Genomic DNA, 57,457 nt, shown 5'->3' with positions numbered 1-57,457 from the left:
CCAGGGCCACGCCGGCCGGGGTGCCGGTGTTGATGACGTCTCCGGGCCGCAGCACCATGTACTGGCTGAGGTACCAGACCAGGTACGGGACGTCGAAGATCATGTTCTCGGTGCTGCCGCTCTGCCGCTGCTCGCCGTTGACGGCCAGACGAAGGCCGAGGGCCTGCACGTCGCCGGCCTCGTCCGGGGTGACCAGCCAGGGGCCGAGCGGGTTGAAGGTCTCACAGGACTTGCCGAGGTCCCACTGCCCGGAGTACTCGAGCTGGAACTCCCGCTCGGACACGTCGTTGCTGATCGCGTAGCCCGCGACATGGGCGAGGGCCTGTCGGGGCGAGTCCAGGTAGCGGGCCTCGCGGCCGATCACGACCGCGAGTTCGACCTCCCAGTCGGTCTTGGCCGAGCCGCGCGGGATCAGCACCTGGTCACAGGGACCGACCACGGCGGACGGGTCCTTCATGAAGACCACCGGCCGGGCGGGGACGGCAGCGCCGGTCTCCTCGGCGTGGTCGCGGTAGTTGAGGCCGATGCAGACGACCTTGCCCGGCCGGGCGACGGGGGCGCCGATCCGCAGGCCGACCGGGTCGATCGCAGGGAGCCCTCCGGCGGCCAGGGCGGCGCGAACGCGGTCGATCCCGTCCGAGGCGAGGAACGCCCCGTCGATGTCACCGGTCAGGCCCGAGAGCGCGAAGACCCGGCCGTCGTCGCCGAGGGCTGCCGGAGCCTCTTCTCCCGCCGGTCCGATCCGCATGAGCTTCATGCCATGGCTCCTGTCATAGGTCTGCGGGCCGGGGTTCTTCACCGGGCCGACACATCGGATGAATTCTCGACGCCCTGACCATACGAGCGTCGGCCACGCACCGCAAGAAGTCCTCCGATGTCTGTCGGCGCCCGCCGGGGTCAGGAGCCGAACATCTCCTAACTGTTCATCAAATCTCCAGCTCAGACAGGAGATGACAGCTCGTTATCATCCGACATGGGGGCCCGGACGTTACGGTTGAGATTCGCCCGAGGTTTCCCTATTGTCAGTCACGTGCCAAGCTCGTATGGTCCTCGTGATCGCAAGCCATCCGATGACTGCGGGAAGCACGATCCAGCGCGCCTGCCACGACCCGCCGCATCCATGGCCTCCCTCCTGGATGACGGCCGGGAGGGGAGGTCCGGCTCAACCACCCCCGCTTCACCTCCCGGGGGGGGACAGGCCTCTCCGCCTCCCGCCACACCGGCTCCCCACCCTCGCAGGGGAGCCCGGACATCCCAGCCAAGGAGATCAGCACCATGAAGCCTCGCTCCTCCAGAATCGCGGCCACGGCCGCCGCCGTAGTCGTCCTGGCGGGGGCCGCCACGGCCTGCAACCGCGGCAGCACGACGGACTCCGCCGCCGGCGGCAAGCCGGCGCTCGGGATCGACCTGCCGCGTGCGGACTCCGACTTCTGGAACTCCTACGCGCAGTACATCAAGCAGGACGCCTCCGCCCAGGGCCTCAACACCCTGCCGGTGAGCAACTCGCAGAACGACGTCACCAAGCTGGTCGCCAACGTCCAGGTCTTCCAGAACACCGGCGCCAAGGCCGTCGTCATGGCCCCGCAGGACACCGGCGCGATCGCCTCCACCCTCGACCAGCTGACCGCCAAGAAGATCCCCGTGGTCAGCATCGACACCCGCCCCGACAAGGGGAACGTCTACATGGTGGTGCGCGCCGACAACAAGGCGTACGGCACCAAGGCCTGTGAGTTCCTCGGCCAGCAGCTCGGCGGCAAGGGCAAGGTCGCCGAACTCCAGGGCGCGCTGAGCTCCGTCAACGGCCGCGACCGCTCCGAGGCCTTCGCCGCCTGCATGAAGGAGAAGTTCCCCGACATCCAGGTGATCGAGCTGGCCACCGACTGGAAGGGCGACGTCGCCTCCGCCAAGCTCCAGTCCACCCTCACCGCCAACCCGGACCTGGGCGGCGTCTACCTCCAGGCCGGCGGTGTCTTCCTGCAGCCCACCATCGCCCTGCTCCAGCAGAAGGGCCTGCTCAAGCCCGCCGGCCAGCCCGGCCACATCGCCATCGTCTCCAACGACGGCATCCCGCAGGAGTTCGACGCGATCCGCAAGGGCGACATCGACGCGACCGTCTCCCAGCCCGCCGACCTCTACGCCAAGTACGCGCTGTACTACGCGCAGGCCGCGGCCGAGGGCAAGACCTTCCAACCCGGTGCCACCGACCACCAGTCGACCATCATCTCCCTGCCCAACGGCCTGGAGGACCAGCTCCCCGCTCCCCTGGTCACCAAGGAGAACGTCGACGACAAGTCCCTCTGGGGCAACGGCGTAGGCAAGTAGCCCACCGACCCCTCGTGCGTGGCGGCCCGGGCCCCCCTTCCCGGGCCGCCACGCACGGATCCTGCGGAAAGGACGTCCCCGCCATGGCGGACCCCAGCCCCGTCCGGGGCCCCGTCGTCGAGGCCGACGGGATCAGCAAGCGCTTCGGCGCCACCGTCGCCCTCAGCGACGCCCGCATCTCGGTCGCGCCCGGCGAGTCGCACGCCCTGGTAGGCCGCAACGGCGCGGGCAAGTCCACGCTCGTGTCGATCCTCACCGGCCTGCAGAACCCCGACACCGGCACCCTGCGCTTCGACGGTGAGCAGGCCCCGGCCCCCGGTGACACCGACGCCTGGCGGTCCAGGGTCGCCTGCGTCTACCAGCGCTCCACCATCATCCCCGCGCTGACCGTCGCCGAGAACCTCTTCCTGGACAGGCAGAGCAAAGGCGCCCTGCGCCCGATCAGCTGGAAGCAACTGCGCGGCCGCGCAACCGAGCTGCTCGCCGAGTACGGAGTGGACGTCGCCCCGACCGCGCGCGCCGAGGACCTGAGTGTCGAGCAGCGCCAGTTCGTCGAGATCGCCCGGGCGCTGTCCTTCGGGGCCCGCTTCATCATCCTGGACGAGCCCACCGCCAAGCTCGACGCCCGCGGCATCGAGCGGCTCTTCGACAAGCTGCGCTCACTGCAGGAACAGGGCGTCGCCTTCCTGTTCATCTCCCATCACCTGCAGGAGGTCTACGACCTCTGCACCACCGTCACGGTCTACCGCGACGCCCGGCACATCATCACCGCGCCAGTCGCCGAACTCGACCAGCAGGCCCTGGTGGAGGCGATGACCGGCGAGAGCTCCCGGGACAGCGGGCCCGCCTGGTCGGTGACCGGCCGGACGCGCCCCGACGGTGCCCCGCTGCTGAACGTCTCGGGCCTGAGCCTGGCCGGCGCCTACCAGGACTTCTCCCTGACCGCGCACGCCGGCGAGGTCGTGGGCCTGGCCGGCGCGGCCGCCAGCGGCAACGTCCGGCTCGGCGAGACCATCGCCGGTCTGCACCGCCCGCAGGCCGGCACGATCACCGTCGCGGGCCGCCCGGTGCGCACCGGGCGCGTTCCCGCCGCTCTCGCGGCCGGCATCGGGTTCGTGCCCGAGGACCGGCACGTCCAGGGCCTCATCCCGCAGCGCAGTGTCGCCGAGAACGCCACCCTGACCGTCACCGACCAGCTCGGGCCCTTCGGCACGGTGCTGCCCTCCCGTACCCGGGCCTTCGCCGAACGGATGATCGGCGACCTCGACATCAAGACACCCGGCCCCTCGGCCCCGGTGTCCGCGCTGTCCGGCGGCAACCAGCAGAAGGTGGTCATCGCGCGGGCCCTGGCCACCGAGCCGCACGTCCTGGTGGCCATCCGGCCCACCAACGGCGTCGACGTCAAGTCCAAGGAGTCCCTGCTCGGCACCGTCCGCGAGGTCGCCGACGCCGGGAGGAGCGCTCTGATCGTGTCCGACGAACTCGACGACCTGCGGGTCTGCGACCGCGTCCTGGCCATGTTCCACGGCCGCGTCGTCGCCGAGTTCGAGCACGGCTGGAGCGACGAACAGCTGGTCGCAGCCATGGAGGGCATGTCCGGCCCGACCGACACGAAGGAACGCAATGTCTCCCACCACTGAGGTCAGCCCGCGCGCGGCCACCGCCGGCACCGCACCGGCCGGCCGGCGCCTCGACCTCGCCCGCTACCGCGACCTGTCGCTCGTACCGGTCCTGCTCGTCCTCGGCGTCATCGGCTTCGTCGTCTCACCCGCCTTCCTCACCGCCGACAACCTCCTGGGCGTCGGCCAGCAGGCCACCGAACTGAGCCTGCTGGTACTGGCCGAGGCGCTGATCCTGATCGTCGGCCGGATGGACCTGTCCCTGGAATCCACGATCGGCGTGGCCCCCGTCATCGCCGTCTGGCTGGTCCTCCCCGACCACGGCGCGCGCTTCAACGGCCTCGGGCTCCTGCCCTCCTGGACGGCCATCCCGCTGTGCCTGGCCGTCGGCGCGCTGATCGGGGCGATCAACGGGTTCCTGATCCTCAAGCTGCGCCTCAACGGCTTCATCGTCACCCTCGGCGCGCTCACCCTGCTCCGCGGCCTCCAGGTCGCGATCTCCCAGGGCCAGTCGATCGTCAACCTGCCCGGCTCCTTCACCTACCTCGGCAGCACCAGCTGGCTCGGCGTCCCCGCGGCGATCTGGATCTGCGCCCTGCTCTTCCTGGCCGGCGGCTGTGCCCTCGCCTGGCTCCGCCACGGCCGCGCCCTGTACGCGATCGGCGGCAACTCCGAGGCCGCCCGCGCCGCCGGCATCCGGGTCGACCGGATCACCTGGATCGTGCTGATCCTCGGCGGCCTGCTGGCCGCCTTCGCCGGCGTCCTCTACACCGGCCACTACGGCTCCATCTCCGCCGACCAGGGCAACGGGTGGATCTTCCAGGTCTTCGCCGCCACCGTCATCGGCGGAGTCAGCCTCAACGGCGGCCGCGGCACCCTCTTCGGCGCCCTGACCGGTGTGCTGACCCTCCAGCTCGTGGTCAACGTCATGACCCTCGCGGGCGTGCCGCCGCTGTGGAACCAGTTCCTCAACGGCGCGATCATCATCGTCGCGCTGATCATCTCCCGCTTCGCCTCGGGCGAGAAGCAGGAGTGACGGGGTCCCCCGGCCCGAGAGCCACCGAAGCGGCGCGACCAGCTCCGCGGGAACCGGTCGCGCCGCTTCGGCCTCCCCTGCCCCGCCCCCTCGACCGATCAGCACTCCCATGCCCGCACGCAGGAGGCGAACACCGTGGCGGTGACCGACCAGGCCATCGAGAAGATCAAGGAAATGATCGTCTCCGGCGCCCTGCTGCCCGGCGCGCGACTCCCCAACGAGGCCGACCTCGCCGACCAGCTCGGGCTGTCCCGCAACTCGCTGCGCGAGGCCGTCCGGGCGCTCACCGCGATGCGGATCCTCGTCCCCCGGCAGGGCGACGGCACCTACGTCTCCGGCCTGGAGCCACACCTCCTGCTGGAAGCCATGGCCTTCGCCTCCGACGTCTCCCACGGGCACACGGCCCGGCAACTCCTCCAGGTGCGGCGCCTGCTGGAACCGCAGGTCACCGCCCTCGCCGCCGGCCTGCTCACCGACGACCACCTGCGAACGCTGCGGGCCGTCCTCGACCAGAGCGCCGCGGCTGCCGGCATCGAGGAGTTCATCGAGCTCGACATCGAGTTCCACCGCACCATCGCCGATGCCGTCGGCAACCCCGTGCTGTCCACCCTGCTCGGCATCCTCTCCACCCACACCCAGCGGCTGCGCATCGTGCGCGGTACGCACAACGCCCCTGCCCGCGAGCAGGCCCACCGCGAACACGAGGCCATATGGCGGGCCCTGGTCGACCACGACGCCGTCCTGGCCGCCAGTGCCAGCACCGTGCACGTCGCCGCCGTCGAGGACTGGCTGGCCGCCGGCACCGACCACCCGGACCTCGACCCCCCGGACCTCGACGCCATCGCCTGACGGCGACGTGCCGAATCCCGCACATCCGTTCCCCTCCCCCTCAGCGCGCAAGACCCCCACGACCCAGGACGGTCTGACACATGAAGAGCCGAACCATCCGGACCACCTGCACGGGCTGCATCGCCGTGTTGCTCGCCGGCTGCCTCACCGCCTGCGGTGGCACTGATGACCCCGGCAACTCCCGCCCCCAGATCGGCATCGACATCCCCCGCGCCGACTCCGACTTCTGGAAGGCGTACGCGAAGTACCTCCAGCAGGAGATCAACGACCAGCAGCTGAGTGTCCTGCCCCCGACCCGTTCGAACGGCGACGACGCGACGTTCACCGCCAACGTCCAGTCGCTGGCCGCCCGACACCCCAAGTCCATCGTCATGGCGCCGCAGAACACCATGACCACCGATTCGACACTCTCCGAGTTGTTCCGTGCCAACATCCACACGATCAGCGTGGACACCGAACCGGAGCACGGCAGCGTCTACATGGTGGTCCGCACCGACAACAAGACGTACGGCACCAAGGCCTGCGAGTTCCTCGGCAAGCAGCTCGGCGGCAAGGGCAAGGTGGCCGAGCTCCAGGGCGCGCTGACCTCCATCAACGGATACGAACGCTCCGAGGGATTCGCCGCCTGCATGAAACGCAACTACCCCGGTATCCAGGTGATCGCGCTGCCCACCGACTGGAAGGGCGACGTCGCCTCCGCCAAGCTCCAGTCCACCCTCGCCGCCAACCGGGACCTGAACGGCATCTACCTGCAGGCCGGCGGCGTCTTCCTCCAGCCCACCCTCGACCTCCTACGCCAGAAGGGCCTGCTCAAGCCCGCCGGCCAGCCCGGCCACATCACCATCGTCTCCAACGACGGCATCCCGCAGGAGTTCGACGCGATCCGCAAGGGCGACATCGACGCGACCGTCTCCCAGCCCGCCGACCTCTACGCCAAGTACGCCCTGTACTACGCCAAGGCCGCTGCCGAAGGCAGGAAATTCCAACCCGGGCCCACCGACCACCACTCGACCATCATCACCCTGCCCAACGGCCTGGAGGACCAGCTCCCCGCTCCCCTGGTCACCAAGGAGAACGTCGACGACCCGTCGCTCTGGGCCAACCACGCCGCGGGCTGACCGAGACGGGCCCCGGAACCAGGCCGGCGCATCCACCACAACAACGGGACGACGGGACTCCGGTCTGTGCACCACCACTGACCGCTCCCCCACCCACCCCCGCTGAAGGGCCGCACCGTGCGAAGTGCACCGGTGGTCAGGGCGCCCAGCTGCGGCGCCGCGTCCGCCCGGGGCAGGGCCCGCGCGTCGACGGTCAGAAACCGACGCTGCGTCTCGGGCACGTCCGCGTGGCATTCGACTTCTTCGGTTCGTCCGTGTTTTGGCTCCGGGCAGCAGGGCACGCGCCGTTCAGGGAGGTCTGGAGCTACAAGCGGAGGACCCAAATGTCAACAGGGACCCTCATCGCAGTCATCGCCATCGTCGTCGTCCTTCTGGTCGTGTGCGCGCTGGTGGCGACGTTCGTCATCCGCCGCCGCCATCTGCAGGAACGGTTCGGCCCGGAGTACGACCGGACCGCGGAGGCGAAGGACGGCCGTTTCGCCGCCGACCGGGAGCTGCGCAAGCGCGAGTCGCGCCACGACTCGCTGAACATCAAACCGCTGTCACCGGGTGCCCGTGACCGGTACGCCAAGGACTGGGCACGGGTGCAGGAACAGTTCGTCGACCGGCCCGACGACACGGTGCACGAGGCGGACCGGCTCGTCACCACGCTCATGAGCGAGCGCGGATACCCGACCGAGGGGTACGAGCAGCAGCTCAAGGACCTCTCCGTCGAACACGGGAGCGTGCTGACGCACTTCCGGTCCGCTCACGAGGTCAACGACCGCAGCAGCCGCCACCAGGCGACCACGGAAGAACTGCGCGGCGCCATGGTGCACTACCGCACCCTGTTCGAGGAACTGCTCCACAACGGTGACCGTCCGCAGGGCAGCCGCGCGTGAGCCCCGCACCGGCGAGTTGAGCTGACGGGACGCACCCGGCGACGGCCGCCGACCGGAACTGCCGAGAGGGAAGTGAAGAGATGCACAGCCGAGCAACATCCGAACCGCGCGAGGGCGGCCTGTCCACGGAGGATCTGGCCGGCGCCCGACAGGACACCAACGAACAGAGCGATACCTCCGGGGCGGATTCGCCACCGGCGTTCCCCGGGGAAGCCACCACCGAACAGCGGAGCGGTGAGCAGGAGTTCACGCTCGAAGGCCGCGACCGCGAGCAGGACTTCGGGCAGGAACGCGGACAGGAAGAGGAGCAGGAAGGGGGCTACACCCAGGTATCCGAGCCATCCGAGCGCACCGAGGACCCGGAAGCCGCCGAGAACGAACCCCTGCTGGGCGGGCAGCAGGAGGAGTTCCGCTCCCGGTGGCAGAAGATCCAGGGCGAATTCGTCGACGACCCGCGCCATGCCGTGTCCGCGGCCGATAATCTGGTCGCCGAGGCGATGCAGGCACTCGCCACCACCTTCTCCGCGCACAAGCAGGACCTCGAAGGCCAGTGGCACCGCGGCGACGAGGTGCCGACCGAAGAACTGCGCGTCGCGCTCCAGCGCTACCGCTCGTTCTTCAACCGCCTGCTCAACACCTGAAGCAACGGGGCCGAAGCCACGCCCCCGACCTGCGGTGATCGAGTTCCATTCGGTCCTCGCCCAAGAAAACCGAACAGGTTCTTCGGGCCTCCTGCGAACTTCAGGAGGCCTGCTGGTGGACCGGACCGGGCGCCCCCCGGGCCCGTTCCCGTCCGAGGACGGCTTCGAGCCCTTGCTCGCGCTCTCCGCGGCACGCCGCGGCACCCTGTTCTCCGCCCGTGCCGACGGTGGCCCGCACCAGGGCGAGGGTGTCCGGGTCGCGGTGCGACTCAAGGACGCCACCGGACTCGCGGTCGCCGACGAACTCAACGGCCGCCGACGCAAAACGCTCGGCTGGGAAACCCCAGCCGAGCGCCTGCATAAACTCATCGCGGCCTGATCAAACCGACCACGTGTTGCAACGACCCCTAGAAGGCTGATGAAGATCTTGAAAACGCGCCCGGCTTGCACCAGTTCGACCTGGTTGACATTTCCCGGCAAACCGGGGTGAATCGGGTGTCCGAAGCAAGATCTTCATCAGCCTTCTAGAAACCGCCGACCGGTCAGGGGGCATCGGCGCTCGTGCGCAGGTGGGTGGGCGGGCCGGCGGTGTGTCAGGTGGCGATGGTGGCGACGGGTTCGAGGCCGTAGGTTCGCGCGTAGCCGTTCTCGGTGCCGACGAGGAGGTCGACGACCTCGAAGTAGCGGTCCCAGAAGGGGGTTTCGCGCAGTGCGTCGACGAGCAGCTGGTAGGCGTGGTGGTCGTCGGCCTCCCACACCCAGACGTCGGTGACACGAGCGGAGTAGAACTCCGTGTCGTAGAAGCGTGACCGGACGCCGGTGGTCTTGGCCTTGATGGCCGGCAGGACCTGGGTGGTGAAGGCGTCCACGCGCTCCTTGACGGTCAGTGCGAGCCACTCGGGCGTGGTCTTGACCAGCATGAACGCCGTGACCGGTGGTTCGGACCTCTCAGCGGACATCGGGGTGCCTCCAAAGCGGCAGATGGGTAGTGGTCCTGGTTCGCCGGGCTCCGTGCTGCCCCGGCGCCGGGTGCTGGACTTCAGGAGAGGACCGCGGGCTTGAGGGTCCGGGCGCACCACTGCTCGAAGCCGGTGGGGGAGGCGGTGTCCGGGGTGCGGACGACGCCGGCGTCGAGGCCCTCGTCCTTGGCCCGCTTCATGTCGACCACGCCCTGGGCGAACGCCTCGTTGAGGCCGTAGCCGACGAGGGTGGCGTACAGCTCGTCGAACGACTGGCGTTCGTAGCGGACGGGGCGGCCGAACTGCTCGGTCATGATGCGGGCCAGGTCGTTCGGGGACAGGTCCCGCGGCCCCAGGACCGGGACGCTGCCGGTGCCGGTCCACGAGCGGTCCAGCAACAGGCCGGCTGCGGCCGCCGCGATGTCGGCGACGGCCACGAACGGGGCCTTGCGGTCGGCGTCGACGGAGTCGGTGAAGACGCCCTTCTCGCGGATCGAGTCGGCTTCCTCCAGGAGGTTCTCGAAGAAGGATGGGTTGGCCAGGGCCCGGTAGGCGACGCCGGTGCCGGCGATGAGGTCGTCCATGGCGAGGGAGGCGGTGACGAGGCCGGCCCGGTCGGCGAGCGGGGTGCCGCGGCCGAGCGCAGAGACGCCGACGACGTGGCCGACGCCGTGGGCGACGAGCGCCTCGGTGGCGGGGCGGGTGAAACCGCTGTAGGCGTCGTACGGGGTCAGGGAGGCGTCCGGGGGGACGAGCCAGAAGACCGCGTCCGCGCCCTCGAAGGCCCGGTCGAGGACCTCGGCGTCCGCGTGCGAGCCGGTGACGACCTCGACGCGTCCGCGCGCCGCGTCCGGAAGCCGGGCGGGATCGCGCACGATCACGCGCAGTTCCTCGCCCGCGGCGGGGGCGGACTCCAGGAGCCGGGAGAGCAGGTGGCGGCCGATGTTCCCGGTGGAACCAGTGATGACGATCATGAAAACCTCGAAGCTGGTGCTGGTTTCGGTACGCCCTCATCCTGCTGAGGTCCGCCGTGCTGCCACAATGGGAACTTCAGCACGGAATCATTGACTGAAATGGAATGATGCTGGTGAGCAGCCCGGATCCGGTCATCGACGCCAATCTCGCCATCGCTCTGGATGCCTTGCTGGCCGAGCACAGCGTGACCCGCGCCGCCGCACGGCTGCACACCTCGCCCGCCGCCATGAGCCGCACCCTGGCCCGGCTGCGCCGCATCCTCCAGGACCCCCTCCTGGTCCGGGCCGGACAGACCATGGTTCCCACCCCGCGCGCCCAGGCCCTGCGCGAGGAAGCCGCCACAGTGGTGCGCAGCCTCGCCGCGCTGCTCAGTCCCGGCACGAGCGTCGACCCCGCCGGCCTCCGCAACACCTTCACCCTCCAGGCCGCCGACCTGGTCGGCGCTGCGCTGGCGCCCGGGCTGCTGCGACTGGCCCAGCGGGAGGCGCCGGGGGTCTCGTTCCGGATCCGGGCCGAAGACCTGGAGGCCGGGCCCGCCCTGCGCGACGGCCGGATCGACCTGGAGGTCGGATCCATCGACCACGTGGACCCCGAAACCCAGGTCGAAGAACTGGTCAGCCTCCGCATGGTCGCGGCCGTCCGGCCCGGCCATCCGCTCACCGAAGGACCGCTGACCCCGGCCCGGCTCGCTGCCGCCCACCACGCCGCGGTCAGCCGCCGCGGCCGGTTCACCGGCCCCCTCGACGCCGCCCTGGCCGAGCAGCACCTCCACCGGCGGGTCAGCGTCGTCCTCCCCAGCCACCTGGCCGCGATGACCCTCGCCACCCGCAGCGACCTCGTCTGCCTCGTACCCGCCGCACTCCCCGGCGCCGCCCCCTCGCCCCTCACCCACGACGCCGGCGCCCTCGGACTGCACCTCCTCGACATCCCCCTGGCCCTGCCGCCCCTGACCATCGGCATGGCCTGGCACCCCCGGCACACGGCCGACGGGGCCCACCGCTGGCTCCGCGACACCGTCCGCCGGGTCCTCCGCACGCCGGCGGCAGCTTCTGAGCCCACCGCGGCGGACGCGATCGGCCCCGCGTAGGACGACGCCGCCCCGGCCCGCGACGTTCCAAGGGGCGGATCCGAGCTGAGAGGCCATCAGCACGTCCCCACCACATAGCACGCTTTCGGCGGTTCGTCCCAGCTCAGGGGCTTGATCGACCATCCGGGGTCAGCAAAACGTCAGCAGGACGCCCGGGGAGCGAGATCGATCATGGCAACCACCAGCCTCATCCGCGGCATGGGTTCCTTCTTCAAGGAGTGCGGGCACCGAGTCCCGGTGGCCCCGGTGCCCGCACGAGTGCAAGATCCGGTACCGCAACGCGGCCGGAAGGCAGGCGGAGGAGTCCGGGTTCACCACGCAGGACAAGGCCAAGGCCCGGCTCACCGAGGTCTACCAGGCCCGGAAGAACGCTCCGCAAAGCCGGCGCACGGCGGAACGGATCCGGAAGTACAGCCCGATGCAGGTCGGGGACTACGTCGAGGAGTGGAAGGCCCACCAGCGCGACCTCAGCCCCGCGTCGCTCCGGCACCTCGAATCTCTGCTTGAGCACCATCTCCACCCCGCCTTCCACAGCCGTCGGATGGACACGTTCGACCACAAGGCCGTCGAGGCCTTCACACTCCTCGCCAGTCTCACGGGCCTCCTGCGCCCACAAGACTGACGCACCATCACGATCCCAGGCGGCCGAACACCAAGATCACCGACAGAGCCAAGCTCAGAATGCCGCAGCTGATTATCCAAAGAGTCTCACCCGGACCTTCCTGCCGGGATACGCTGAGGAAAGGTCGGGAGATCCCGAACTTCCTGCACGACAGCGCGAGGGGGAAGAGCATGGCGTCACCTGCCGCAATTTCCGAGATGGTGGTCATCAAGAGCGATGGGACTCAGACCAGTCCCATGCGCCAGCCGCAAGCCCAGTCCTACCTGGAAAACGTCCTCAATGAGGCAGGCATGGGGAACAGGCTCGCAAACCTGAAGCAGTCCCTGAACCAGGCATTTGACGGCCAGGGAAAGCCCACCGGATCGCACAAGTTCAACAATCAGCCGGTCCTGCACGCCAGTTCGGGTAACGGACAGCAGAGTGTCACCCTTTTCTTCTATGCGGACGGCAGCAAGCTGATGCTGTTCGCCATGGGGGAGCACGTGTCGAGCACGCAGTACAGGATCAGCATTTACGGGCAGCAAGGCACGGATTTCGCGAAGGGCAAAGTCATCTCCATCTGATCCCGCGGCCTGTGGCCGAGCCCCGCGGTCGGCTCGGCCACAGGCCGCCAGGTCGGTACACCTTCCCCACGTGGCGGCCCGCTCGTCGCAGCGGGCGGACCTCAACGGTCGCACGCAGGGAAGGTTGCCAACGGAGGGCCAGCCGCTGACCTCGTGGGGCTGCGCCTACGGCTCGGCTCCCAGGTAGAACCTCCAGACAATCAAGTCCGCTGCTCCGTTCGGAGAGGCCTTCTGAGAAACCCATCCCTTCTTGAGGGGCACGGCCGCTACTCCCCAGGCGTCAAGGCCGATGTTGAACAGCTCATTTCCGCCGAACCAGGCGTTGATGAACTGCTTCTTGTTGGATTCGTTCCTGACCGCGGTGATCATGTCGGCGTCAACGGAGACCGAGTATGACGTTTGTGACCACCTGACTGGTGACGTCGTTCACCTTGAGCTTCCCGCCGTCCAGCACGGTGACGTTGCCAATAACGACGAGGTCTCCAACGATTTCTACCTTGCCCGTGTGGAAGGTGGCGCCGTCGGGGGTGATGGCGGCCGCGGGGTTTGGTGGTGATCCGGAAGGAGCGGATGGCGATTCGGGTGCTGCGTGAGATCAGCATTCTCAGGCGCATGTAGCGGGCGGTTCGGGCTGTGGTGCCGTGATACTCCGATTGATATGCCACGACGGGTGCGTAATGGGTCCAATTGGTGCCGTCTGTTGACGATTCCAGGTTGCAGTCGGGCAGGGTGAAGCTGCCGTCGGGTTTGCCGAGATAGATGTCGATCTTGGTGATGTCGCGTTGGCTGCCGAGGTCGATCTGGATCCAGTCGTTGAACTCGGGGGTGCGTGCGCTCCAGTAGTACGTGTCCAGGTTCCCGTCGGTCATATCGGACGGGAGGCGTCGGGTGCCGTCCGGGTCGGTGGTGAAGCCCAGGTTGGTGGTCGCGGCGCAGTTCGTCGTCCGACAGCCAGCAGTCCTCGTCGACGAACATGACCGAGAAGTAGGTACTCTCCGCCGGTAACAGCGGGTGGTTGAAAGGACCGCCGCCGTTGTGGGTTGCGGCCCTTGCCGTGCCTGGTCAGCGACCACGACCCCTGCCGGAGATCGCCGTGACCACCGTGGCGTTCCTCGTGCACCGCGGCGGGGCGGCCGTGGGACCCGACCGCGTACAGCTCACCCGTGCACTGGTGCCCACCGGCGGAGAGGAGCAGGCTTGAGAAGCGGCTCGCGCAGGCCCCGCCACCGGGCACGTGGAGAGGGCCCCACGCGTCTCCGAGCCCGCCGACTCCTTGGAGGTCCCCCGTGACCGATCCTCCTGCCCCCATCCGGCCGGCCCGATCGTGGTCGGCACAGACGGCTCGGCCCCAGCCCGGCAGGCTGTGACCTTCGCCCTGCGCGAGGCCCAGCTGCGCGGTACAGGCCTGCGGGCCGTCTGCGCGTACGAGTACACCCCGACCCAGCACTCCGGCTTCGAACGGACGGTCGACTCCGGCCCGATCCCCCAGCAGCGCGATCTCGTCACGCAGGCCGTGGCGGACTCGGTCGAGGAACTGCAGCAACAGCTCGGTGGGCCATCCGTGGAGGTGGAGATCGTCTGCGAACGCGGTCGCCCTGCACAGGTCCTCCTTGAGGCGAGCAAGGACGCCAGCCTGCTCGTGGTCGGCTCCCGAGGGTCGGGTGCCTGGGGCCGACTCACCCTCGGGTCGACGAGCACCGAGGTCGTCCACCACGCCGGCCTTCCCGTGGTCGTCGTGCCGGCGGAGCACGGCACCGCACGTTCGTGACCGTCGACTTCAGCCGCCCTCTGAGCCGGGTCAGGTGAGGACGGCAGGCTGGCGGTAGTCGCCGAGCAGGCGCACCGTCGCTCCGCGGTCGGCGGCGATCTGGACGAGGTTGTCCAGGTTGAGGGGTCCTGATCAACGGCATCCTCCACACCCCGACCCGCTGGCTCCAGACCCGCTGGTCCGGGCCCGCTGGCTTCAGAGGTGGACGGGCAGGTGGCGGGGTCCGCGGAGCATGGCGTTCTGCCGGTAGGGGGGCGGGTCCTGGACCAGGCGTGCCGGGCCGAGGCGGGGGATCAGCGCACCGAGCGCGGCCTCGGCTTCGATGCGGGCGAGTGGTGCGCCGTAGCACAGGTGAATACCGCTGCCGAAGCCGAGGTGTTGGTTGTCCGGGCGGGTGGGGTCGAACCGGTCCGGCGCGTGGAACCGCTTGGGGTCGCGGTTGCCCGAGGCCAGCGCGAGCACGACGGTGGCGCCTTGGGGGACGGTGGTGCCGCCGACGTCGATGTCGGCGAGGGGGATGCGCTCGCGCATGTGGACCGGGGGTTCGTAGCGCAGCAGTTCCTCCACCGCTCGCGGCAGCAGGTCCGGTTCGCGACGCAGCCGGTCCAGCTGCTCGGGCTGACGCAGCAGGGTGAGCACCCCGTTGGCGATCAGGTTCACCGTGGTCTCGTGTCCGGCGATGAGCAGCAGCACGGCGGTTTCCGCGAGTTCTTCCTGGGTGAGCCGCAGGGCCGGGTCCGGTTCGTTGACGAAGGCGGAGAGCATGTCGTCGCTCGGATTGCCACGGCGCTTCTCGGCGAGGCCCGCCAGGTACCGGCCCATCTCGCCCCGCGCCTGTTCGCCCGCCTGGTCGCCCGCCTCGTCCCGCTCGGAGGAGTCCTCTTCGGGCCGGACGTCGGCGGACGCGACGATCGCGTCGGACCACGCCCTGAAGAGCGGCTCGTCCTCACGCGGCACGCCGAGCAGGCGGCAGATCACCGTGACGGGCAGCGGGTAGGCGAGGTCGTCGACGATGTCGATCCGGCCGCCCGCCTGGAACGGCTCCATCAGTTCCCCGGTGAGCCGGACGATCTCGCCGCGCATGGCATCGACCCGGCACGGGCTGTGCGGGGGGCCGAACGGCCGCATGGCCAAGGTGCGCAGTCTGTGGTGCTCCGGGTCGTCGAGCCGCAGGAACGGCGGCTTGTGCGTCGTCTCGCCACAGGTGCGGGGATCGACGCTCATCCGTGGATCGTGGAGCAGGGCGGCGACCTCGTGGTAGGTGCCGATCAGGTAGCTGCCGTCTGCCTGCCGCACGACGGGACCGGCCTCGCGGAGTTCCGCGTACAGCGGGTAGGGGTTGGGGCGGTTCGCGTAGTCGGTGATCCGTGCCAGCAAGGTGTCGGAGTCCATGGTGGCTCCTCGTCGTTGGGCGGGACGTGGGTCAGCCGCGGGGCTGCACCACGGTCAGTCGACGGTCGGGCAGGTATCCGGTGAGCGCCACGGTGGGGCCGTGGGACAGCCCCTTCGGATCCGGCACGTCGGACGGAATCGGGATGTCCGCCGCGAGCGCGCGGTCCGCCGCGCCGGGCGGGGGCGGGAACGGCGCAGCCGTCTCGATCAGGTGCCGGTAGTAGTCGAGCGACTTGGCCATGTCGACGGTGACCGCCGCGGTGACCCGCCCCTGGTAGCCGTAGACCATCGCCAGACGGCGCGCCTCCAGAGAACCCTGGGCGATGACCACGTGGTCGGAGAAGGTGGGCACGCCCACCGACTTGATGTTGAGCCCGAACTGGGTCGACCAGAACGTCGGGAGGGCGAGGTGCGGGCGCCGCAGGGGCCCTGGACTGACCATGTTGTGGGCCGCCACCCCGGCCTGTTCGACCGCGTTCCCCCAGTGTTCGAGGGAGAGCATCTGGTAACCGAACAGCGGGTGGGGGAAGCGGGAGACGTCGCCGGCGACGAAGACGTCGTCAGTGACGATTCCGTACATGTTGAAGGCGCGGCACCCGGCGTCGCAGGCGATTCCGCGCGGGCCCGCCGCCAGTCCGGAATCCGCCAACCACTCGACGTTGCGGACCGCCCCCAGCGCGACGACGCACACGTCCGCCTCGACGCGGCTGCCGTCGGACAGCTCCGCGCCGGTGAAGCCGCCGCCGTCGTCCCCGCGCAGGGCGGTGACCGTCACGCCGGTGCGCAGGTCCACACCGTGGTTGCGCTGCATGGCGGCCGCGAGTTTCGCCAGGGTGCCGCCGAGCGCGCCCACCAGAGGTGCGGGACCGCGTTCGGCGACGGTGACGTCCAGTCCGCGTTCCCGGCAGGCCGAGGCGATCTCCGAACCGGTGAAGCCGCCGCCGATCACCAGCACCCGCCGTGGCCCGGCAGCCAACCGCTCGGCCAAACCGCCGGCGTCCTCGCGGGTACGCAGGGTGAACACCCCGTCCAGGGCGGCCTCCTGCGAATCGGGCCAGGGACGCGCCCGGGTCCCGGTGGCGATCAGCAACCGGTCGTACGGCAGCGACTCGCCATCGGCCAGCATCACCCGCTTCCCCAGGGGGTCCAGGCCGGTGGCGCGTACGCCCAGCCGCCACTCGGCGTCCGGATCCCGGCGCATCGGCAGCCCGGTGGAGTCCGCCGCAGCATGGCCCAGCAGCACCTGCTTGGACAGCGGCGGCCGGTCGTAGGGCGGATGAGGCTCGTCGCCGACCACGGTCAGTGAGCCGGTGAAGCCCTCCTCCCGTAGCGCCTCCGCGGCCCGCAACCCGGCCAGCGACGCGCCGACGACAACGATCCGGCCCTCGCTCTGGTCACCGGCCATCAGCGCTCACCTCCTCACCGAGGAGGATGGCCTGGACCGGGCACGCCGCCGCGGCCTGGCGCACGCGCTCGACCTGGTCGTCGGGGACAGCCGGGGCGTACAGCAGTCCCTCCTCGCCGTGCAGCTGGAACACCTTCGGCGCGAGGAACACGCACTGTGCGTAGCCCTGGCAACGCGTGAGGTCCACAACGGTCTGCATCCCCACCACTTCCTCTGCCGCCGTACCCCCTCTCTTCCAGCATGGGACGAGAACCGGACGCGCGCAGCACGGGCCGAGAACCGGGCGCGGGCGCGGCAACCGCTCGGGGACCCGCAGGTGCGCAGTCCGCGTCGAGCTGTCCACCGGCAGCGCTCCGACCAGCCGGCGTGCGGCACCGCGATCGAGCGGCGGGCGGCGGGCGGCCTGGGCGCGGCGCGCCGCCTGGGGAGTGCGGTGATCCGGGGTTTCGGGAGAGCGGGGCGTGGTCGAGCCCGGCGTACCTGTCGCGGGGAGCGCAGGACCGGCTTCAGTCCCTGTCGGGGGCGTGCAGCGCGAGGGTGAAGCTGAAGCGGTCGCCGCGGTAGAGGGTGCGGACCTGTTCGAGGGGGTGGCCCTCGGCGTCGCGGCTGCGGCGGTGGAGCAGCAGCATGGGCAGGGCGGGCGGGGTGCCGATGAGCAGGGCTTCGCGGGGGGTGGCGAGGACGGTCTCGATGCGTTCGTCGGCACCGCCGAGCCGCACGCCGCACTCGCGCAGGTACCCGTAGAACGAGCCTTCGGGGTCGAACTCCCGCTCCAGGCGCGGAACTCGGGCGACGGGGACGTAGGTGGACTCCAGGCCGACGCGTTCCTCGTCGGCGCGCAGGACGCGTTCCAGGTGCCAGAGCGGTTCGCCTTCGGGGACGGCGAGGCGCTGGGCCATGGGCGGGTCGGCGGGGAGGCGGTCGAGGGTGATGAGGGTGCGGCCGGGGCGCAGGCCCTGGCGGGTGACGCCTTCGGTGTAGCTGGCGAGGGAGAGCGGCTGTTCGATCTTGGGGCCGGCGACGACGGTGCCGCGACCCTGGCGGCGCAGGCGGCCTTCGAGGAGGAGGTCGCGCAGGGCCTGCCGGACGGTGGCGCGGGCGACGTGGTGGCGTTCGGCGAGGTCGGCTTCGGTGGGCAGGCGCCCGCCGGGACCCAATTCGGCGATGAGGTCTTCGAGTTGGGCCTTGACCAGGTAGTACTTGGGCACCCGGCCGTGGTCGGGGACGCCGGAGCGGGCGGGGGCGACGGGGGACCGGGGGGTGCCGTGGTTCACCGCGCCACCTTATCGAGCGGCGGTCCGGCGCCATCGTGTGGCGGTTCGGCACCCCTGAGATCACGGAATGGTAACCGGTCTGGACTGAATTTCGGCGGTTGTTCATACAACCGTGGATCCGGGGAGGGCTCCTCCTCGTACGGGCGCCCCATCCTCGGTGCCGGTGCAACCGCACCGCGTCGCCCCCTAGTTGGGAGCCCCCGTGCGCATCCCCCGCTCCATCCGGACCGTCACCGCGGCCACCGCCGTAGCCGCCGTGCTGCTGCCGTCGGCGCCCGCCGACGCCGCCCCCGCCGCCCCCGCCTACAAGGGCCTGCCGGACGGCACCAAGCAGACCAAGACCCTGGTCATCGGCGTCGACGGCACCCGCTACGACAAGCTGGCGGCCACCGACGCGCCCAACCTCAAAGCGCTGATGGCCGGCGGCATGACCGCCACCAGCAACCTGTACGCCAACCCGCTGGCGCCGACCCTGTCCGGGCCGGGCTGGTCGACCATCGCCACCGGCGTGTGGCCCGACAAGCACCAGGTCAAGGACAACGCGTTCACCGGCGCCCGGTTCGACCAGTACCCGGACTTCGCCAGCCGCCTGGAGGCCGCCGACCCGGCCGCCTCCACGCTGGTGATCGGCTCGTGGAACCCGATCACCGGCAACGTCTTCAACGGCAAGGCGGACCTGCGGATCGCCGAGAACGAGAACGACGCCAAGACCGCCTCCGACGCCGCCGACTACCTCGCCCACGGCAACCCGGACGCCGCCTTCCTGCACTTCGACGGGATCGACGAGGCCGGGCACGCCTCCGGCGGCGCCAGCGCCCAGTACGCGGCCGCCATCCACACCGTCGACGCGCTCGTCGGCCAGGTCGTGCAAGCCGTCAAGTCCCGCCCCACGTACGGCTCGGAGGACTGGCTGATCGTCGTCACCACCGACCACGGACACACCGACGCCGGCGGGCACGGCGGCAACAGCGCCAACGAGCGGCAGACCTTCGTGATCGCCGACGGCGCCGGCTACCCGGCCGGCTCCCGGCGCTACGACGTCAAGCCCGTGGACATCGCGCCCACCGTCCTCAAGCACGAGGGCGCGGCGATCGACCCCTCCTGGCGCCTGGACGGGCAGCCGATCGACGAGATCGCCCCGGACGCCTTCGACGCGCTGCGCCCCGCCCTACAGGGCCGGGCGGACGAGACGGGCATCCCGGCCGCGGTCCGGGGCTGGACGCACACGCCGCCCAGCGGCTGGAGCATCGACAACTCCCGGATGCCCGGCGGCGGGGTGACGGAGTGGCGCGGCTGGGCCTTCGCCACCGACGAGTTCTGGAGCGCCACCCAGCTCGGGCAGGGCCGGGAGACCAACGTACGGGCCCGCAACGTCTTCGCGGTCGCCGACTCCGACGAGTGGGACGACAAGGCGCACGGCGCCGGCCAGTTCGACTCCACCCTGGTCAGCCCGGCCTACCCGGTCGCCGGCCTCGGCCGGGCCGTGCTGTCCTTCGCGACGAACTACAAGGTCGACGGCCCGCAGACCGGCGACGTGTACGTGGTCTTCGACGACGGCGCCCCGCAGCTGGTGAAGTCCTACCGCGCCGACCTGAACACCGTCGAGCACCTGCCCGTCACCGTGCCGGCCGGCGCCACCACCGCGCGCCTGCAGTTCCGCTACACGGGCACCAACAGCGCCTTCTGGACGGTCGACCAGGTCTCCTTCGGCTCCTGACACCACCACCGGCCTCCCGCCGCCCCGGCCCTCGGGGCGGCGGGAGGCGACGCCCACCATGCGGTACGGCGGCCTCCCGGAGCGGAGTTCGACTGTCAGACCAGGCAGAACTCGTTTCCTTCCGGGTCGGCCATCACCACGTGATCGGGCCTGCCGTCCAACTCCTCCTCGCTGACCACGGTCGCGCCCGCAGCGGTCAACCGCTCCACCGCCTCGACCACGCGCGGCCATCGCACCTCCCACGGTGTCTCACGGCCGCCACCGACCTGGACGTCCACGTGCACCCGGTTCTTCACCGCCTTCGGCTCCGGCACCTTCAGGAAGGACATGGTGGGGCCCACCCCCTCTGGATCACAGAGGTACGCGCCGTCATCCCACTCGTCCTCCGGGATCCCGTAGTGGGAGAGCCATTCCTCCCAACTCCCGAATCCCACAGGTGCGGGCTTCTCCGCATAGCCCAGCGCCAGTGCCCAGAACTCAGCCAGCTTCGCCGGGTGCGCGCAGTCGATCGTCAAGCTCCACCTGGTCGCCATGCGGTCCTCCTCCGGTCGGATGCCGCGACGGTACCGCGCACCTCCGACACTCGCGGCCGGTGAGCCGTCCGGTGGCGGCCGGCGCCGTCATGGCCCTCGGCGCGTGCCGGCCGGGCGGCCCCCCGACTGCCGGTACGGTACCGGCGTGACGGGAACTCAGGACACCGTGCTGGTGGTGGTCCGCGGTCCGAGCGGGGCGGGCAAGTCGAGCGTCGCCGCGCGGCTGCGCGCCGCGTACGGACGGGGCGTGGCCGTCGTCGCCCAGGACGTGCTCCGGCGCACCGTCCTGCGCGAACGCGACCTCCCGGGCGGGGCGAACATCGGCCTCATCGACCTGGTCGCCCGGCACGCCCTCGACCACGGCTTCCACACCGTCGTCGAGGGCATCCTCGCCGCCGAGCGCTACGGCCCGATGCTCGCCCGGCTCGCCGCCGACCACCGCGGCCGCAGCCACCTGTACTACCTCGACGCCGACTTCGACGAGACCGTGCGCCGCCACGCCACCCGCCCCCAGGCCGCCGAGTTCTCCCCCGAGGACATGGCCGGCTGGTACCAGCCCCACGACCTCCTGCCCGGCGGCCTCGAACGCGTCGTTCCGCAGCACAGCACCCTCGACGAGACCGTCGAGCGGATCCTCGCCGACACCCGTCTCACCCCGCCATTTCGCCACCGGTGAGCGGCGCCACGACAGCTGAACCCGTCCCCCGCAGGAGGCCGGGGTACGGAACGGCCCCGCCCTACCGGCGGTGGCGGCCGGTAAGTGGTCGGCGCGGTCGGCGCGGTCGGCGCCGCTGACGTAACGCGCGGGGCGCGGGCGCGGTTGCCTACGCCATGATCACGATCACGTGAATCTTGTCGAAACAAGATCATTATTTGATGATCCTTTGGCGTCATTTGACCCCATCTTTGATCTTGCCGCCCACTCCTATGCTCCGAGAGCGCCGTCGAGCGACGGTGTCTCAAGGAGTCGATATGAACAGACGGATGACCACACGACGCAGACCCGGCAGGCCTGTTGGCATGCGGGCGGTGAGCGGGTCGCTGGCCCTCGCCGTGGCGGTGTCGCTGCTGGCCGGGTCCGAGACGGCCCTCGCCGCGTCACCGAGCGCGGCGGCGAAGGCGGGCAGGGGAGCCGGGCAGTGGGCCACGTCCGCCGCCGACGTGCCGTCGGCGAGGGTCGCCGCCCGGCTGTCCGGGCAGCGGGTGGAGGCGCTCTCCGAGCGTACGGAGACGTCGACGACGTGGGTGAACAAGGACGGTTCGCTCACCACCGAGCTGTTCGCGGGCCCGGTCCGCTTCCAGCGTGACGGCCAGTGGGTGGACGTCGACCTCGGCCTCCAGGCCGGCGCGGACGGGTCGGTGGCGCCGAAGGCCCACCCGAACGCGCTGCGGCTCGCCGGTGCCGGCGGCACCCGGGCGAAGTCGCTGCTCCACGCGCAGGCGGCGACCGCGGACGACGCCCGCACCCTGGTGACCCTCGGACAGGGCGACCAGCAGGTCGAACTCCAGTGGCGCGGCGGCCTGCCCAAGCCCGCCCTGGACGGCACGAAGGCCACCTACCGGGACGCGATCGCGGACGGCGCGGCCGACCTGGTCGTGGAGGCCACCCGGACCGGCTTCGAGCAGTACACGGTGCTCAAGCAGCGCCCGAGCGCCGCCGGGTTCTCGTACACGATGCCGCTGAAGGCCGACGGCCTGAAGGCCGAGGTCCAGCCGGACGGCGGCGTGCTGTTCACCGACAAGCGCACCGGCGAGCGGCGGGCCGTGCTCCCGGCGCCGGTGATGTGGGACGCGACGGCCGCCGCCGAGGGCTCCGGCGAGCACGCCCGGCAGGCGAAGGTCGGTCTGAAGGTCGTCCAGCGCGGCGACGGCATCGACCTGGTGTTCACGCCGGACGCCGCGTTCCTCGCGGACCCGAGGACGCAGTACCCGGTGACGGTCGACCCTTCCACCACGGCCCTCGGCAACGTCTTCGACACCCGGGTGCAGCAGGGCGAGACGGTCGACTGGTCGGCCGACACCGAGATCTACTGGGGCAACTCCGGCACCAAGAACGCGGACGGATCCTCCCGCCAGGCCCGGTCGTTCATCAACTGGAACACCGCGCCGATCGCGGACGCGCTGATCACCAACGCCAGCCTGTCGCTGTACAACTTCCACTCCGGCAACAGCGACTGCCAGCCCTACGCGTGGGACATCTGGGACACCGGCCTCGCCTCGACCGCCTCGCGCTGGACGGCGCAGCCCTCCTGGAACGCCAAGAAGGCCACCGGCACCGAGACCAAGGGCCGGGACGCCTGCGGCGGCGACGGCTGGATCACCGCGGACGTCACCAACCTGGTGCAGACCTGGACGTCGGCGAAGAACACCACCTCGGGCATGGGGCTGCGCGCGCCGGACGAGACCAACACCAAGTACTGGAAGGAGGTGAACTCCGCCAACGCCGCGACCAACGTCCCGAAGCTGACGGTGACGTACAACTACCGCCCCCGGACCGGGACGGACCAGCAGGCCGGCTCCCCGTTCTACAAGGACGCCGCCGGCACCTGGTGGGTCAACTCCACCACCCCGACGCTGCGCGACACCTTCGTCGACCCGAACAACGACAAGGTCGACGGCACCTTCCAGATCTTCGACGCCGCCACCGACACCCAGGTGGGCAACGTCCTGGTCTCCCCGTACGTGCCGAGCGGGGCCCCGGCCTCCGTCAAGGTCCCGGCCGGTGTGCTGGCCAACGGCAGGACGTACAAGTTCCGCACCTCCCCGTACGACGGGCTGCACTACAACAACAACTGGTCGGCGTGGGCCACGTTCACGGTCGACACCTCCGCCCCCTCGGCGCCCGCCGCGCTCTCCTCCTCCGACTACCCCTCGGGCCAGTGGGTCAAGGGCCCCGGCCAGGCCGGTTCCTTCACCGCGACCCCGCCGGCCGGTGACCAGAACGCCCTGGAGTGGACGCTCGACGGCGCGACCTGGACCAAGGTCGCGACGAACGGCTCCGCCGCGCCGGTGACCTTCACCGTGACCCCGGCCAAGGCCGGCACCAACACCCTCCAGGTGCGGGCGGTGGACCGGGCGGAGAACAAGTCCGAGGCCCGTACCCACACCTTCCAGGTCGGCGCGGGCGGTGTCACCTCCCCGAACGACGGCACCCGCACCGCGGCGCGCCTGCCGCTCACCGCCGAGGCCGACGCCGCCCGGTACGACCAGGTGGCCTTCTCCTGGCGGCGCTCCGACGCCGACGCCTGGACGCGGATCCCCGCCGGCGACATCACCAACGGCGGTGCCGCACTGGCGGCCTGGCCCGTGCCCCTCGCCGCGGGCAAGAGCCCGGCGCTCACCTGGAACGCCACCTCCACGGTGACCCCGGACGGCACCGTCCAGCTCCGCGCGGACTTCACCGGGCCCGGCGCCGCGGCCGTCTCCTCCGAGCCGGTGCGGGTCGTCGTCGACCGCAAGGCCGACGGCGCGGCGACGGAGAACGTCGGCCCGGGTGCGCTGAACCTGCTCACCGGCGACCTCAGGGTCCCGGCCACCGACGTGTCGCTGTTCGGCATGACGGTCGGCCGCACGCACTCCTCGCGTGACCCGCGGGCCGCCGCCGGCCAGGACGGCCAGGCGGCGGTCTTCGGCCCCAACTGGGTGTCCAGCGTGTCGTCGAGCCTGTCCGCCTCGGAGTACACGGAGATCCGCAGGACCTCCGGCACCTCGCTCAGCGTGATGGCCGCCGACGGCTCCGCAGTCTCCTTCACCTCGAACGCGGCCGGCAACGGCTGGGCGCCCGAGCCGGGCAGCGAGGACCTCACCCTGAGCGGCTCCTTCGGCGCCGACTTCACGCTCTCCGGCACCGAGGGCACCGTCACCACCTTCGCCAAGGCCGATCCGGCCGCCGCCACCTGGACGGTGACCTCCACGCTCCAGGGCGGGCTGGCCAACACCACCACCAGCGTGGTGTCGGAGACGACCGTGGTCGGCGGCAAGACGCTGGCCCGGCCGAAGCTCGTCATCGCGCCGACCTCCGCGGCCACCCCGGCGGTGTGCGCGGCGAACGTCGCCGCCAAGGGCTGCCGCGTCCTGCAGTTCGTCTACGCCACCGCGACCACCGCCACCGGCGTCACCACCGGCACCGAGTTCGGTGACGTCGCCGGGCAGGTCAGCGCGATCAGGCTCTGGAGCACCGCGCCCGGGGCCGCCGCGGCCACCGCCACCGACGTCGCCGTCTACCGCTACGACTCGGCCGGGCGGCTGCGCCAGACCTGGGACCCGCGGCTCGGCCAGAGCAGCCAGAACCAGTACGCCTACTACACCCAGGGCGCCGACGACGGCCTGCTCTCCTCCGTCCAGCTCGGCGGCACCCTCGCCACCTCGCTGGCGTACGGCACCGTCACCGCCAACCCGGCCGCGGGCCCGGGCATGCTGACGAAGACCTGGCACGACACCCTCGCCCCCGGCACCACGGGCACCGTGAACGGCACCGCCACCACCACCGTCGTCTACGGCGTCCCGCTCTCCGGCGCGAAGGCACCGGAGGACCTCTCCGCGCCCGCCGCCTCCGCGTGGGGCCAGAGCGACCTGCCGACCGACGCCACCGCGGTGTTCCCGCCGGACCAGGCCCCCGCCTCCAACAACGGCACCGACCTCGGCGCCGGCGACTACACCAGGGCGAGCGTCACCTACCTGAACGCCTCCGGCCGCCAGGTCAACCAGGCCACCCCGGGCCACCACGTCACCACCACCGAGTACGACAACCAGGGCCACCAGGTCCGCAGCCTGACCGCGGGCAACCGCGAGCTCGCCCTCGGGGCCACCCCCGCGGCCAAGTCCGAACTGGCCGACCTCGGCATCGACACCCTGCCCTCCGCCGAACGCGCCCGGCTCCTGTCGAGCAGCAGCGCCTACAGCGCGGACGGCCAGCAGGAGACCGACGTCTACGACCCGCTCCACCGCATCACCCTCGCCGCCGACGCCACCTCCGGCGCGACGGTCCTGGCGAAGGCCGGCACCCAACTGCCCGCCCGCCAGCACACCGTGAAGACCTACGACGAGGGCCGGCCGACCGACGGCACCGCCAAGATCAAGAACCAGATCACCCTCACCACCACCGGCGCCCGGCTCCGCGCCTGGCCCGACCTGCTGGTCGACGCCCGCCAGGACCGGACCACGTACAACTGGGCGCTCGGCGTGCCCACCGCGCAGATCAAGGACAGCGGCGGCCTCGCCCTGACCACCACCACCGGCTACGACGGCCAGGGCCGGGTCGTCTCGACCCAGCAGCCGGCCTCCACCGGCTCCGACGCGGCGGCCGGCTGGACCACCTACTACACCGCCGGCGGCACCGGCACCTGTGGCAACCGCCCCGAGTGGGCCGACCTCGTCTGCCAGACCGGGCCCGCCGCGGCCATCACCGGCGGCGGCGCCAACCCCGCACAACTGCCCACCAGGACAACTCAGTACGGGCAGTTCGGCCAGGTCACCCGCACCACCGAGACGGCCAACGGCGTCACCCGCACCACCGTGACCGACACCGACACGGCGGGGCGTCCCACCACCGTCACCGTCACCGACGGCCTCGGTACCCCGGCCCCCGCCGCCACCACCACGTACCACCCGGGCACCGGCGCCGTCACCCGCCAGACCTCCGCCACCGGCGGCACCATCGCCAAGGGCTACGACGAACTCGGCCGCCTGATCTCCTACACCGACGCCGACGGCGCCGTCACCACCACGGAGTACGACGCCCTCAACCGCCCCACCAAGGTCACCGACACCTCCCCCTCCACCACCACCTACACCTACGACACCGCCGTCGACCCGCGCGGCCTGGCGACCTCGGTGACGGACTCCGTCGCCGGCACCCTCACCGCCCGCTACGACGCCGACGGCACGCCGCTCACCCAGGGCCTGCCCGGCGGCTACACCCGGACCGACGACAAGGACCCGGCCGGCACCACCACCGGCCGCACCTACACCCGCGACAGCGACGGCCTCGTGCTGGTCTCCGACGGCATCACCGAGACCATCCACGGCCAGCGGGCCACCCACACCGGCACCCCCGGCGTCACCGCGGCCCAGACCTACGCCTACGACCGGGCCGGCCGGCTCCTCCAGGTCCAGGACACCTCGACCGACGCCGTCTGCACCACCCGCACCTACACCTTCGACCGCAACACCAACCGCACCGCGCTGGCCACCGCCGACGCCGCCCGCGGCCAGACCTGCACCACCACCGGGGGCACCGGCCAGACCAGCACGTACGACACCGCCGACCGCCTGGTGAACCCCGGCTACACCTACGACGCGTTCGGCCGCACCACCGCACTGCCCGGCAGCACCGTCGCGTACTACAACACCGACCTGGTGCAGCAGCAGACCAGCGGCACCAACCGGCAGAGCTGGACCCTCGACTCGGCCCAGCGCTTCCGCGCCTGGACCACCGAGACCAACACCGCCGGCGCCTGGGCCCAGACCGGTCTGCGGACCAACCACTACGGCTCCGACACCGACAGCCCCCGCTGGATCACCGAGGACACCGCGGGCACCCTGACCCGCAACGTCACCGGCCCCGCCGGCACCCTCGCCGCCACCACCGCGAAGACCGGCGGCACCGTCCTGCAACTCGCCAACCTGCACGGCGACATCACCCTGCGGCTGCCGCTGGACACCGCCGTCGCGCCCACCGTCCTCGACTACGACGAGTACGGCCAGCCGCGCACCGGCCAGCCCGGCACCCGCTACGCCTGGCTCGGCGACAAGCAACGCTCCGACGAGACCCCGAGCGCCCTCACCCTCATGGGAGCGCGCCTCTACAACCCGGCCACCGGCCGCTTCCTCTCCCCCGACCCGGTCCAGGGAGCGAGCGCCAACGCCTACGACTACTGCAACGCCGACCCGGTCAACTGCACCGACCTCAACGGCCGGATGCCCGGCTGGCTGAAGGCCGCGCTCAAGGCCGCCGTCGCCCGCGCCGTCCAACTGTCCGTCACCGCGGCCGTGGCCGCCTGGATCCCCTTCCTGGCACCCTGGGCGCTCCACATCGGCAACTGCGCCGGCGGCGCCTGCGCCGGTGTACTGTTCGGGAGCGGCGGCTGGAAGCAGCGCATCGTCTGGGCCGTCGCCGGCTGCCTCGCGGGTTTCGTCTTCGACCGCGGCGTCTCCCAGCGGATCGTCGACAAGGTGATCGGCGTGGTCAGGAGGTTCGTGTGACATCCACGGAGTCGGCGGAGTCTGCGGAGTCGGCGGAGGAACCGGCAGCGCGCCGGGCGAGCCCGCTGCGCCTCGCCGCGACCAACGGGGCCTGGCTCGCCCCGTCCTTCCTCGCCGCCTACCTGCTCGCCGACCGCCTCACCGCCGACGCCACCGCCCGCACCTGGTGCACTCTGCTCCTCGCACCGGTGATCGGCCTGGCCCTGCGTGCCGCGGCCACCCTCGTGGCCCGCCGCCGGCGGGCGCGGACCAGCCGCCGCTAGGCGAACGCACACCCTGCAACAGGCCGACCCGCCGGTGCCACCGGCGGGTCGGCCTGTTCCGTGCCTGGTCCACAGCCGCATCCGACCGGATTCACTCCGCCCTGCCGCCGACCGGGAAATGCTCACCGGACGGTCAGCCGACCACAGGCCGCGTACGGCGCGCGGCGCGGGCAGGCACCTCCACCACGGTGAACCAGACCAGGACCGCGCACAGGAAGGCCGCCGCGGCGAAGAACAGCGGTCCCGGGACGGAGTCGTCCCGCGCGCCGGCGGCGAGCGCGGCCGCCGCCGACAGGACGAGGGCGACGGCCGCCAGCGCACGAGGGCTGCGCGCGACCCCCGGTGCGGCGGAGGACGGCAGCAGCCAGAGCGCGAGACCGTAACAGGCGCAGCCCAGCAGCGCGGCCCCCAGCACGTCGCTGGGCCGGTGGTGGTAGAGCGCCTGCACGGCAGCGGCGGTGACGGTGAGCCACAGCATGCCGACCGCGGTGACGTAGGGGCGCAGGCGCGGGGAGGCGACGAGGGCGGCGCCGAGGACCAGCCCGATGGGGACGGCCGCGTGCCCGCTGGGGAAGCTCACCTCGGTGAGCATGTCGGGCGCGTTCACCAGGTCGGGGCGGGGCAGGAGCATCTTGCTGCACACCTCGGTGCCCCCGAACGTGCCCAGGACGACCCCGATCGCCGCGCAGCCCTGCCACCAGCACCGCCGCACCAGCGCGACGACCACGATCACGGCCATCCCCACGACCAGGGTGGGAAGGGCCGTGAACTCCAGCGGCGGCATGGCCGCCGAGTCGTAGACCGACCCCGACCAGTCGTAGATCCACGCCGGTTCGCCGCCGTTCCCGTTCATCAGGGAGTTCTCCCCCCGCTGCCCGAACGGGGTCCAGACGGCGAGCAGGTAGACCGCCACGAACCCCAGAGCGCACAGCAGAGCCGGCAGCCACGGCCGTATCGACCGCGAAGGGCCCCCTCCGGCCGGGGCCCCCGGGGCCCGGCCGGGAGCGTCCGGCCCGGGTGCGGACAGGGCCGGGTGATCTTGCTGAGTCATCACTGTCTTTCTGCTCGCAGCTCTGGGAACCGCGAGCCCTGGTCGTAGACGACTTGGTTTGAACGGGGACGCCGACGACGACGTCACGGTTCCCGTCCCGACCCGGACCCGACACCGGATCCAGACCTGGACCCGGACCCGACACCGGACCCGGACTGAGGACATCGCCGTCGGCTCCTGCGGCGTCATGCCGGGTGGATGAGGCGGCTCTCGTAGGCGAAGACCACGGCCTGTATCCGGTCGCGGAGTTCGAGCTTGTGCAGGATTCGCCCCAGATGGGATTTCACGGTCGCCTCCGCGAGGTACAGGGCGGCCGCGATCTCGGTGTTGGACAGGCCGCAGCCCACCTGGACGAGCACCTCGCGTTCACGGGCGCTGAGCCGGCTCAGCCGGTGGTCGGGGCCGGCGCTGCCGCCGTCGGGGATGTGCGGGCGCAGGTGCTCCAGCAGGAGGCGGGTGATCCGCGGGGACACCACCGCGTCGCCCGCGGCGACGCTGCGTATCGCGGTGAGCAGTTCCTCGGGCCTGGTGTTCTTCGGCAGGAAGCCCGAGGCTCCGGCGCTGAGTCCGGCGAAGGCGTATTCATCCAGGTCGAAGGTGGTGAGGATCAGCACTCTGCTGTGCGGGGAGGCCCGGATGACCTGCCGGGTCGCCTCGATCCCGTCGATGCCGGGCATCCGGACGTCCATGAGGACGACATCGGGGCGCAGCTCCCGGGCGAGGCGGATGGCCTGGGCGCCGTCCGCGGCTTCGCCGACCGGTGTCATGTCGGGCTGGCCCTCCAGGACCGTGCTGAAGGCCATCCGGAGCAGTGCTTCGTCGTCGGCGATCAGGATGCGGATCGTCATGCGGACGCCGCTCCGCCGCTGTCGAGGAGGAGGCGGGTGTGGACTCCCCAGCCGCCACCCGGGAGCGGTCCGGCCCGCAACGTCCCCCCGTAGGCGGCCGCGCGCTCGCGCATGCCGGGGATGCCGTGGCCGGACGGTGTGGCGCCGGGAAGCGGCGGGCGGGGGCCGCTGTCGGTGACGTCCACGGTGACGGTCCCGGTCGAGCACCGTATCCGGACCTTCGCGCGTGTGCCGGCGGGTGTGTGCTTGAGGGTGTTGGTCAAGGCTTCCTGTACCAGGCGGTAGACGGTCAGTTGTGCGGTGGCGGGTATGTGGGTGTGGCCGCCCTGGACCTCGATGCGGGTCGGCAGCCCGGCGGCGCACATCTGGTCGGCGAGGGCCTCCAGTTGGGCGATGCCGGGCAACGGGTGGCGTTCCGCGTCCGGTTCGTCGGTCCGCAGGATGCCCAACGAGCGCCGCATGTCGGTCAGGGCCTGCCGGCCCGTCTCGGAGATCTGGAGCATCGCGGTGGTCGCCTTGTCGGGCGACCGGTGCTGCGCGTAGACGGCGGCGTCGGTGAGCGCGACCATGACGGACAGGTTGTGGGTGACGATGTCGTGCATCTCCCGGGTGATACGTGTCCTCTCCTCGGCGACGGCCAGTCGTGCCTGCTGTTCCTGTTGCTGCTCCAGGCGTGCGGCCCGTTCCTCCAGGGCCGCGAGGTAGGCGCGCGTGGTCCGCACGTTCACACCCAGGACGGCGGCGGCGACGACCATCGCGGTGACCGCGACGAAGGGGGTCAGGAACGCGCCTTCCGTCGCCCAGCGCAGACAGGCCAGCAGGGCCCCCGCCTCCACGACGGCACCGGTGACGAGCGTGCCGCGCCGGCCCGAGTTCGCGGCTGCCGTGTAGAGGGCCACCAACAGGCATACGTCCGCCGGAAGTTGGACGCCCGCCAGCCACTGGACGAAGGCTGCGGCTGCCACGACGCCGAACACCGTGAGCGGGGCCCTGCGCCGCCACACCAGGGGAAGTGCGAGGGCGGCGGTGAGGGCGACGGCCACCGGCAGCTCGTGCGGTGCCCGGGTGGTGATGATGTTGAGCAGGAGAAGCGTCGGCAGCAGCGAGTCCCACACCACGGGCGGCAGCCGGGAGGACCGGCGCCCGGCGGCTGTCACCAGTCGCGCCGCTCGTGCGGAGGCCAGGTCGGCGTACCTCGTCAGCCGTGAGGTCGTCCCCGCCCACCGCACCCGCGTCAGCACCCACACCCTGCCCCGGTCCCGGCCCCGGCCCCGGCCCCGGCCCCGGTGGGCATCGCCGGGTTCCGCGGCCGCCTCGGTCATCGCACGTCCCTGTCGGTTCAGCGTCATGGTGGCCCCGGCCGGGGCTGCCACCGCGTGCGGCCGGATCCGAGTGGCGTACGGGGAACGTACGCCTCGCGCTGCCCGGCACTCCCGCGGCCCTGTCACGGTAGGCGGCGGCCCCCACGGAGCACATGAGTCCACCGTCTGATGGCACCGTGCCCGGGTACGACCGCAGGAGGAGTCCCGCTACCTCCCGTGGTCGTAGGGCGGCCGCCGATCCGGCGTGCCCGATTGCCACTCCGGTCGCACCGGGACCTGCCGCGGATTGCGACCCCGGTGGCACCCGACGGCGACCCGGGATCGATGTGGCAGCGCGTGCCCGGCGCCGAACATGGCCTGGTGACCGAGATCATCACGGGGCTGTACATGTCCCCCCTGGAAATCCTTGTCCTGCTGGGCGCCGTCGCACTGGTGGTGGCACGCTGGCTTCCCCCCTCCGCCCGCCCACGCGTCACGATCGCGGCGGCGGCGGTTCTCGTGCTGTCCGCGATCCTGCTGAGCGCGGCGGGGATCCGCTGGCAGATGCTGCCGGTACTGGCAGGCGCCGCCTTCGCGTCGCCGTTCGCCCTCTCCCCCCTGCTGCGACCGCTTCGACGCCGTCCCGGCCGGCCGGCGTGGCGGGCCCGATGGTGGCTGGCGTTGCCGGGATCGGTGGCCTGCGTCGGCCTGATCGTCACGGGCCCGGTGGCCGCCTGGGCCCTTCCCGTACCCGAATTCCCCACCCCGACAGGCGAGTTCGCGGTCGGCACCCGCGTGGTCCAGTGGACCGACCCGCACCGCCCCGAGACCTTCACCGCCGATCCGGACGACCGGCGCACGGTCGTGGTCCAGCTCTGGTACCCCGCGCAGAAGAGCCCCGCCGGCGCGCAGCGGGCCCAGTACCTCGGACGTACGGAGCACGAGGCGCGCACCGTCTCCGACGCCCTCGCCCGCCAGGTCGGCCTGCCGGATTTCCTGGTCGACGGTGTTCCGCGTGCCCACACCCATGCGGTCTTCGACGCCCCGGTGGACGGCGGGCGGGGGCGGTTCCCCGTCGTCCTGTTCTCTCCCGGGTCGGGCGGAGTGCGCACCCAGAACACCGCCTGGGCGGAGGAACTGGCCAGCCACGGCTACGTGGTCGCCGCCCTCGACCACCCGTACGACTCCGCCGCCGTCGTCCTCGCCGACGGCCGGACGATCACCAGCGAGACCACCTCCACCGGCGACCCTGACCAGGACGAGAAACTGGCGGCCGACTGGACGGCGATTCGGGCCGCCGACCTCGGCTTCGTCCTCACCCAACTGGACGGCCTGGACCGGGGTGAGACCGCCGACCCGCTGAGCGGACACCTGGACACCGGCCGGGCCGCGGTGGCCGGACACTCCATGGGCGGCGCCGCCGCCCTCCAGGCAGCCCGGCAGGACCGCCGCTTCCACGCCGTCATCGATCTGGACGGCTACCCCCACGGCCCCGCCTCCCCCTCCCTCGACCAGCCGACGCTCGCGCTCACCCAGGCCGCCACCCCGGCAACCGACCCGCGCTACCTGCCCCGCCTCACCGAGGCGCTCAAGTCCAGCACCGCGACGAGCTACCGGCTCACCATCCCCGGCGCCGCACATCTCACGTTCATGGACGGCCCCCTGTATCTGCCGCCCGTGCCCTCGATCGTCGGCTCCCTGGGCCGCACGGAGAGCCCGCGCGTCGTCGCCGCGGCCACCCTCGCCTTCCTGGACGCCGCGTTGCAGGGCAAACCCGGCGACCTGACGGGCGTTCTGCCCGCCTACGGCGACCTCACCGTCCACCGCCCGGACGGCAGCCACTGACCAGCTGTTCCGGGGGCACGTACGCCTGCCGGACGAGGACAACGGCATCAGACGAGATCATCAGCCGGACGGCCGTGCCCGAAACCGCTGGTAGGCGGCCCCGCGTCGTTGTTCACCTGTGGGCGAACGCGCGGAGCAGGCGTACGTACGGGGTCCAGCGGGCCGGGCGGGCCACCGTGCCCGTGCAGGCGAGCTCGGCGCGGTCCAGGCCGTCCTCCAGGCAGGCGTCGTGCATCGGGCGCCAGGCCGCCGGCCAGGTCAGGCGCGCCAGGCCGCCGGCCTTCATCGCGAGGGTGTGCCGCAGGACGGTGCGTTCCTCGTCGACGGGCAGCACCGTGAACTCGTGGAAGCCGTGGAATCCGCGCGGCCCGCTGAAGGTGAAGCGGATCCAGACCCCGGGCACGTACGCGGTGACCGTGTAGCGGACCGGGCCGTGGCCGCCGGTCGCGCCGACCGCCAGTGGGCGGTCGAACTCCATCGCGGGCCAGTCCGAGTGCGGCCAGAGCCGGTCCGCCGGGCCGCCTGACAGGTTGTCGACGAGCGCGCCCACCTCGCTCGCCTTGGCGGCCAGCAGGCGCTCGTGCACGTTGTAGACGCCCATGCGTCCTCCCCTTCAGATTATTAGAGACCATCCTCTAATAATCTGGAGGGTACCCTCTGATTCATGGCGAGACCACCCCGCTTCGACACCGACCAGATCCTCGACGCCGCCGTCCGGCTGGCCGCCTCCGCCGGGCCGGCCGGCGTGACCATGTCCGCCGTCGCCCAGGCGATCGGCGCGCCGAGCGGGTCCATGTACCACCGCTTCCCCGGCCGTACGGCACTGCTCGCCGAGGTGTGGCTGCGCACCGTGGAGCGTTTCCAGGAGGGGTACTTCGCCGCGCTCGGCAGCGCGGCCGACCCCCACCCGGCCGCCCGCGCGGCCGCCCGGCACGTCATCTCCTGGAGCCGCGCCCACCCGCAGGAAGCCTCGCTCCTCCTCTACGGCGCCGAGGAGTTCGGCCGCGCCGACTGGTCCGAGGACCACCAGGAGCGCGCGGACCTCGGCAGCCGACGCGTCCTCGACTCCATCGCCTCCCTCGCCGAAGCCCTCGGCGCGGCGGGCCCCCGGGACCACGAGCGCATCAGCCTGGCCCTGATCGACCTGCCGCTGTCCGTGGTCCGCCGCCATCTGCGCGCCGGGCAGCCGCTGCCACCGCACGCAGAAGACCTCACCGAGGAATGCACGGCGGCTCTGCTGGCCGACGCGGGGGCTCCGTGATCGAACTCCCCGAAGCCGGAGTCCTCCGCGGAGCTACACCGTCAGGCCCTGGCCGCCGGGGCGACGAGCGCCTGACGGACGGCGCAGTACCAGCTGGCGGGTCCGGTGGGGCAGTTGGGACCGTCGACGGCGCGGGAGAGCGCGTACTCCCAGCCCGCGGCACCGGCGAAGTCCGGGTACTTGTCGGCGAGAGCGCGCAGGGTCCGCTGGAGGGCCGGCATGTCGACGTAGCCCTCGCAGTCCAGGTTGTCGTTGGTGATGCCGGCGGCGACGACCTTGGACGCGGGGAACTGGTTCCGGATGACCGCGTCGTAGTCGGTGGTGTCGGCGAGGCTGCCGTTGCCGCAGTAGAACTGGGTGTTGTACCAGCGGATCAGGGGGCCGACCTGCTTCTCGAGCGTGCGGTAGTCGAGGAAGGGGAGGTTGCTGCCCTCGGGCATGGTGAGCTCGCCGGGCCCCGGGGCAAGGGTGATCAGGAAGTCCGGCCCGAAGTCGGAGCGCAGCTGACGGATGAGCCGCTCGGCGGTCGCCTCGCGGAACGCTTCCTCGACGTCGAGGTCGATGCCGTCCAGCCGGTACGTCCTGAGGGCGTCGCGGACGGGCGGGTAGTACGTGCCGAAGTCCTTGTCGAGCAGCCCGTACGTCCCCTGCGCGGCGCCGCCGAGGAGAGCGGTGACCTTGACGCCCTTCGCCTGCACCGAGGCGATGTCACGCCACATCGGAACGTACTTGGGCGCGGAGGGCGGGTCGTCGTTCAGGGTGAGGATCGGGTACTGGGCGGGATCGTTGAGGTGGAACGCGGCCACCTCCACCACGTCCGCGTGACCGATCAGGGGCACCGGGGAGACGTAGTGGCTGTCCGGGTCACCCGTGGTCGTGCCGGTCTGGTAGAACGCGACGACGTGGCGGGTCGCCGACGTCTTCGCCGCGGGAGAGGTGCCTCGCACCCCATCCGGGTGTCCGTGACTGCTCATGGGCGGATTCCTCCTGAGTGATCGGCCACAGACCTGCTGTGGGTCACCAGGAAGCGTGCCGCCCCGCCCTGGAGGGTCGCGCGCATTCCCACCACGCGTCCTGGAATTCCACTCCGCCAGCCCCGTACCGCCGCCGCCCATCGGCCCGGCCCGCCGGCTCGGCCCACCAGGTCGAGGCCGGCGAGGTCGGTGTCGCGCTCGGCCCGACGGGCTCCCCGCCTCGCCGGCTCGGGGGAGGCTCAGTCGACGCAGAACTCGTTGCCCTCGACGTCTCCCGACACACAGAACTGGATGTTCTGGAGTGTGAGAGATGGCAGCGGCATCTGTGCAGGTCAGGGGCTCGGAGTGCGGTACTGGGAAATCTTCCCCCTCCCCACGCAGTATGGAAGACTCCCGCAATCCGTTGTCCGGCACAGTGTTCAACGAGACCCTTCGGGGTGTTCGTTGCGTCCGCCTGTCCGTACTGACGGACGAGACCACCAGCCCCGAGCGGCAGCGCGAGGCGGACGATCAGGCAGCCGCAGCGCTGCACATCGACTTCGGGCAGGGTGCCGCACTCCGGGAGGCGGTGGACCTCGACGTCAGCGCGTCGAAAACGAGTCCGTTCGACCGCCCGCAGCTCGGCCAGTGGCTGAGCAACCCGGACAGCTTCGACGCCCTGGTGTGGTGGCGCTTCGACCGCGCCATCCGGTCCATGGGGCACATGCACGACCTCGCCAAGTGGGCGAGGGAAAACCGCAAGGTGCTGGTCTTCGCCGAAGGCATCGGTGGCGGGCGCCTGGTGTTCGACTTCCGCAACCCCATGGACCCCATGGCAGAGCTCCAGATGCTCATGCTGGCGTTTGCCGCACAGGTCGAGTCGCAGAGCATCAGCGACCGCGTGACCGGCGCCATGGCTGCCATGCGCAAGATGCCGCTTCGGTGGCGTGGCGGTGGTCGTCCGCCGTACGGCTACCTGCCCGCCCCGATGCCCGAGGAGTTCGGCGGCAAGGGTTGGACCCTGGCGCCCGACCCCGACGCGGTCAAAGTCATTGAGCGCATCGTCCGGGAGCTGCTGGAGGGTGCCACGGTGTCCGCCATCGCAGTGGGGCTCAACACCGACGACGTACTCAGCCCGCGCGACTACTGGTCCGTCAAGAACGGGCGAAAGCGGGGCGGAAAGACCGGCGGGGCGAAGGGCTCCCACGTCGTGGTGGACGTGTTCAAGTGGACTCCGGCGGTCATTACCCGGATGCTCCGCAGTGAGACGCTGATCGGCTGGAAGATGCACAACGGCGTGCCCGTGCGCGACGACCACGGCAACCCGATCATGTGCACCATGGACCCGATCCTCACCCGCGAGGAATTCGACCAGATCGGCGCCATCCTTGACGAACGCAGCATCGAGAACAGCGACCGGTCCGACACGGATGCCCTGCTGCTGCGGGTCATCCACTGCGATTCGTGCGGCGGGCGCATGTACTTGAACGCGCAGGAAGGCAGGACCGCTACGTACAAGTGCAACCACCACGCCCGCGGCGACAAGTGCGAGGCACCGTCGAACGTCCGGGGAGACTGGGCAGATGACCACGTGGAAGAGGAGTTTCTGCGGCTGGTCGGCCCCATCCGGACGAAGACCGTCGTAGAGGTGCCCGGGTACGACCCCGAGCCGGAGCTGAACGCCACCGTGGCGGAGTACACGGCGCACCTCAAAATTCAAGGGCAGCAGAAGTCTCGGCACGCTGCGCAGGAGTGGCAGAAGCGACATAACGCGCTGGACAGCCGCATAGCTGAGTTGGAGTCCCGGGAGAAGACCGAGCCCACGCGGGTGGTCACGGAGACCGGGCGGACCTACGCGGACGACTGGGCGACCGCGGACGTTGCTGGCCGGCGACGGATGTTGGTAGACGCCGGGGTCCGGCTCGACGTGCGGCGGGGTGTCCGCGGCGGGTGGCGGAAGCTGGACACGCGGCGGGTCACGTTCACCATCGCGGGTGAGCTGGACCCGGCGATCGAGGAGACGGCTGGGCTCCGCACCGAGCTGAGTGCGTCGCCGCAGACCGCCCCCGCGGCAGGCAGTCGGGTCCGCCTCGCCGAGCCCGTCGCGGCGCAGCCAGCGGGGGTGGTGATGGGGTGACGCTGATGACGGTGATTTCAGTTTTCTCTAGATGTTGAGTGTCTAAGAGAAACAGAAATTTGCCTCACCAGCGTCACCCCGTCACCGGTTCGCGGGCGCGGGAAAGGTCTGCGCTCTCCACAACAGTAGGGAGGGAAAGCCCACTGCCGACGACCATGGGAATTCGTCCCCCTCTTCTACCTCCGAGAGTGCAGGTCTAGCGTGCGCCCCACTGACGGGCCCAAAGGACCGAGTATCCGTACCTCTTTTGCTGCTCTGCCCGTGCGCCACACCCGCTGACCCTCAGAGACGTTTCCATTTCGCCGACAGCCAACCAACCGGAGGCAACACCGTGACCAACCCTGAAACGCCCAAGTACTCCTACGAAGACCGGGAGATCGCAAAGCTCCACAGGAGCGCCGACGCTTTCCGGTACAGCGCCGACATGGAGCACCTTGCCAAACTGAGGCGCGACCGCCCCGAACAGTACGACCAGGTCAACCCGATCAGTCGCATCTCGCTCGGCCACTACGAGATCGCGAAGGCTTCCGCCATGCAGCTCGGCCGCAACGTTTCCGCCCCCACCGATCGCGAGGTCTGAAAGTGAACCCTGACGTTTCCAAGGCGGCCGACAAGCTCGCCAAGCTGCGTGCCCAGGCGGACAAGCTCGCCGCACCACTTGCGGAGGCCGAGGCAGCTTTGGCGGGCGCCGAGGCGGTCGAGCAGGCTCGCCGTGCCGAGCGTGCCACCGAGTACGACCGCGCGTTCGTCAACACTTGGATGGCGCAGGCCGAGGGTCGATCCACGCGGGGCAACGAGCTGCATGCGGAGTTCCTCGAACTCCTTTCCGCTGAGCCGTGGTTCAAGGTATATGTCGCACACCGTGCCGAACGGTACAAGCGCGAGAAGATCCTGACCGCCGCACAGAACGCACAGTCCCACCTCGGTGACCCGCTGACCGTTCCAGAGCCGCGCCGGTACGACCTGCGGATTATCGAGGACATCACCAGTGCGGTGGAGAAGGCTGCCGAGGCCATCGGTGCGGCCTTCTCAGAGGACCTGGACGCCGCCAGGGACGCCTACATCGAGGCGACCGACTGACATGGCCGTTGACGCGCTCGAACCCGGCCCGGACGGTACCTATCCACACTTTCCCCGGGATGCGCAGGGGCGGCCTGTGTGGTCGGATGCGCCAATTGGCTTGCCAGTACGCAGTGGTGGGGCGCCAATGCCGCGAGGAACCCAGCAGATGAGCGACCCCAGGCACCCTGGCCGGCTGCTAGCCGTCGACGTGACGCCTAGACGTCCGGACGGCAGCCCGATCGATCCGCCGGTCATTCCGCCGGGCCCGTAGACCGGCTGCACGAGTCGCAAGTCCCCTGTATCAGGAACTCTACGGAATGGCTGATACAGGGGACTCGTCGGCACTACAGCGGCGCCGAGCGGCTTCGCCGGCAGATCGACCGAGCAGGCTCCGCGGTCTGCGGACTGTGCGGCGAGGACTTCCCCGCCGAGCTGGTCGACGTTGACCACCGGACCCCGCTCGCCCTCGGCGGCGAGGACACCGACGACAACGTTCAAGCTCTGTGCCGCACTTGCCATCAGGCCAAGACAGCAAGAGACTTCGGAGCACCAGCGCCGTTCTAACTACCGTACGTGCGAGGTGCCGATGCCATCGACGCCCTTGATAAGTGCTGAGGGGCCGAAGGTGTTGTGTGTGCCGTCCATGATGCTGTCCCCGAAGATGCCGAGGTTCTGGTTCAGTGATGAGTCGTTGTTCGAGGACCCCGTGTCCCCAAGACCCAGGATGCCGGATGCATGGGCCGTGCCCGTGATCGTCAGTGCAGCCCCGGCGAGAGCGAGGGCAGCAAGTACGCGCTTGGTGTTGTTCATACGCTGCCAACGATCTTGAGCCGTTCGGGTCACGCCCGGACATGGCTCCGCCCCGGCGCGGGCTCTGAGAGGTCCATGCCGGGGCGGTAGGGCCCTGGTGGAATGCGTCAGATCGGGAGGCTACTGCCCGCTTGTCCAGGAGTTGCGTTCCTTTTCACGCTGGTTGTCCTTGGCCTCGCTGGCGTAGCCGGCGTTCCGCGTGGCCTCGACGACGACATCCGAGCCCCGGGGGTAGACGTTCACCTCTCGGCCGTAAGCGGGCTGGTACAGCGTGACCCCGTAGTCGTCATCGCCACCGTTGCCGTGCCAAACCTTCTTGATGACTCCGTCTTGATACTGGCCGCCGGTGGACTGTTCCAGCTTGGTGTTGATGATCCGCACCTCTCCGGCGGGATAGGGCTCCTTGAGCTTGTTGACCCTGAGGGTGGACGCCTCGCGTGCGGCCCACTCGCGCTTCGCCACGGCCATGGCGTCCTCCCGGTCGAGGAAGCCGGAGTTGTCCGAGTCGAGGTCATCGAAGAGCTTGGCGGCTTCCTGCTCGTTCCACAGTCCCTCGAACATGCCCCGGTCACTCCGGGCGTAGGCGAGCCACTCCTCCTTGCTGACCATGCCGTCCCCGTCCCCGTCCCCGGTCAGGTCGGCCATCTGGAGCCACCGCTGGAACTGCTTCAGCGTGACAGTGCTTACATCCATGGTCATCTCATCTCTCTGCGGCTTCTTGTCGCCCGGAGCACTGCCCACCGTGATCGTCCGGAACACATCAATCACTCGAACGAGCGAACTAGAGCTAACCCCCCTGCTGGTCGAGTAGATCCGAGGTATCCCATGCCGCGACGACCCCGCCCCCCGTGCTCTGTCCCCGGGTGCCCCGAGCTGACCGCCCGTGGTGGTCGCTGCCCCGAGCACCAGGCCGAGGCGGACGCACAGCGAGGCACACCAGGTGGCAGCGCGTACGGTCCTCGCTGGCCCCGCATCCGTCGGGCCTACCTCTACGCCCATCCGTGGTGCGTGCTCTGCGCTCGCCTCGCGGTGGTCGCTGACCACTTCCCCGAGTCGCGCCGCTCACTGGTCGCCCGAGGCGTGCCCGATCCTGACGCTTGGTCACGGCTCCGCCCGCTGTGCACGTCCTGTCACAGCCGCGAGACGGCCGTTCACCAGCCCGGAGGATGGGCCTCGGAGCGCCAAAAGCCCATGCAAAGCCCCTGACCTGCGGGTTTGCCCAGGGGGGTGACTCCCCTCCCAGGGCCCAAAGCGCGGCAGGGAGGGAAAAAACCCTCGCCGCAACTAGACCCGTTTGCGCGGAGAGTCACAGATCAAGAGAGTCGCAAAGGCCCCGCCTTGTTCTCCCTCAGGGGAGCGAGGCGGGGCCTTTCTGCGTTTGTGAAGAACCTCCCGTACTCAGCGCGGAGCGGCCGGGAGGTGAGCGGCCGAACGCTTGGCCACATCGCGCGCCCGGAATCCGAAGCTGATGAGGGTCACGCGTTCTCCGGCGCCAAGGGGCGTCCTACCGTGCGGGGTGATCGCCCCATCGAACACGACGCACTCGCCCGCCGCGAGATCGCAAGCACGGTAGCCGTCGGCGCCGATGAACACGGTAGTGCTCACGGTGGGAGCCGCCGCGGAACGCTCGTGCTTGAGGCACAGGATCAGGTTGGCCTCGCCGAACCCGAACTCGTCAACGTGGAAGTCGAGGAACTGCCCCTCCTCCAGATAGGCGATATAGACGCCGTTGTGCGGCTGCTCGACTTCCAGGCCGGTGGACTCCGTGACGACTGCGGCGAGATCGACTTGCCCAGCGAACCGGTTCGCGGCATCGCCCACGGCTGCGTTCCACTTGCCGTTGTGAAGGTAGCCGTTGATGGCCAGGGCCTCCTCGGCCTCCTGCGCCATCGCGGTGATCAGCTCGGTGGGGAACGGCTGGTCGCGCAGGTGTCGCGGGTGGACCCGCTGATGCGCGGTCAGCCCACGTACGGCGCCCCGAATAGCGGGGAAGTCCTCTGCCCACCGGTCCGGGCTGCGGGCCGTGGTGTGGGACTGGAGCCACGTGGTCCACTGACCGTTCCACCGGCGAGGCGCAGTGTCGTCCGCTCCCGGTGCGGCGGCGCGGGCGATCAGCAGTTCCACCCGCGAGAGTGCTGCCTGTGTGGACTCGATCAGCTCGGTGTCGCCCTTGGCGATCCGCAGCCGCAGCGCTTCCCGGAGGTGAGCCTCTGCCCCCGCGAGGTCACCGCGCTCCATCAGGTACTTACCGGTGTGCTGGAGCGCGAAGTCCACCAGCTCCGGGTGTTGGCTCCGCGCGGTGCCCAGGGCGCTGCGGTAGAGCGCATCCGCAGTCCGCATGTCGCCAGCGTAGCGGTGGGCGTCGCCGAGGTTGAGCCCCGTGGCTACGACCGCTCGGGTGTTGCCGCTCGCTGCGGCCAAGTCGAGCGACTGACGCAGGAACGAAAGGGCCTCCTCGTGGTGGCCCAAGCACATCTGGCCGACACCGATCCATCTGGTCAGGACCCGGGTGCGGGCAAGGTCGGTCCCCTCGGGCAAAGCCCTTAGGTCGTCGTGGAGTTGGCCGACCGCGGTGGCCAACTTGCTCCGGTCGGTCGGGACCATCCGCAGGCCGGCGTCTTGTGTGATGAGGTGCTGGAGCACCGGACCCTCCTCGTTCGGTTCTGCTCAGGGTGGCACTACAGCTGGTCGGTCTGCCGGCGCAGGTCGGCCAGCAGCTCCACCCCGTGCGGGGTGAAGTTCTCACTCAGGAGTTCGAGTTCGCGCATGAGGTAGCGGACGGCGGGCAGGCCCTCGTCGTAGGCGGCCTGGAAGCACGTGCGTTCGGTGGCGGTCAGGTCGTCGCGGTCCAGCTCGGTGCGGCGGAACCTCAGCAACTGGTTGTAGACACAGGTCGCGTGGAAGGACCGGTCCACCTCCCAGTACTGGTTGCGCGCGACGCCCTGACCCGCTCGCCACTTGATCTCGATCTTCGGGGACTCCTTCGACGAGTACCCGTCGGCGAAGACCTGGTGCTGAAGGACGTGGAAGCTGATCGACTGGTGCGTTCCCTCGTGGAGCAGGTTCTCCGCCAGGAACCGGGGGGACGGCTCCGGGCTGACCGTGTTCGGCGGGATGTGGTGTCGGGCCTTGTCGGAAAACACGACGATGTACGGGAGCGCCGGGTCACTGGAACTGGTCAGCGAAGAAGCGCGGACCCCGGGCTTGAGCCCGACCCACAACATCCCACGGACGAACTCGCGCACGCGGGCGAATCCCTCGGGGTGGACCAGCGACAGGCGGTCCAGCGCCTCGGACAGTGCTGCGCGGCGGTCATCGGTGTGCTCGGCGATCTCGTAGCTCGTCAGGTTGATCTCGTTGGCGATCTCGCCGGGAAGCTGGGCGTCGAACCAGTCGAAGGTCACTCCGGCCACGGTCACGCTCTCGCTGCGCAGGGAACGGGCGTGCTGCGCGTAGGGGGTGCCGGACTTGATGAGGCGTTCCATCAAGGCGAACGGCAGAGTGCTCTCCGCGCCCTCCTCGCGCAGGCGGAGCAGGTCCGGGTCCTTCCGGCCGAGATCGAAGAAGGAGCCAGCCGGGACGCTGGTGGCGATGGTGGTGTTCACTATGGTCTCTCCTTGCTTGGGGCTGTGTGGCGATGCCGCGCGGCGGGCCGGCCCGGGTGGTCGTCCGAGCCGACCCGCCATGCCGTCAACTACACGGCATCAGTTCGGAGTTGCTGTCAGACCTCGGTGGCCACGGGCGCGAAGTCGCCGTCCGGGACCGAGTGGTCCAGCCGCCGCGTCAGGGACTCGACGCCCACCGGCGCGAAGTCGCCGTCCGGCACCGAGTGGTCCAGGCGCCGCGTCAGGTTGCTGACCTGGGTGCTGTCGGACATGGTTGTGCTCCCTCCATAGGTACTGCTGCGGATTGGTGCTCCTCCCCGAGGTTCGGGGAGGAGCTTGCCGACCGGTGGCGGGTTCACCGCGTGGCTTGCGGCAGGTGTCGTCATTGCCGTGCCAGTCGGCGGGAACCCCCTGGCCTGTCGGTGCAATCAGTGAACAGTCAGTCACGCTCCGGCGGTACGGTGTGAGCACACCGATCCCGTTCAACCCGTTCAAGATCGCAATTGGGGGCGACAGTTGACGGACACTAAGGCGCCGAACGAAGCACTGGCCCGGGTGATCGCGGAGGCCGGATGCACGTACCAGGCCCTGGCGACGACAGTGCGCACGGTCGCTTCGGAGGCGGGGGAGCACTTGGCCACGGCTCCATCGGCCGTCGCTCACTGGGTGGCCGGCGGTACCCCCACCGGGCGCACGCCGCAGTATCTTGCCGAGGCCCTTACCCGGAAGACGCGCCGCAAGGTAACCGTGGCGGAGATCGGATTAGGGTCGGAAGCGATCGGGGAGGTTATGAGTGCCGACCCGCTGGCCACCGCCGCCGACCTCGGGAGAGCCGTGATGCAGTCCCGCCGTGACTTCCTCGCCAGTGCGTTCGCCACCGCCGCCGTGGCGCTGCCGCTGACCTACGATCACCATGCGGTCGCAGCGACCCTGCGAGCGGGAAGGTCCGGCGGCCGGGTGGGCGTCGGCGAGGTGGCCACCGTCCGGCACATCACCGGCGTGTTCACTGCCGCTGACGAGCGTCTTGGCGGTGGGCACGGGCTGAGCGCGGTGACCACCTACCTGACCGACACGGTGGTGCCGATGCTCCAGGCCGTGTACCCCTCCGAGGCGATTCGCCGGGACGCCTACGGCGTGGCTGCCGAACTGTCGTACCTCGCCGCGTGGAAGTACCACGACCTGGGCCGGGAGGGCGCCGCACAGCGGTACTACCTCCTCGGCTACCAACTCGCCTGCGAGAGCGATCCGACGGGACACGGAGCCTGGATGATGCGTGCCCTCGCTCATCAGGCCCTCAACCTCAAGCAGCCGGAGTTCTGCGTTGAACTGGCGGAGGAGTCCCTGCGGCGAGCGCGTGGGAAGGTGGACCCACAGACCGAGGCCCTGCTGCTGATCACGAGCGCCAGGGCGTACGGAGCTGTGGGGAGCGGGCAAAAGGCCGCAGCGGCGCTACTGGCGGCCGAGGACGCCATGCTTGACACCGCGACGCCGCCCGCGTCCTTCACGGCGGCTACTGGGCCGGTAGCGGCAACTGTCGCCTCTCACACCGCCAAGACGCTGGCCGAGCTGAAAGACCACCAGGCGGCCGAACGTCACCACCGCGCAGCCCTCGCCGGTCGTGACCCCGAGGCGTTCCGGCGCATTCACGCCCTGACGCTCGGGAACCTGGCCCGGTCGGTCGCCGCTCAGCGCCGCCACGACGAAGCCGTGGGGATTTGGGGTCAGTCCCTGGACTTCATGGATGGAGTCGTCTCGGACCGACACAAGAAGGACCTTCACAAAGTCCGTACCACGATGACGAGTTGGGCCCGGCGTGGCATTCCCGGCGCCGCAGACCTCGGGCAGCGCGCCGCCGAACTCGTCCGAGCCTGACCTGCACCCGCCAGACCCCGCCCTGGCTGGTCGCGTGAGTGCTGGGCCGTCCCGCACCATCGAGCCGTTCGCACTGAGTAGGTCTCGCCAGACAGCAAAACGCCCCGTCCGGCCAAGCGCCGGGCGGGGCTCTGTCGTTGGTGCTGACCTGCGGCTAAGCTGCACAGAACTGGTAGTCACGTGTGTTGGGGTCCTGCATCACGATGCACGAATCGTGGCCGTCGTAGAGCAGTTGCACGCGTACCGCGCCGAGCGCGACCAGCCGGGTGCACTCGGCTTCGAGCGTGGCGAGGCGCTCCTCGCCCACGAGCCCGGTGCCGACCCGCACGTCGAGGTGCACCCGGTTCTTGACGACCTTGCCTTCGGGAACGCGCTGGAAGAACAGTCGCGGGCCCTCGCCTGTGGGGTCACTGCAGGCGGACCACGAACCCCGGTCCTCAGCAGGCTGGGAGCGGTCGTACTCGTCCCAGGTGGCGAACCCGTTCGGCGGCGGCGATTCGTACCCCAGCACCTCGCACCAGAAGCGGGCGACGCGCTGGGGTTCCGCGCAGTCGAAGGTGACTTGGAACTTCTTGATCGATGACATAAGCGCACCATAACAGGGGTGCTGTCGCTCATCTCCGGCTCAGGATCCGCACGTTGGCGCTCCCGAAACGGCAGGAGCGCGGGTCCTCCAGGAGAACCGGGAGCCACGCAGCCACGGAAGTGCTACCCCAACGACGTGGTGACGGTGTGGTGGAGCCGGGCGATCTCGTCCTCCCAGTCGGGGACCGCGCGGGCGGGGACCAGGATGACGTGTTCGACGCCGACGGCCGCGAACTCGGCCAGGCGCTCGCGCAACGCCCGGTCGCCGCCGACGGCATAGACGTCGCGGCTGGTGCAGCCCTGCTTGTGGGCCGAGACCTCGGCGTCCAGCTCGCGCCGGAGCTCGGGGGTGTCGATGGCGGGCGGCACGTAGACGAGCTGCACCGCGCGGGTGATGTGCTCGGTGCGGCCGAGGTGCTGTCGCTCCTCGTCGAGGACCTTCAGGCGCCGGCGGTACTCGGCGGGGGTGATGAACGCGGGGACCCAGCCGTCCGCGAGGGCGGCGACGCGCCGTACGGTCCTCTCCCTGCCTCCGCCCAACCACACGGGCGGCACCCCGGTCGGGCCGCTGCCGCTGGATTCCCCGGCGGACTCCCCGACGAGGCGGCGCAGGCGGCGCAGGATGTCCTCCAGGGCGGCGGCCGCTTCGGCGGGGTCTCGGATGAGGGCCTCGCGGGGGCCGCCGATGCCGAGCTGGGCGACGAACCGGCCGTTGGACCGCCGGTACAGGTCGGTCAGTTCGCGGACCACGGCGGAGGGTTCCAGGCCGGCGGCGACCAGGACGTGCGGACCGAATACCAAGGCAGATGTCCGGTGGGCCACTTCCCGTGCCAGCTCAAGCGGCGGGGGCATGTCGTCCCCGTTGTTGTTGTAGAACCAGAACGAATCGAATCCGTGCTGCTCCACCGCGTCGAGCAATTTCCACAAGTGGCCCCGCGTCACGTCATGACGCAACGAGGTACCGAAACAGAAGCCGAATTGCAGACCCATGAGACCTCCCTGTCGAGATATTGCCTGCGGGGCACGGCCGCCTGCCAGGCGGGCGGTCGATGAATTGGCGGGAGCCAGATGAATACCGACTTCAGGTCCGCGATCCACAGGATTTTCCGCTCCTGTCGAACCCTTTCGAACCCTGTCGAAATAAGGGGTCTCCGCTCACCGCGCGCAGCCGACGAATCGGATCAGATACACCTTCGCCTGGAACGTACCACAGGGGTCAAGACTTCGAGAAGTGCGCCAATCCAGGACCGGAGCTCATTTACCGAGCCATATAACATCCTTTAACCAACCTTCGCAAGGTCCACAGGTTTCACTCAAACCAACGGTGTGATTCGCCCCAAAGTGCGCTCTTGCGCGGGTCCCAGGACGGCAGGAGCGCCGGCGGAAACACTGGATCCGGTGTCGGGAGAGGCGGGCGCAGCACTATGTCCAGAAAGTCGCCTTCCCCGCACCTTCGAGAATGAGACATTCCGTTTGCTCGTTCTTGAAAAATTCCCAGGGTACATACAGACTCGTTTCGTGAACGGACCCCGGCATGCCGGAGGTCCGACCCGGGGCACCGATCCCCGAGGGCGCCGACCGCACCTTCACGTACGCGCCCCCGGTTCCCCTATCGATTCGCCGTCGCCGGCATCCGCCCGCTCACGGGCGAACTCTTCGAGTTTGCAGAGCCCCATGCCCGGATGGCCGCACAGCTTCATTCTTCCTCTCGACACCCCGCGCTCGGACCACCGGCCGAGTGCCGCCAGCACGTACGGAAGGGGCAACCGAAGTGAACAGGAGCGACCTGGTTTCGGATTCGGGTCCGGCGTCGGATGCCGAATTCGCATTCCCGCTCTCGGCCCCGGAGTTCGGTATCTGGCTCACCTGTCGGGACCAGCCGGAGTCCTTCAACATCCACCGCGTCTGGGAACTGCGCGGGCAGCTCGACGAGCAGGCCCTGAAGGGCGCCGTCGAGGAGACCGTCGCCCGGCACCCCGTGTTCGCCCGCCGGCTCGTCGACGAGGACGGCGTGCCCTCCTGGGTTCCCGGCGCGCCGCAGCCGCGATGGACCGCGATGGACACGGCCACGACGGTCGACGCCACGCCCTGGGCGCCCGTCGGGCGCCACCGGTTCGACCTGAGACGAGACTGCCCCGTCCGCGTCGACCTGTTCCGGCACCGACCGGACCACCATGTGCTCTCCCTCCTGGTGCACCACATCGCGTGCGACGGGGCGTCGCTGGAGAACGTGCTGGCGGACATCGGTGCCGCGTACAACGCGCGCACCGGCGGCGGGCCCCCCTTCACACCGCCACCGCCCGCGGTATCCGACCCGCCCGCGCCGGCGGAGCCCTCCCGCTTCTGGCCCCTCGAACTGGCGGACGCCCAGTGGCCGGAGGCCCTGCCGCGCACCCCGGGCCCCCGGACGGCCGAAGCCGACGTCCTGGTGCTCCCGCTGCCCCCGGCCGAGGCCGACGCGGTGCGCGCGGCGGCCCGCCGCCTGCGCGTCACCCCGTACCTCATGGGACTCGCCGCCCTCTACGCGGCGTTCGCCACGCAGGGCGACGCCCCCGACGTCATGGTCGCCACACCGTTCGCCTCCCGGACACCGGCCACCGTGTCGCTGGTCGGCTGCTTCGCGCGGATGGTCCCGCTGCGCCAGCGGTGGCCCTCGGGAGCCTCCGGCACCGAGCTCTGCGACGGTGTGCGGCGGACCGTCGCCGAGGCGCTGTCCCACGCGCACGAGCCGATCCACGAGAGCGCGGACCTCTTCGACGCCGCGGCGCCCGGACTCACCGTCAGTTTCCAGCTGCGGGACCCCCTCCCGGGGCCGGCACTCGGCGGGCTCACCGTCCGTGCGATGGAAGCGGTGCGAGAGCCGGCGGCGGCACCCGTCGCAGACGCACCGGAGGCGCCCGGAGCGACTGAAGCGACTGAAACCCCCGGAGCCCCTGAAGCCCTCGAAGCTCCCGGAGCCGCTCCCCCGGCCGGGCACCCCGGCGGAACGAACGGCCTCACTCGTTTCGACCTCGAATTCGACCTCTGCTTACGGGCGGACGACGCCTCGGTGACGGTGACGCGCCGGGTGCGCGGCGGCACGACCCACGCGGCCGCCGCCGAACTGCTCGCCGTCTACCGCCGGGTCCTGCTCGCCCTCGCCCGCGACCCGGGGGCACCGCTGCCCCGCTCGACGAGCGCGGCGACGCCGTCCCTGATCGTCGCACCGGCCGATCCGTCGGAGCACGCACAGCCCCTCATGGACCGGTTCGACGCCTGGGTGCGCGCACAGCCCCGGCGGCCGGCGGTGCGGTGCGGCGACGACCTCCTCACCTTCGCCGGCCTGGACCGCGAGGTCGCCCGGCTCGCCGCCGCCCTGCGCCGCCACGGCGCGGGCCCGGGCACCGCGGTGGGCGTCCTGCGCGAGCGGGGCGTCGCCCTGGTCGCGTCCGTGCTGGCGGCGTGGCGGGTGCGGGCCCACGTCGTCGCCCTCGACCCCTCCCAGCCCGACTCCCGTCTCGCCTACGTCGTGGCGGACACCGGTACCCGTCTCGTGCTGTGCGACCCCGCGTCGCGCCACCGGCTCGACGCCTCGCTCACGATCGTCGACGAGGACGCGCACACCGAGGCCCCGGACGCCGAGAACGCGCACGCCGAAGGCGCCCGCCCCCACGATCTGGCGTACGTCCTGCACACCTCGGGCACCACCGGCCGCCCCAAGGGCGTCATGGTCGAGCACCGGGGTCTCGCCGTCCTCGTCGACGCGCAGCCGGCGGGAGCCGGGGCCGCCCGGGTCGGCGTCACCGCCGCCGTCTCCTTCGACGTCTTCTTCCAGCAGCTCCTCTACCTCTTCCGGGGCAGCTGCCTGGTGGTGGCCGACCAGGCCACGTACCGCGATCCGCAGGCGCTGGTGCAGTGGGTCGAGCGCAACGACGTGCGCCTGCTCAGCACCTCGCCGTCGATGTTCGCCGCCATGCGCCCCTTCGGCGTGGAGGAGATGTTCCAACGCACGGGCCTGGAGCTGGACTTCGGGGGCGAGGCGGTCGACGCCACGACCTGGCGCAGGCTGCGCGAGCTGGGTGTCAGGGGATCCAACGGCTACGGTCCGACCGAGGTCACGATCCAGACCACGTGGTGCGGTTTCGACGAGTACGGGACCCCCAGCATCGGCCGGCCCCTCGACGGCACCTCGGCCTACGTCCTGGGCCCCGACCTCCGCCCCGTGCCGGTCGGTTCCCGCGGCGAGCTGTACCTCGCTGGGCCGCTGGTCACCCGCGGCTACCTCAACGCCCCCGCGCTCACGGCCGAGCGCTACCTCCCGGACCCCTTCGCCCCGGCACCCGGCGCCCGGATGTACCGCACGGGGGACCGCGTCACCCTCGGTGCCGACGGACACCTGATCTACCACGGCCGGACCGACCACCAGCTGAAGGTGCGCGGCCAGCGGGTCGACCCGTACGAGGTGGAGGAGGTGCTGCGCGGCACGCCGGGCGTCCAGGACGCCCACGTGGCACGCCGGGGTCCGATCGGGACGGCGGGGCTCCTCGCCTGGGTCACCCCCCGCCGCCCCGGGCCGGTTCCGGTGCCGGGGGAGCTGCGCAGCCTCGCGGCCCGGCGGCTGGCGCCCGCCGCGGTGCCCGCGCACATCGAGGTCGTCGACGCGTTCCCGCTCACGCTCAGCGGAAAGGTCGACGAGCGTGCCCTGCCCGTGCCCGTGCCCGTGCAGCCGCCGGATGGCGGCGCGGACCCCGTCGTCCGGCTCTGGGCGCTGACGCTCGGCCGCCCGCCCGCCTCGAACGGGGACAACTTCTTCTCCTGCGGCGGGAGTTCACTGGACGCGGCCCGGCTCGTCGCCGAGGTCAACCAGGAGTGCGGGGTGCGCGTCGACCTCGCCTCGTTCTTCGGCGACCCGACACCGGAAGGGTTGCGGCACCTGATCGCGCGGGCCGCGCCCGCCGGCGGCGAGGAGGGCCCGTCCACGGCTGCGCCCGCCGGTCTGTCGGCCGCCCAGCGGCGGCTGTGGCTGCTGCACCGGGCGGAGCCGGACAGCCATGAGTTCACCGTGTACTGGGCGCTGCGGCTGAGCGGTCCGCTGGATCCCGGGCGCCTGGAGGCGGCCTGGCACGACGTGCTCACCGCCCACCCCGAGACTCGGCTGCGGGTCATCGACGACGACGTGGCCCCCGGGCGCGGGCAGTGGCCCCTGACGGCGTTCACCGTGAGCGTGCGGGACGTGCCCGGGCACGCCCTGGCGGAGCACCTGCGGCGCGTGGCCCACCGGCCCTTCGACCTGTTCGAGGAGCCCTTGGTCGAGCTGCGGGTGCTCAGGACCGGCCCCGGGGACCACGTGCTGGTCTTCGTCGGCCACCACCTCGTGCTCGACCGCCGCTCCACGGAGCTGATCACCGAGCAGCTGCTGAGCCGGCTGGCCGGCGGCCCGGCGCTCCCGCCCGCCCCGGCGGGCGCCGTCCCCGGACCGTCGCCCGCCGAGGCCGAACGGCTGCGCCGCTTCTGGGCCGAGGAGCTCGCCGGCGTCTCCGCCCACTCGCCGGTCGCCCTCGGCGGGCCCCGGCCGGGCCCGCACCGGCGCACCGCGGCGACGGTCGGCGTCCCGCTGGATGCGGCGCAGTGGCAGCGCGTGGCCGAGGCGGCGCGTACGCATCGCACCACTGTCCTCGTCCTCGTCCTGTCGGCGTTCGCGGTGACGGCCGACCGGTACGGCGCGGCGGGCGACGTCCTGGTCGGTACCACCATGGACGTCCGACCGCCCGGCTTCAACGAGGCCGTCGGCCTCTTCGTCAACCCCGTCCCGGTACGGCTGCGCCCCCGCCCCGGCGGCACCGCCGGCGAGGCGGTCGCCCAGGCGCACGCGGCCCTCCTGCGGGCGCACGCACACCGCGCGCACCCCTTCGACGAACTCGTCCGGGAGCTCGGTCTGCGGGCCGGTCCGGGGCAGGCCCCCCTGTTCCAGGTGCTGGTCGACCATGAGCAGCCGGCCCCGGCGACGGCCGCGCCGCCCGGCGTCCGCGCCCGCCCGGTGGAGATCCCGGCGGCCATCGCGAAGTACGACGTCGAGATCCTGCTCCGGGAGACCCCTGACGGCGCCCGGCTGGACGTGCTCCACCGCACCGACCGGTGGACCACGGACCAGGCCTGGCAGCTGGCCGAGCGGATCCGCGGGGCGCTGCTCGCGCTGGCGGCCGAGCCCTCCGCACCGGCCGCGCTCCCCGTGGCGCTGGACCCGGGTCGCCTCCCCCTGGAGTGGGGGCGGGGCCCGGAGCCGTTCGCGCCGGTGGTCCCGGTGAGCGAGCTCATCGCCCGGATCGCCCGGGAGGCACCGGAGCGGACCGCCGTGGTCGCCGGGGGCGAGCAGCTCACGTACGGGCGGCTGCGGGCCGACGCCCTGGACCTCGCCGCCCGGCTGACGGCCCGGGGCGCGGGCCGGGGCGCCCGGGTGGCGGTGCTGACCGAGCGGTCCGCGGGCCAGATGACCGCGCTGCTCGGTGTGCACTTCGCCGGTGCCGCGTACGTCCCGCTCGATCCCCGGCACCCCGACTCCCGCATGACGGCGTGCCTGGCCGACTGCGGGGCCTGCGCCGTCGTCGCCGACGCGGCCATGGCCGGGCGGGCGGCGTCCTTCGGGCTGCCGCTGGTCCCGCTGGTCCCCGTGGTCCCCCTGCGCCCGATGGCCGGGCCGGGGGCCGACCGGAGTGCCGCGCCGACGGCCGGGCCGGCGGCCGACCGGAGTGCCGCGCCCGCCGTCCCCCTCCCGCCCGGACCGCACGATCCCGCGTACGTCATCTACACCTCCGGGACGACCGGGCGGCCCAAGGGCGTGGTGATCGAGCACGGCACGCTGGCCGCCTCCACGGCCGCCCGCCGCACCGTCTATCCGGGGCGGCCGGTCTTCCTGCTGCTCTCGCCCGCGGCGTTCGACTCGGCCGCGGCCGGGATCTGGGGAACGCTGTCGGCCGGTGGCCACCTGGTCGTCGCGAGCGACGACGAGGTCCGCGACCCCGAGGCCCTGGTCGCCCTGATCGCCCGGCACCAGGTCACCCGGCTGCTGTGCGTGCCCTCGCTCCACGCCCTGCTGCTCACCGCCGCCGACCGGGCCGGCCCCGACGCGGTGCGGAGCCTGCGCGAGGTCGTCACGGCCGGGGAGCCGCTCCCGGACGAGCTGCTGCGGCGCCACTTCGCCGTCCTGCCCGGGGTGGCGCTGGTCAACGAGTACGGGCCCACCGAGGCCACCGTCTGGGCGAGCTACCGCCGTTACCACGGGCCGGAGGCCGTCGACATCGGCGGCCCGGTGCCGGGGTACCGCCTCTACGTCCTGGACCACGCCCTGCGGCCCGTCCCCCCGGGGGTCGACGGCGAACTGTACGTCGGCGGCGCGGGGGTGGGCCGGGGGTACGTCGGCCGGCCCGCCGAGACGGCCGGCGCCTTCCTGCCCGACCCGTTCAGCGGCGAGCCGGGGGCCCGGATGTACCGCACGGGCGACCGGGTGCGGTGGCAGGGGCCGGAGGCGCTCGCCTTCGTCGGCCGGCTGGACCACCAGATCAAGGTCCGTGGCCACCGGGTGCAGCCCGCCGAGGTGGAGGCGGCGCTGCGCGGCGCCGAGGGCGTCCGGGAGGCGGCCGTGGTCGCCGACCGCGGCGCGCGCCTCGTCGGCTTCGTCACCGGCGGCGGGCGGCCGGAGGCCATCCGGCGCGAAGTCGCCGAGCTGCTGCCGGAGTTCATGGTCCCCGCCGTGGTCCACGCGCTGGAGCGGCTGCCCCTCACCCCCAACGGCAAGGTCGACCGGCGGGCCCTGGAGCAGGAGGCGGCCCGGCGCCGGGCCTCGGCGCTCGCCCGGCCCGCCGGGGACGTGTCGCCCGGGCACGCGGCGGTCACCGCGGCGTGGCGGGAGGTCCTGGGCGTCGTCGAGGTTCCCGGCGACGTCAACTTCTTCGACCTCGGGGGGCATTCGCTGCTGGTGCCGGCGCTCCAGGAGGCCTTGCACCGGCACACCGGCGTCCGGCTGCCGATCCTCGACCTCTTCCGCCACAGCACCGTCGCCGACCTCGCGGCCCGGCTGGCCCGCGCGAAAACGGACCCGCCGCCCGCCCCCGGGACGGAACCACCGCCCTCAGCCGGGTCGTCCCGTCGCCGACGCGGCGACGCGGCCCGTACGCTCCGCGACCGCCGTGCCCAGGAGGCCGACCGATGAACCGCGACCGTTCCCTCGACATCGCCGTCACCGGCATGACGGGGCGCTTCCCCGGAGCGGCCGATGTGGCACAGCTGTGGCAGGCCCTGCGCGACGGGCGGGTGCTGACCCGGCGCCTGAGCCGGGAGGAGCTGTCGGCCCGCGGCGTCCCCGCGTCCCTCGCCGACGATCCGGCCTACGTCCCCGTCCACGGGTCGCTCGACGATCCCGACCGCTTCGACCACGCGTTCTTCGGCGTCAGCCCCCGCGAGGCCGGGCTGACGGACCCGCAGCACCGCCTGCTGCTGGAGTGCGCCTGGGCCGCCCTGGAGGACGCCGGCCACAGCGTCACGGCCGGCGACGGTCTGCGGACGGCGGTGTACGCGGCCGCCAGCGGCAGCGGTCACCTGCGGGCGCTCCTGGCCTCCGGCTCGCTGGCGCCCCCGGAGTTCGAGGAGGCGCTCCTCGTCAACGAACGCGATTTCCTCGCGACGCGCATCGCCTACAAACTGGGGCTGACCGGGCCCGCGCTCACCGTCCTCACGGCCTGCTCCTCCTCGCTCGTCGCGGCCCACCTGGCCGTCCAGGCGCTGAACAACGGGGAGTGCGACCAGGCCCTGGTGCTCGCCGCGTCGGCCAACGCCCCCCAGGCGGGGCACCTGCCCATGGCCGGCGGAGTGATGTCGCTCAGCGGGCACTGCCGCCCCTTCGACGCCTCGGCGGACGGCACCCTCGGCGGCTCGGGGGCGCTGGGCGTCGTGCTGCGCCGCTACGAGGACGTGGCGGACGGCCCGCTCCCCCTGCACGGAGTGCTGCTGGGCTCCGCCGTCAACAACGACGGCACCGCCAAGGCGGGCTTCCTCGCGCCGTCGGCGGCGGGCCAGGAGCAGGCGATCCGCGCCGCGCTCGCCGCCGCCGACGTCGACGCCGCGTCCGTCGGCTACCTGGAGAGCCACGGCACCGGCACCCGCGTCGGCGACCCCATCGAGTGGTCCGCCGCCTCCTCGGTGTACCGATCGCTGGGTGCCGCTCCCGGCAGCATCCCGGTCGGCGCGCTCAAGGCGACCATCGGCCACCTCGACGCCGCCGCCGGGCTCGCCGGGCTGGTGAAGGCGCTGCTGGTGCTCCGGCACGGGTACGTGCCCGCGATTCCCGGGCTGAGCCGGGCCAATCCGCTGCTGGAGCGGGAGGACTCGCCGCTGTCCCTGCCCACCGAGGCCGGGCCGTGGCGGGGACCGCAGCCGCGCCGGGCCGCGGTGAGCTCGTTCGGCGTGGGCGGGACCAACGTGCACATGGTGGTGGAGCAGCCTCCGGAGCCGGCCGCCGCGCCGCCCGCCCCGCCGCCCGGGCGGGAACGGCTGGTGGTGCTCTCCGCGAAGGACCCGCGGGCCCTCACCCGCATGCGGGAGCGGCTCGCCGCGCACCTGGAGGACGCCGAAGCCGCCCCCTCGCTGGAGGACGTCGGCCGGACCCTCACCCGGCGGGCGGAACTCCCCTACCGCTCCTCGGCGGTGGGCGCGAGCGTGGCCGAGGTCGTGGCGGCGCTGCGGGCCCCGGCCGAGGCGACACCGGAGCCCGCGGCGCACCCCGCCCCGGCGCTACTGCTCTTCCCGGGGCAGGGGACTCAGTTCCCCGGCATGGCGGCGCCCTTCGCCGCCGCCCTGCCCCCGTTCGCCGACGCGCTGGACGCCTGCCTGGCCGCCTTCTCCCCCGGGCTCGCCCGCGAGGTGGACGAGGCGCTGCACGACGCCGCCTTCCCCGCCGAACGCCTCGCCCGGACGGCGCTCGCCCAGCCCGCGCTCTTCGCCGTCGAGTACGCCGCCGGGACGGCGCTGCTCGCCCTGGGCCTGGTCCCCTGCGCGCTGCTCGGGCACAGCCTGGGGGAGATCACGGCGGCGACCCTGGCCGGCGCGCTCGCCCTCGACGCCGCGGCCCGTCTCGTGGCACGCCGGGCCCTGCTGATGCAGGACTGCGCCCCGGGCGCGATGGTCTCGCTGGCCTGCGGCGAGGCCGAGGCCCGGGCCCTGCTGGCCGAGACCGGCGCCGAGCTGAGCGTCGCGGCGGTCAACGCCGCCACGAGCACCGTGCTCGCCGGGTCCCCCGGGGCGGTGGCGGCCTTCCGGGAGCGGATCGGCGGCCGGTACGCGGCCAAGGTGCTGCGGTCGTCCCGTGCCTTCCACTCCCCGCTGATCGAACCGGCGGCCGACGCGCTGCGGGGCACACCGGCGGCCGATGAGGTGCGCCCCGCCGCCCTGGCGTGGATCGAGAACACGGAGGGGCAACTGCTGCCCGAGGGCTCGCTCACCGACCCCGGCCACTTCGCCCGGGCCGCCCGCCGGCCGGTGCGCTTCGCGGACGCGCTGGCGACGGCCCGGGCGAAGTTCCCCGACGCCGTCGCGGTCGAGGTCGGGCCCGGCCGGGTGCTGAGCGGCTTCGCGGAAGCCGCCGGGCTGCCCGCGATCCCGCTGCTGGGCTCCTCGCCGCCGGCCCCCGCCGCGCCGTCGCACGCCCCGGCCGCTGCCACCGCCCGCCCGGTGCTGGCGGCGATCGGCCGGCTGTGGTGCTCCGGCCCCCCCCTGGACCTCTCCCCGCTCCAGGCCCCGGGGCGCTCCGTCCCCCTGCCGACCTATCCGTTCCACGGCCCGCGCCACCCGGTGCCGGCCGCCCCGGCGCCCGGAGCACCGCCAGGACCACCGCCCGGGCCACCCGTCACCGACGCGGCCGAGCCCGTCGCGGACACCCCCGTCGCGATCCTCCGCGCCCTGTGGGCCGAACAGCTGGGGGTGACCGACGTGCCCGACACGGCCGACTTCTTCCAGCTGGGCGGTGACTCGCTCACCGTGGCCCGGCTGGCGCGCGGGATGAGCCGCCGGTTCGGCGTCGACGTCCCCGTCGGCGAGCTGCTGCGGGCCCGGTCCATCGGGCTCCAGTACGCGCTGGTCGAGCAGTTGATCGCCCAGCAGATCCTCGACGAGGCCGGGGAGGAGCTCGGATGACCGCCTCACCCCTCGACCGGCTCACCCCCGGGCAGCGCGCCGAACTGGCCGCCCGGCTCCAGGGGCGCAGCCCCGCGGCCGCGTCTCCGGCGGCTGCCGCACCGTCATCGGCGGATTCGGAGCCGGCGCTCGCGCCCCGCCCGGAGGCCGCGGCCGGCAGCCACCCCCTCTCCGTCACCCAGTACCGGATGTGGCTCGCCGAGCAGGCGTCCCCCGCCGCGTCGGCGGCCTACACCGTGCCCCTGGCCCTCCAGCTCGCGGGCCCGCTCGACATCGACCGGCTCCGCGCGTGCCTGGACGCCCTCGCCGGGCGCCATCTGGCCCTGCGCACCCGTTTCGGCCAGGAGAACGGGGTGCCCCGGCAGCGCTTCGACCTGCCCGCCCGCATCCCGCTGGAGGTGCGGCCGGTGCCCCCGGGAGCGCCGGAGCGGGACCGGGCCCTCGACGCCGAGGCGGCGCGCCCGTTCCGCCTGGACCGGCCCCCGTACGTCCGTGCCGTCCTGCTGGCCCAGGGGCCGCAGCAGCACACCCTCCTCCTGACCTTCCACCACGCCGTCTGCGACGGATGGTCGTTGGGGGTGCTGATCGACGACCTGCTGGACGCGTACGCCGCCGGGGGCGGCCCCGGTTCCGCCCGTCCCGCGCCGGCCGCCCAGCACCTCGACTACGTCCACTGGGAGCAGTCGCCGGACGGGCGGGCCGCGCTGGCCGCCCACGCCGCTCACTGGGCCCGCTCCAGC

General features: G+C 71.6%; 49 protein-coding genes (2 of these 49 running past the window's edge). 26 read left to right on the top strand and 23 right to left on the bottom strand.

Going from position 1 to position 57,457, the window contains the following annotated elements; translation table 11 throughout:
* Positions 1-757 carry the 5' portion of a fumarylacetoacetate hydrolase family protein gene (locus AB0O19_RS15360; protein WP_363619839.1) on the bottom strand. The gene continues 95 nt to the left of window position 1, outside the view, so 757 of the gene's 852 nt are visible here — the first part of the coding sequence; its start codon is at positions 755-757; its stop codon lies beyond the left edge, outside the window.
* 518 nt (positions 758-1,275) lie between these two features.
* Here AB0O19_RS15360 and AB0O19_RS15355 point away from each other — a divergent pair.
* From AB0O19_RS15355 to AB0O19_RS15320, 8 genes are all read left to right on the top strand, one after another.
* Positions 1,276-2,322 carry a sugar ABC transporter substrate-binding protein gene (locus AB0O19_RS15355; protein ID WP_363619837.1) on the top strand — a complete coding sequence of 349 codons (1,047 nt, stop codon included), beginning with the start codon at positions 1,276-1,278 and terminating at the stop codon, positions 2,320-2,322.
* A gap of 83 nt (positions 2,323-2,405) precedes the next feature.
* Entirely contained in the window at positions 2,406-3,962 is a 1,557-nt protein-coding gene (locus AB0O19_RS15350) for a sugar ABC transporter ATP-binding protein (RefSeq protein WP_363619835.1), read from the top strand.
* A complete protein-coding gene (locus AB0O19_RS15345) occupies positions 3,946-4,977 on the top strand; it encodes an ABC transporter permease (protein WP_363619833.1) in 1,032 nt (343 codons plus the stop codon). Before AB0O19_RS15350 ends, AB0O19_RS15345 begins: the two co-directional genes overlap by 17 nt.
* Before the next feature lie 135 nt (positions 4,978-5,112).
* A complete protein-coding gene (locus AB0O19_RS15340) occupies positions 5,113-5,826 on the top strand; it encodes a FadR/GntR family transcriptional regulator (protein ID WP_363619831.1) in 714 nt (237 codons plus the stop codon).
* 80 nt (positions 5,827-5,906) lie between these two features.
* Positions 5,907-6,944 (top strand): sugar ABC transporter substrate-binding protein, encoded by a 1,038-nt coding sequence (locus tag AB0O19_RS15335; RefSeq protein ID WP_363619829.1) that lies wholly within the window; start codon positions 5,907-5,909, stop codon positions 6,942-6,944.
* Positions 6,945-7,267: 323 nt separating this feature from the next.
* Entirely contained in the window at positions 7,268-7,825 is a 558-nt protein-coding gene (locus AB0O19_RS15330) for a hypothetical protein (protein ID WP_363586218.1), read from the top strand.
* 80 nt (positions 7,826-7,905) lie between these two features.
* Complete coding sequence (locus AB0O19_RS15325; protein ID WP_363619828.1) at positions 7,906-8,466, top strand: hypothetical protein; 561 nt, start codon at positions 7,906-7,908, stop codon at positions 8,464-8,466.
* Positions 8,467-8,581: 115 nt separating this feature from the next.
* Positions 8,582-8,845: a hypothetical protein gene (locus AB0O19_RS15320; RefSeq protein WP_363619901.1), complete on the top strand. Its 264-nt coding sequence runs from the start codon at positions 8,582-8,584 to the stop codon at positions 8,843-8,845.
* Positions 8,846-9,059: 214 nt separating this feature from the next.
* Here the strand turns inward: AB0O19_RS15320 and AB0O19_RS15315 are convergent, their stop codons facing one another.
* Both AB0O19_RS15315 and AB0O19_RS15310 read right to left on the bottom strand, forming a co-directional pair.
* Entirely contained in the window at positions 9,060-9,425 is a 366-nt protein-coding gene (locus AB0O19_RS15315; RefSeq protein WP_363586216.1) for a darcynin family protein, read from the bottom strand.
* Between the two features lie 80 nt (positions 9,426-9,505).
* Positions 9,506-10,399: an NAD(P)H-binding protein gene (locus AB0O19_RS15310; RefSeq protein WP_363619826.1), complete on the bottom strand. Its 894-nt coding sequence runs from the start codon at positions 10,397-10,399 to the stop codon at positions 9,506-9,508.
* 104 nt (positions 10,400-10,503) lie between these two features.
* Between AB0O19_RS15310 and AB0O19_RS15305 the strand changes: the two genes are divergently transcribed.
* Positions 10,504-11,487 carry a LysR family transcriptional regulator gene (locus AB0O19_RS15305; RefSeq protein WP_363619824.1) on the top strand — a complete coding sequence of 328 codons (984 nt, stop codon included), beginning with the start codon at positions 10,504-10,506 and terminating at the stop codon, positions 11,485-11,487.
* 418 nt (positions 11,488-11,905) lie between these two features.
* On the top strand, positions 11,906-12,109 hold the full coding sequence (locus tag AB0O19_RS15300; protein WP_363619822.1) for a hypothetical protein: 204 nt from the start codon (positions 11,906-11,908) through the stop codon (positions 12,107-12,109).
* A 7-nt stretch (positions 12,110-12,116) separates the two neighbouring features.
* Here AB0O19_RS15300 and AB0O19_RS15295 read toward each other — a convergent pair whose 3' ends face one another.
* Complete coding sequence (locus AB0O19_RS15295) at positions 12,117-12,317, bottom strand: hypothetical protein (RefSeq protein WP_363619821.1); 201 nt, start codon at positions 12,315-12,317, stop codon at positions 12,117-12,119.
* On the opposite strand from AB0O19_RS15295, the gene AB0O19_RS15290 reads away from it, so the two are divergent.
* Complete coding sequence (locus AB0O19_RS15290; RefSeq protein WP_363619819.1) at positions 12,307-12,672, top strand: hypothetical protein; 366 nt, start codon at positions 12,307-12,309, stop codon at positions 12,670-12,672. The genes AB0O19_RS15295 and AB0O19_RS15290 overlap by 11 nt on opposite strands.
* Positions 12,673-12,837: 165 nt before the next feature.
* Here AB0O19_RS15290 and AB0O19_RS15285 read toward each other — a convergent pair whose 3' ends face one another.
* Together AB0O19_RS15285 and AB0O19_RS15280 are read right to left on the bottom strand one after the other, a co-directional pair.
* The gene (locus AB0O19_RS15285; RefSeq protein WP_363619817.1) at positions 12,838-13,041 is read right to left on the bottom strand and encodes a hypothetical protein; all 204 of its coding nucleotides are present in this window, start codon (positions 13,039-13,041) and stop codon (positions 12,838-12,840) included.
* Entirely contained in the window at positions 13,038-13,541 is a 504-nt protein-coding gene (locus AB0O19_RS15280) for a discoidin domain-containing protein (RefSeq protein WP_363619815.1), read from the bottom strand. The genes AB0O19_RS15285 and AB0O19_RS15280 overlap by 4 nt, the downstream gene beginning before the upstream one ends.
* A gap of 365 nt (positions 13,542-13,906) precedes the next feature.
* Here AB0O19_RS15280 and AB0O19_RS15275 point away from each other — a divergent pair, with 365 nt between their 5' ends.
* A complete protein-coding gene (locus AB0O19_RS15275) occupies positions 13,907-14,440 on the top strand; it encodes a universal stress protein (RefSeq protein ID WP_363619813.1) in 534 nt (177 codons plus the stop codon).
* Positions 14,441-14,635: 195 nt separating this feature from the next.
* On the opposite strand, the gene AB0O19_RS15270 is transcribed toward AB0O19_RS15275, so the two are convergent.
* The 4 genes from AB0O19_RS15270 to AB0O19_RS15255 form a co-directional block, all read right to left on the bottom strand.
* A complete protein-coding gene (locus AB0O19_RS15270) occupies positions 14,636-15,832 on the bottom strand; it encodes a cytochrome P450 (protein WP_363619811.1) in 1,197 nt (398 codons plus the stop codon).
* A 31-nt stretch (positions 15,833-15,863) separates the two neighbouring features.
* Positions 15,864-17,237, bottom strand: a complete 1,374-nt coding sequence (locus AB0O19_RS15265) for an FAD-dependent oxidoreductase (RefSeq protein WP_363619809.1) — start codon at positions 17,235-17,237, stop codon at positions 15,864-15,866.
* Positions 17,227-17,436 carry a ferredoxin gene (locus tag AB0O19_RS15260; RefSeq protein WP_363586205.1) on the bottom strand — a complete coding sequence of 70 codons (210 nt, stop codon included), beginning with the start codon at positions 17,434-17,436 and terminating at the stop codon, positions 17,227-17,229. Before AB0O19_RS15260 ends, AB0O19_RS15265 begins: the two co-directional genes overlap by 11 nt.
* Positions 17,437-17,743: 307 nt before the next feature.
* Positions 17,744-18,511 carry a GntR family transcriptional regulator gene (locus AB0O19_RS15255; protein ID WP_363619807.1) on the bottom strand — a complete coding sequence of 256 codons (768 nt, stop codon included), beginning with the start codon at positions 18,509-18,511 and terminating at the stop codon, positions 17,744-17,746.
* 202 nt (positions 18,512-18,713) lie between these two features.
* Between AB0O19_RS15255 and AB0O19_RS15250 the strand changes: the two genes are divergently transcribed.
* Positions 18,714-20,228, top strand: coding sequence for an alkaline phosphatase family protein (locus AB0O19_RS15250; protein ID WP_363619805.1), 1,515 nt, complete (start codon positions 18,714-18,716; stop codon positions 20,226-20,228).
* Positions 20,229-20,323: 95 nt separating this feature from the next.
* On the opposite strand, the gene AB0O19_RS15245 is transcribed toward AB0O19_RS15250, so the two are convergent.
* Positions 20,324-20,761: a VOC family protein gene (locus tag AB0O19_RS15245; protein ID WP_363586200.1), complete on the bottom strand. Its 438-nt coding sequence runs from the start codon at positions 20,759-20,761 to the stop codon at positions 20,324-20,326.
* A gap of 145 nt (positions 20,762-20,906) precedes the next feature.
* On the opposite strand from AB0O19_RS15245, the gene AB0O19_RS15240 reads away from it, so the two are divergent.
* The 3 genes from AB0O19_RS15240 (at position 20,907) to AB0O19_RS15230 (ending at position 28,227) form a co-directional block, all read left to right on the top strand.
* A complete protein-coding gene (locus tag AB0O19_RS15240; RefSeq protein ID WP_363619803.1) occupies positions 20,907-21,437 on the top strand; it encodes an AAA family ATPase in 531 nt (176 codons plus the stop codon).
* A 308-nt stretch (positions 21,438-21,745) separates the two neighbouring features.
* Positions 21,746-27,964, top strand: coding sequence for a DNRLRE domain-containing protein (locus tag AB0O19_RS15235; protein ID WP_363619801.1), 6,219 nt, complete (start codon positions 21,746-21,748; stop codon positions 27,962-27,964).
* On the top strand, positions 27,961-28,227 hold the full coding sequence (locus AB0O19_RS15230) for a hypothetical protein (RefSeq protein WP_363619799.1): 267 nt from the start codon (positions 27,961-27,963) through the stop codon (positions 28,225-28,227). The genes AB0O19_RS15235 and AB0O19_RS15230 overlap by 4 nt, the downstream gene beginning before the upstream one ends.
* A gap of 133 nt (positions 28,228-28,360) precedes the next feature.
* Here AB0O19_RS15230 and AB0O19_RS15225 read toward each other — a convergent pair whose 3' ends face one another.
* From AB0O19_RS15225 to AB0O19_RS15215, 3 genes are all read right to left on the bottom strand, one after another.
* Entirely contained in the window at positions 28,361-29,278 is a 918-nt protein-coding gene (locus AB0O19_RS15225) for a phosphatase PAP2 family protein (protein WP_363619797.1), read from the bottom strand.
* 185 nt (positions 29,279-29,463) lie between these two features.
* Positions 29,464-30,126 (bottom strand): response regulator transcription factor, encoded by a 663-nt coding sequence (locus AB0O19_RS15220; protein WP_363619795.1) that lies wholly within the window; start codon positions 30,124-30,126, stop codon positions 29,464-29,466.
* A complete protein-coding gene (locus AB0O19_RS15215) occupies positions 30,123-31,283 on the bottom strand; it encodes a histidine kinase (protein WP_363619793.1) in 1,161 nt (386 codons plus the stop codon). Before AB0O19_RS15215 ends, AB0O19_RS15220 begins: the two co-directional genes overlap by 4 nt.
* A gap of 489 nt (positions 31,284-31,772) precedes the next feature.
* On the opposite strand from AB0O19_RS15215, the gene AB0O19_RS15210 reads away from it, so the two are divergent.
* Positions 31,773-33,272 carry a hypothetical protein gene (locus AB0O19_RS15210; protein WP_363619791.1) on the top strand — a complete coding sequence of 500 codons (1,500 nt, stop codon included), beginning with the start codon at positions 31,773-31,775 and terminating at the stop codon, positions 33,270-33,272.
* A 112-nt stretch (positions 33,273-33,384) separates the two neighbouring features.
* On the opposite strand, the gene AB0O19_RS15205 is transcribed toward AB0O19_RS15210, so the two are convergent.
* The gene (locus AB0O19_RS15205; RefSeq protein ID WP_363619789.1) at positions 33,385-33,873 is read right to left on the bottom strand and encodes an SRPBCC family protein; all 489 of its coding nucleotides are present in this window, start codon (positions 33,871-33,873) and stop codon (positions 33,385-33,387) included.
* A gap of 63 nt (positions 33,874-33,936) precedes the next feature.
* On the opposite strand from AB0O19_RS15205, the gene AB0O19_RS15200 reads away from it, so the two are divergent.
* The gene (locus tag AB0O19_RS15200; protein ID WP_363619787.1) at positions 33,937-34,533 is read left to right on the top strand and encodes a helix-turn-helix domain-containing protein; all 597 of its coding nucleotides are present in this window, start codon (positions 33,937-33,939) and stop codon (positions 34,531-34,533) included.
* A 41-nt stretch (positions 34,534-34,574) separates the two neighbouring features.
* Here AB0O19_RS15200 and AB0O19_RS15195 read toward each other — a convergent pair whose 3' ends face one another.
* Positions 34,575-35,507 (bottom strand): glycosyl hydrolase family 18 protein, encoded by a 933-nt coding sequence (locus tag AB0O19_RS15195; RefSeq protein ID WP_363619785.1) that lies wholly within the window; start codon positions 35,505-35,507, stop codon positions 34,575-34,577.
* A gap of 382 nt (positions 35,508-35,889) precedes the next feature.
* On the opposite strand from AB0O19_RS15195, the gene AB0O19_RS15190 reads away from it, so the two are divergent.
* The 4 genes from AB0O19_RS15190 (at position 35,890) to AB0O19_RS15175 (ending at position 39,249) form a co-directional block, all read left to right on the top strand.
* The gene (locus AB0O19_RS15190; protein ID WP_363619783.1) at positions 35,890-37,623 is read left to right on the top strand and encodes a recombinase family protein; all 1,734 of its coding nucleotides are present in this window, start codon (positions 35,890-35,892) and stop codon (positions 37,621-37,623) included.
* Positions 37,624-37,954: 331 nt separating this feature from the next.
* A complete protein-coding gene (locus tag AB0O19_RS15185) occupies positions 37,955-38,203 on the top strand; it encodes a hypothetical protein (protein WP_363619782.1) in 249 nt (82 codons plus the stop codon).
* A 2-nt stretch (positions 38,204-38,205) separates the two neighbouring features.
* Complete coding sequence (locus AB0O19_RS15180; protein WP_363619780.1) at positions 38,206-38,703, top strand: hypothetical protein; 498 nt, start codon at positions 38,206-38,208, stop codon at positions 38,701-38,703.
* Positions 38,704-38,961: 258 nt separating this feature from the next.
* Positions 38,962-39,249: an HNH endonuclease signature motif containing protein gene (locus AB0O19_RS15175; RefSeq protein ID WP_363619897.1), complete on the top strand. Its 288-nt coding sequence runs from the start codon at positions 38,962-38,964 to the stop codon at positions 39,247-39,249.
* Here the strand turns inward: AB0O19_RS15175 and AB0O19_RS15170 are convergent, their stop codons facing one another.
* From AB0O19_RS15170 to AB0O19_RS15150, 5 genes are all read right to left on the bottom strand, one after another.
* Complete coding sequence (locus AB0O19_RS15170; RefSeq protein ID WP_363619778.1) at positions 39,250-39,495, bottom strand: hypothetical protein; 246 nt, start codon at positions 39,493-39,495, stop codon at positions 39,250-39,252.
* A 120-nt stretch (positions 39,496-39,615) separates the two neighbouring features.
* A complete protein-coding gene (locus tag AB0O19_RS15165) occupies positions 39,616-40,263 on the bottom strand; it encodes a hypothetical protein (RefSeq protein ID WP_363619776.1) in 648 nt (215 codons plus the stop codon).
* A gap of 630 nt (positions 40,264-40,893) precedes the next feature.
* Entirely contained in the window at positions 40,894-42,138 is a 1,245-nt protein-coding gene (locus tag AB0O19_RS15160; protein WP_363619774.1) for a hypothetical protein, read from the bottom strand.
* Positions 42,139-42,173: 35 nt separating this feature from the next.
* Positions 42,174-43,100: a hypothetical protein gene (locus tag AB0O19_RS15155; RefSeq protein ID WP_363619772.1), complete on the bottom strand. Its 927-nt coding sequence runs from the start codon at positions 43,098-43,100 to the stop codon at positions 42,174-42,176.
* A 116-nt stretch (positions 43,101-43,216) separates the two neighbouring features.
* The gene (locus AB0O19_RS15150; RefSeq protein WP_209414820.1) at positions 43,217-43,372 is read right to left on the bottom strand and encodes a hypothetical protein; all 156 of its coding nucleotides are present in this window, start codon (positions 43,370-43,372) and stop codon (positions 43,217-43,219) included.
* A gap of 244 nt (positions 43,373-43,616) precedes the next feature.
* Here AB0O19_RS15150 and AB0O19_RS15145 point away from each other — a divergent pair, with 244 nt between their 5' ends.
* The gene (locus AB0O19_RS15145; RefSeq protein ID WP_363619771.1) at positions 43,617-44,972 is read left to right on the top strand and encodes a tetratricopeptide repeat protein; all 1,356 of its coding nucleotides are present in this window, start codon (positions 43,617-43,619) and stop codon (positions 44,970-44,972) included.
* A 154-nt stretch (positions 44,973-45,126) separates the two neighbouring features.
* Here AB0O19_RS15145 and AB0O19_RS15140 read toward each other — a convergent pair whose 3' ends face one another.
* Positions 45,127-45,558, bottom strand: coding sequence for a VOC family protein (locus AB0O19_RS15140; protein WP_363619770.1), 432 nt, complete (start codon positions 45,556-45,558; stop codon positions 45,127-45,129).
* 122 nt (positions 45,559-45,680) lie between these two features.
* The gene (locus AB0O19_RS15135) at positions 45,681-46,547 is read right to left on the bottom strand and encodes an LLM class flavin-dependent oxidoreductase (protein ID WP_363619768.1); all 867 of its coding nucleotides are present in this window, start codon (positions 46,545-46,547) and stop codon (positions 45,681-45,683) included.
* Between the two features lie 781 nt (positions 46,548-47,328).
* Here AB0O19_RS15135 and AB0O19_RS15130 point away from each other — a divergent pair.
* The 3 genes in view from AB0O19_RS15130 to AB0O19_RS15120 are tightly spaced (each overlapping or abutting the next) and all read left to right on the top strand, a layout consistent with a single transcriptional unit that may run on beyond the window.
* The gene (locus AB0O19_RS15130) at positions 47,329-53,742 is read left to right on the top strand and encodes an amino acid adenylation domain-containing protein (RefSeq protein ID WP_363619767.1); all 6,414 of its coding nucleotides are present in this window, start codon (positions 47,329-47,331) and stop codon (positions 53,740-53,742) included.
* Complete coding sequence (locus AB0O19_RS15125) at positions 53,739-56,717, top strand: beta-ketoacyl synthase N-terminal-like domain-containing protein (RefSeq protein ID WP_363619765.1); 2,979 nt, start codon at positions 53,739-53,741, stop codon at positions 56,715-56,717. Before AB0O19_RS15130 ends, AB0O19_RS15125 begins: the two co-directional genes overlap by 4 nt.
* Positions 56,714-57,457, top strand: the 5' end (the start) of a protein-coding gene (locus AB0O19_RS15120; protein ID WP_363619763.1) for an amino acid adenylation domain-containing protein. Its footprint extends 3,867 nt past the window's final position; only the first 744 of its 4,611 coding nucleotides appear in the window; it begins with the start codon at positions 56,714-56,716; its stop codon lies off the right edge, out of view. The genes AB0O19_RS15125 and AB0O19_RS15120 overlap by 4 nt, the downstream gene beginning before the upstream one ends.

This window comes from Kitasatospora sp. NPDC091276, assembly GCF_040684355.1.
Classification (GTDB): Bacteria; Actinomycetota; Actinomycetes; order Streptomycetales; family Streptomycetaceae; genus Kitasatospora.
Note: the sequence above shows the minus strand (reverse complement) of the source record. Positions and strands in the feature narration are given on the sequence as shown.

Bases quoted from the DNA above. Each gene is read 5' to 3' on its own strand.
- AB0O19_RS15210 (WP_363619791.1), top strand. From the start codon at position 31,773: ATGTGGCAGCGCGTGCCCGGCGCCGAACATGGCCTGGTGACCGAGATC.
- AB0O19_RS15195 (WP_363619785.1), bottom strand. From the start codon at position 35,507: ATGAGCAGTCACGGACACCCGGATGGGGTGCGAGGCACCTCTCCCGCG.
- AB0O19_RS15170 (WP_363619778.1), bottom strand. From the start codon at position 39,495: ATGAACAACACCAAGCGCGTACTTGCTGCCCTCGCTCTCGCCGGGGCT.
- AB0O19_RS15270 (WP_363619811.1), bottom strand. From the start codon at position 15,832: ATGGACTCCGACACCTTGCTGGCACGGATCACCGACTACGCGAACCGC.
- AB0O19_RS15310 (WP_363619826.1), bottom strand. From the start codon at position 10,399: ATGATCGTCATCACTGGTTCCACCGGGAACATCGGCCGCCACCTGCTC.
- AB0O19_RS15205 (WP_363619789.1), bottom strand. From the start codon at position 33,873: ATGGGCGTCTACAACGTGCACGAGCGCCTGCTGGCCGCCAAGGCGAGC.
- AB0O19_RS15140 (WP_363619770.1), bottom strand. From the start codon at position 45,558: ATGTCATCGATCAAGAAGTTCCAAGTCACCTTCGACTGCGCGGAACCC.
- AB0O19_RS15335 (WP_363619829.1), top strand. From the start codon at position 5,907: ATGAAGAGCCGAACCATCCGGACCACCTGCACGGGCTGCATCGCCGTG.
- AB0O19_RS15305 (WP_363619824.1), top strand. From the start codon at position 10,504: ATGATGCTGGTGAGCAGCCCGGATCCGGTCATCGACGCCAATCTCGCC.
- AB0O19_RS15150 (WP_209414820.1), bottom strand. From the start codon at position 43,372: ATGTCCGACAGCACCCAGGTCAGCAACCTGACGCGGCGCCTGGACCAC.
- AB0O19_RS15265 (WP_363619809.1), bottom strand. From the start codon at position 17,237: ATGGCCGGTGACCAGAGCGAGGGCCGGATCGTTGTCGTCGGCGCGTCG.
- AB0O19_RS15200 (WP_363619787.1), top strand. From the start codon at position 33,937: ATGGCGAGACCACCCCGCTTCGACACCGACCAGATCCTCGACGCCGCC.
- AB0O19_RS15125 (WP_363619765.1), top strand. From the start codon at position 53,739: ATGAACCGCGACCGTTCCCTCGACATCGCCGTCACCGGCATGACGGGG.
- AB0O19_RS15325 (WP_363619828.1), top strand. From the start codon at position 7,906: ATGCACAGCCGAGCAACATCCGAACCGCGCGAGGGCGGCCTGTCCACG.
- AB0O19_RS15315 (WP_363586216.1), bottom strand. From the start codon at position 9,425: ATGTCCGCTGAGAGGTCCGAACCACCGGTCACGGCGTTCATGCTGGTC.
- AB0O19_RS15285 (WP_363619817.1), bottom strand. From the start codon at position 13,041: ATGATCACCGCGGTCAGGAACGAATCCAACAAGAAGCAGTTCATCAAC.
- AB0O19_RS15300 (WP_363619822.1), top strand. From the start codon at position 11,906: ATGCAGGTCGGGGACTACGTCGAGGAGTGGAAGGCCCACCAGCGCGAC.
- AB0O19_RS15245 (WP_363586200.1), bottom strand. From the start codon at position 20,761: ATGGCGACCAGGTGGAGCTTGACGATCGACTGCGCGCACCCGGCGAAG.
- AB0O19_RS15135 (WP_363619768.1), bottom strand. From the start codon at position 46,547: ATGGGTCTGCAATTCGGCTTCTGTTTCGGTACCTCGTTGCGTCATGAC.
- AB0O19_RS15220 (WP_363619795.1), bottom strand. From the start codon at position 30,126: ATGACGATCCGCATCCTGATCGCCGACGACGAAGCACTGCTCCGGATG.
- AB0O19_RS15235 (WP_363619801.1), top strand. From the start codon at position 21,746: ATGACCACACGACGCAGACCCGGCAGGCCTGTTGGCATGCGGGCGGTG.
- AB0O19_RS15225 (WP_363619797.1), bottom strand. From the start codon at position 29,278: ATGACTCAGCAAGATCACCCGGCCCTGTCCGCACCCGGGCCGGACGCT.
- AB0O19_RS15345 (WP_363619833.1), top strand. From the start codon at position 3,946: ATGTCTCCCACCACTGAGGTCAGCCCGCGCGCGGCCACCGCCGGCACC.
- AB0O19_RS15290 (WP_363619819.1), top strand. From the start codon at position 12,307: ATGGTGGTCATCAAGAGCGATGGGACTCAGACCAGTCCCATGCGCCAG.
- AB0O19_RS15260 (WP_363586205.1), bottom strand. From the start codon at position 17,436: ATGCAGACCGTTGTGGACCTCACGCGTTGCCAGGGCTACGCACAGTGC.
- AB0O19_RS15190 (WP_363619783.1), top strand. From the start codon at position 35,890: ATGGAAGACTCCCGCAATCCGTTGTCCGGCACAGTGTTCAACGAGACC.
- AB0O19_RS15350 (WP_363619835.1), top strand. From the start codon at position 2,406: ATGGCGGACCCCAGCCCCGTCCGGGGCCCCGTCGTCGAGGCCGACGGG.
- AB0O19_RS15280 (WP_363619815.1), bottom strand. From the start codon at position 13,541: ATGACCGACGGGAACCTGGACACGTACTACTGGAGCGCACGCACCCCC.
- AB0O19_RS15330 (WP_363586218.1), top strand. From the start codon at position 7,268: ATGTCAACAGGGACCCTCATCGCAGTCATCGCCATCGTCGTCGTCCTT.
- AB0O19_RS15355 (WP_363619837.1), top strand. From the start codon at position 1,276: ATGAAGCCTCGCTCCTCCAGAATCGCGGCCACGGCCGCCGCCGTAGTC.
- AB0O19_RS15295 (WP_363619821.1), bottom strand. From the start codon at position 12,317: ATGACCACCATCTCGGAAATTGCGGCAGGTGACGCCATGCTCTTCCCC.